This window comes from Pseudarthrobacter sp. R1 (assembly GCF_024494415.1).
Classification (GTDB): Bacteria; Actinomycetota; Actinomycetes; order Actinomycetales; family Micrococcaceae; genus Arthrobacter.
Window position 1 is genome coordinate 174,386 of sequence record NZ_JAMKFI010000002.1, and the last position, 56,755, is coordinate 231,140.

48 protein-coding genes, 4 tRNA genes and 1 riboswitch (2 of these 53 cut by a window edge) are annotated in these 56,755 nt (G+C 64.8%); of the genes, 24 read left to right on the top strand and 28 right to left on the bottom strand.

What is annotated here, in order from left to right; all coding sequences use genetic code 11:
• Positions 1-139, bottom strand: the 5' end (the start) of a protein-coding gene (locus M8J71_RS02740; RefSeq protein WP_256246481.1) for a nucleoside deaminase. It extends 368 nt beyond the left edge of the window; only the first 139 of its 507 coding nucleotides appear in the window; the start codon lies at positions 137-139; the stop codon falls past the left edge of the window.
• Positions 140-200: 61 nt separating this feature from the next.
• Here M8J71_RS02740 and M8J71_RS02745 point away from each other — a divergent pair, with 61 nt between their 5' ends.
• From M8J71_RS02745 to M8J71_RS02760, 4 genes are all read left to right on the top strand, one after another.
• Complete coding sequence (locus M8J71_RS02745; RefSeq protein ID WP_256246482.1) at positions 201-1,121, top strand: phosphatase PAP2 family protein; 921 nt, start codon at positions 201-203, stop codon at positions 1,119-1,121.
• Positions 1,122-1,162: 41 nt separating this feature from the next.
• Positions 1,163-1,798: a uracil phosphoribosyltransferase gene (gene upp, locus M8J71_RS02750; RefSeq protein WP_163167923.1), complete on the top strand. Its 636-nt coding sequence runs from the start codon at positions 1,163-1,165 to the stop codon at positions 1,796-1,798.
• Positions 1,799-1,843: 45 nt separating this feature from the next.
• Positions 1,844-2,218: a VOC family protein gene (locus M8J71_RS02755; RefSeq protein WP_256246483.1), complete on the top strand. Its 375-nt coding sequence runs from the start codon at positions 1,844-1,846 to the stop codon at positions 2,216-2,218.
• 70 nt (positions 2,219-2,288) lie between these two features.
• Positions 2,289-2,978, top strand: a complete 690-nt coding sequence (locus M8J71_RS02760) for an HAD-IA family hydrolase (protein ID WP_374114800.1) — start codon at positions 2,289-2,291, stop codon at positions 2,976-2,978.
• On the opposite strand, the gene M8J71_RS02765 is transcribed toward M8J71_RS02760, so the two are convergent.
• The 4 genes from M8J71_RS02765 to M8J71_RS02780 all read right to left on the bottom strand — a co-directional run bounded on the left by M8J71_RS02765 (position 2,959) and on the right by M8J71_RS02780 (position 6,817).
• Entirely contained in the window at positions 2,959-3,402 is a 444-nt protein-coding gene (locus M8J71_RS02765; protein ID WP_256246484.1) for a YdeI/OmpD-associated family protein, read from the bottom strand. The genes M8J71_RS02760 and M8J71_RS02765 overlap by 20 nt on opposite strands.
• 140 nt (positions 3,403-3,542) lie before the next feature.
• A complete protein-coding gene (locus M8J71_RS02770) occupies positions 3,543-4,280 on the bottom strand; it encodes a hypothetical protein (protein WP_256246485.1) in 738 nt (245 codons plus the stop codon).
• A gap of 5 nt (positions 4,281-4,285) precedes the next feature.
• A riboswitch (cyclic di-AMP (ydaO/yuaA leader) is annotated at positions 4,286-4,446 on the bottom strand.
• Positions 4,447-4,572: 126 nt separating this feature from the next.
• The gene (locus M8J71_RS02775) at positions 4,573-6,069 is read right to left on the bottom strand and encodes a sensor histidine kinase (protein ID WP_256246486.1); all 1,497 of its coding nucleotides are present in this window, start codon (positions 6,067-6,069) and stop codon (positions 4,573-4,575) included.
• A 7-nt stretch (positions 6,070-6,076) separates the two neighbouring features.
• Positions 6,077-6,817 (bottom strand): response regulator transcription factor, encoded by a 741-nt coding sequence (locus tag M8J71_RS02780; RefSeq protein ID WP_256246487.1) that lies wholly within the window; start codon positions 6,815-6,817, stop codon positions 6,077-6,079.
• 689 nt (positions 6,818-7,506) lie between these two features.
• Between M8J71_RS02780 and M8J71_RS02785 the strand changes: the two genes are divergently transcribed.
• Complete coding sequence (locus M8J71_RS02785) at positions 7,507-8,373, top strand: winged helix-turn-helix domain-containing protein (RefSeq protein WP_163167932.1); 867 nt, start codon at positions 7,507-7,509, stop codon at positions 8,371-8,373.
• Positions 8,374-8,423: 50 nt separating this feature from the next.
• Entirely contained in the window at positions 8,424-8,951 is a 528-nt protein-coding gene (locus tag M8J71_RS02790; protein ID WP_163167933.1) for a SixA phosphatase family protein, read from the top strand.
• A gap of 6 nt (positions 8,952-8,957) precedes the next feature.
• Here M8J71_RS02790 and M8J71_RS02795 read toward each other — a convergent pair whose 3' ends face one another.
• From M8J71_RS02795 to M8J71_RS02820, 6 genes are all read right to left on the bottom strand, one after another.
• Entirely contained in the window at positions 8,958-9,647 is a 690-nt protein-coding gene (locus tag M8J71_RS02795) for a hypothetical protein (RefSeq protein WP_256246488.1), read from the bottom strand.
• A gap of 8 nt (positions 9,648-9,655) precedes the next feature.
• A complete protein-coding gene (locus M8J71_RS02800; protein WP_256246489.1) occupies positions 9,656-10,294 on the bottom strand; it encodes a TetR/AcrR family transcriptional regulator in 639 nt (212 codons plus the stop codon).
• Positions 10,291-12,327: a YhgE/Pip family protein gene (locus M8J71_RS02805; protein WP_256246490.1), complete on the bottom strand. Its 2,037-nt coding sequence runs from the start codon at positions 12,325-12,327 to the stop codon at positions 10,291-10,293. Before M8J71_RS02805 ends, M8J71_RS02800 begins: the two co-directional genes overlap by 4 nt.
• Entirely contained in the window at positions 12,324-13,034 is a 711-nt protein-coding gene (locus M8J71_RS02810) for an ABC transporter ATP-binding protein (RefSeq protein ID WP_256246491.1), read from the bottom strand. Before M8J71_RS02810 ends, M8J71_RS02805 begins: the two co-directional genes overlap by 4 nt.
• 86 nt (positions 13,035-13,120) lie before the next feature.
• On the bottom strand, positions 13,121-14,575 hold the full coding sequence (locus M8J71_RS02815) for a dihydrolipoyl dehydrogenase family protein (RefSeq protein ID WP_256246492.1): 1,455 nt from the start codon (positions 14,573-14,575) through the stop codon (positions 13,121-13,123).
• A gap of 117 nt (positions 14,576-14,692) precedes the next feature.
• Positions 14,693-14,766: transfer RNA gene (locus M8J71_RS02820), tRNA-Arg, on the bottom strand.
• A 277-nt stretch (positions 14,767-15,043) separates the two neighbouring features.
• Here M8J71_RS02820 and M8J71_RS02825 point away from each other — a divergent pair.
• Positions 15,044-16,870: a phosphoenolpyruvate carboxykinase (GTP) gene (locus M8J71_RS02825; protein WP_256246493.1), complete on the top strand. Its 1,827-nt coding sequence runs from the start codon at positions 15,044-15,046 to the stop codon at positions 16,868-16,870.
• A 170-nt stretch (positions 16,871-17,040) separates the two neighbouring features.
• Here the strand turns inward: M8J71_RS02825 and M8J71_RS02830 are convergent, their stop codons facing one another.
• The 4 genes from M8J71_RS02830 to M8J71_RS02845 form a co-directional block, all read right to left on the bottom strand.
• Positions 17,041-18,201, bottom strand: coding sequence for a globin domain-containing protein (locus M8J71_RS02830; RefSeq protein ID WP_256246494.1), 1,161 nt, complete (start codon positions 18,199-18,201; stop codon positions 17,041-17,043).
• A 164-nt stretch (positions 18,202-18,365) separates the two neighbouring features.
• Positions 18,366-18,815, bottom strand: a complete 450-nt coding sequence (locus tag M8J71_RS02835) for an RrF2 family transcriptional regulator (RefSeq protein WP_256246495.1) — start codon at positions 18,813-18,815, stop codon at positions 18,366-18,368.
• Positions 18,816-18,828: 13 nt separating this feature from the next.
• Positions 18,829-19,329, bottom strand: a complete 501-nt coding sequence (locus M8J71_RS02840) for a hypothetical protein (RefSeq protein WP_256246496.1) — start codon at positions 19,327-19,329, stop codon at positions 18,829-18,831.
• A gap of 7 nt (positions 19,330-19,336) precedes the next feature.
• Positions 19,337-20,755: a phosphomannomutase/phosphoglucomutase gene (locus M8J71_RS02845; protein ID WP_256246497.1), complete on the bottom strand. Its 1,419-nt coding sequence runs from the start codon at positions 20,753-20,755 to the stop codon at positions 19,337-19,339.
• A 164-nt stretch (positions 20,756-20,919) separates the two neighbouring features.
• On the opposite strand from M8J71_RS02845, the gene M8J71_RS02850 reads away from it, so the two are divergent.
• On the top strand, positions 20,920-23,109 hold the full coding sequence (locus M8J71_RS02850; RefSeq protein ID WP_256246498.1) for a RecQ family ATP-dependent DNA helicase: 2,190 nt from the start codon (positions 20,920-20,922) through the stop codon (positions 23,107-23,109).
• 168 nt (positions 23,110-23,277) lie between these two features.
• On the opposite strand, the gene M8J71_RS02855 is transcribed toward M8J71_RS02850, so the two are convergent.
• The 4 genes from M8J71_RS02855 to M8J71_RS02870 all read right to left on the bottom strand — a co-directional run bounded on the left by M8J71_RS02855 (position 23,278) and on the right by M8J71_RS02870 (position 27,826).
• A complete protein-coding gene (locus M8J71_RS02855) occupies positions 23,278-24,708 on the bottom strand; it encodes an MFS transporter (RefSeq protein ID WP_256246499.1) in 1,431 nt (476 codons plus the stop codon).
• A gap of 133 nt (positions 24,709-24,841) precedes the next feature.
• Positions 24,842-24,929, bottom strand: a tRNA-Ser gene (locus M8J71_RS02860).
• Positions 24,930-25,028: 99 nt separating this feature from the next.
• Positions 25,029-25,589: a GNAT family N-acetyltransferase gene (locus M8J71_RS02865; protein WP_256246500.1), complete on the bottom strand. Its 561-nt coding sequence runs from the start codon at positions 25,587-25,589 to the stop codon at positions 25,029-25,031.
• Entirely contained in the window at positions 25,559-27,826 is a 2,268-nt protein-coding gene (locus tag M8J71_RS02870; protein WP_256246501.1) for a prolyl oligopeptidase family serine peptidase, read from the bottom strand. The genes M8J71_RS02865 and M8J71_RS02870 overlap by 31 nt, the downstream gene beginning before the upstream one ends.
• Positions 27,827-27,910: 84 nt before the next feature.
• Between M8J71_RS02870 and M8J71_RS02875 the strand changes: the two genes are divergently transcribed.
• Positions 27,911-29,851, top strand: a complete 1,941-nt coding sequence (locus tag M8J71_RS02875; RefSeq protein WP_256246502.1) for an FAD/NAD(P)-binding protein — start codon at positions 27,911-27,913, stop codon at positions 29,849-29,851.
• A 200-nt stretch (positions 29,852-30,051) separates the two neighbouring features.
• Here M8J71_RS02875 and M8J71_RS02880 read toward each other — a convergent pair whose 3' ends face one another.
• Together M8J71_RS02880 and M8J71_RS02885 are read right to left on the bottom strand one after the other, a co-directional pair.
• Positions 30,052-34,602 carry an ExeM/NucH family extracellular endonuclease gene (locus tag M8J71_RS02880; RefSeq protein ID WP_256246503.1) on the bottom strand — a complete coding sequence of 1,517 codons (4,551 nt, stop codon included), beginning with the start codon at positions 34,600-34,602 and terminating at the stop codon, positions 30,052-30,054.
• 515 nt (positions 34,603-35,117) lie between these two features.
• Positions 35,118-35,205 (bottom strand) — tRNA-Ser (locus M8J71_RS02885).
• A 107-nt stretch (positions 35,206-35,312) separates the two neighbouring features.
• Between M8J71_RS02885 and M8J71_RS02890 the strand changes: the two genes are divergently transcribed.
• The 11 genes from M8J71_RS02890 (at position 35,313) to M8J71_RS02940 (ending at position 45,841) form a co-directional block, all read left to right on the top strand.
• Entirely contained in the window at positions 35,313-36,296 is a 984-nt protein-coding gene (locus tag M8J71_RS02890) for an NAD(P)H-quinone oxidoreductase (protein ID WP_256246504.1), read from the top strand.
• A gap of 127 nt (positions 36,297-36,423) precedes the next feature.
• Positions 36,424-37,014 (top strand): PadR family transcriptional regulator, encoded by a 591-nt coding sequence (locus M8J71_RS02895; protein WP_256246505.1) that lies wholly within the window; start codon positions 36,424-36,426, stop codon positions 37,012-37,014.
• Positions 37,011-37,748: an ABC transporter ATP-binding protein gene (locus M8J71_RS02900; RefSeq protein ID WP_256246506.1), complete on the top strand. Its 738-nt coding sequence runs from the start codon at positions 37,011-37,013 to the stop codon at positions 37,746-37,748. Before M8J71_RS02895 ends, M8J71_RS02900 begins: the two co-directional genes overlap by 4 nt.
• Positions 37,748-38,431 carry a hypothetical protein gene (locus tag M8J71_RS02905; RefSeq protein WP_256246507.1) on the top strand — a complete coding sequence of 228 codons (684 nt, stop codon included), beginning with the start codon at positions 37,748-37,750 and terminating at the stop codon, positions 38,429-38,431. Before M8J71_RS02900 ends, M8J71_RS02905 begins: the two co-directional genes overlap by 1 nt.
• Positions 38,341-40,614, top strand: coding sequence for an FtsX-like permease family protein (locus M8J71_RS02910; protein WP_256246508.1), 2,274 nt, complete (start codon positions 38,341-38,343; stop codon positions 40,612-40,614). The genes M8J71_RS02905 and M8J71_RS02910 overlap by 91 nt, the downstream gene beginning before the upstream one ends.
• Before the next feature lie 103 nt (positions 40,615-40,717).
• Complete coding sequence (locus tag M8J71_RS02915) at positions 40,718-41,002, top strand: DUF1540 domain-containing protein (protein WP_066273802.1); 285 nt, start codon at positions 40,718-40,720, stop codon at positions 41,000-41,002.
• A gap of 245 nt (positions 41,003-41,247) precedes the next feature.
• The gene (locus M8J71_RS02920; protein ID WP_256246509.1) at positions 41,248-43,545 is read left to right on the top strand and encodes a carbon starvation CstA family protein; all 2,298 of its coding nucleotides are present in this window, start codon (positions 41,248-41,250) and stop codon (positions 43,543-43,545) included.
• Positions 43,545-43,748, top strand: a complete 204-nt coding sequence (locus M8J71_RS02925; protein WP_256246510.1) for a YbdD/YjiX family protein — start codon at positions 43,545-43,547, stop codon at positions 43,746-43,748. Before M8J71_RS02920 ends, M8J71_RS02925 begins: the two co-directional genes overlap by 1 nt.
• Before the next feature lie 78 nt (positions 43,749-43,826).
• A complete protein-coding gene (locus M8J71_RS02930; RefSeq protein WP_163167956.1) occupies positions 43,827-44,456 on the top strand; it encodes a bacterial proteasome activator family protein in 630 nt (209 codons plus the stop codon).
• 5 nt (positions 44,457-44,461) lie between these two features.
• Entirely contained in the window at positions 44,462-44,932 is a 471-nt protein-coding gene (locus M8J71_RS02935) for a coiled-coil domain-containing protein 6 (protein WP_256246511.1), read from the top strand.
• A 63-nt stretch (positions 44,933-44,995) separates the two neighbouring features.
• Positions 44,996-45,841 (top strand): aldo/keto reductase, encoded by an 846-nt coding sequence (locus M8J71_RS02940; protein WP_256246512.1) that lies wholly within the window; start codon positions 44,996-44,998, stop codon positions 45,839-45,841.
• 109 nt (positions 45,842-45,950) lie between these two features.
• On the opposite strand, the gene M8J71_RS02945 is transcribed toward M8J71_RS02940, so the two are convergent.
• Positions 45,951-46,136 carry a hypothetical protein gene (locus tag M8J71_RS02945; protein ID WP_256246513.1) on the bottom strand — a complete coding sequence of 62 codons (186 nt, stop codon included), beginning with the start codon at positions 46,134-46,136 and terminating at the stop codon, positions 45,951-45,953.
• Between the two features lie 735 nt (positions 46,137-46,871).
• Between M8J71_RS02945 and M8J71_RS02950 the strand changes: the two genes are divergently transcribed.
• Positions 46,872-47,246, top strand: coding sequence for a hypothetical protein (locus M8J71_RS02950; RefSeq protein ID WP_256246514.1), 375 nt, complete (start codon positions 46,872-46,874; stop codon positions 47,244-47,246).
• Positions 47,247-47,332: 86 nt separating this feature from the next.
• On the opposite strand, the gene M8J71_RS02955 is transcribed toward M8J71_RS02950, so the two are convergent.
• Together M8J71_RS02955 and M8J71_RS02960 are read right to left on the bottom strand one after the other, a co-directional pair.
• Positions 47,333-48,295 (bottom strand): hypothetical protein, encoded by a 963-nt coding sequence (locus M8J71_RS02955; RefSeq protein WP_256246515.1) that lies wholly within the window; start codon positions 48,293-48,295, stop codon positions 47,333-47,335.
• 65 nt (positions 48,296-48,360) lie between these two features.
• On the bottom strand, positions 48,361-49,047 hold the full coding sequence (locus tag M8J71_RS02960; protein ID WP_256246516.1) for a DNA alkylation repair protein: 687 nt from the start codon (positions 49,045-49,047) through the stop codon (positions 48,361-48,363).
• Positions 49,048-50,030: 983 nt separating this feature from the next.
• Here M8J71_RS02960 and M8J71_RS02965 point away from each other — a divergent pair.
• Positions 50,031-51,569: a CBM96 family carbohydrate-binding protein gene (locus M8J71_RS02965; protein WP_256246517.1), complete on the top strand. Its 1,539-nt coding sequence runs from the start codon at positions 50,031-50,033 to the stop codon at positions 51,567-51,569.
• Between the two features lie 356 nt (positions 51,570-51,925).
• Positions 51,926-52,189: a hypothetical protein gene (locus tag M8J71_RS02970; protein WP_256246518.1), complete on the top strand. Its 264-nt coding sequence runs from the start codon at positions 51,926-51,928 to the stop codon at positions 52,187-52,189.
• A gap of 114 nt (positions 52,190-52,303) precedes the next feature.
• Here M8J71_RS02970 and M8J71_RS02975 read toward each other — a convergent pair.
• The 4 genes from M8J71_RS02975 to tmk all read right to left on the bottom strand — a co-directional run bounded on the left by M8J71_RS02975 (position 52,304) and on the right by tmk (position 55,860).
• Positions 52,304-52,376: transfer RNA gene (locus M8J71_RS02975), tRNA-Thr, on the bottom strand.
• 105 nt (positions 52,377-52,481) lie between these two features.
• Positions 52,482-54,047: an alpha/beta hydrolase gene (locus M8J71_RS02980; RefSeq protein ID WP_256246519.1), complete on the bottom strand. Its 1,566-nt coding sequence runs from the start codon at positions 54,045-54,047 to the stop codon at positions 52,482-52,484.
• A gap of 17 nt (positions 54,048-54,064) precedes the next feature.
• Complete coding sequence (locus tag M8J71_RS02985) at positions 54,065-55,207, bottom strand: DNA polymerase III subunit delta' (protein ID WP_256246520.1); 1,143 nt, start codon at positions 55,205-55,207, stop codon at positions 54,065-54,067.
• Positions 55,204-55,860, bottom strand: a complete 657-nt coding sequence (gene tmk / locus M8J71_RS02990) for a dTMP kinase (protein ID WP_256246521.1) — start codon at positions 55,858-55,860, stop codon at positions 55,204-55,206. The genes M8J71_RS02985 and tmk overlap by 4 nt, the downstream gene beginning before the upstream one ends.
• 108 nt (positions 55,861-55,968) lie before the next feature.
• Here tmk and M8J71_RS02995 point away from each other — a divergent pair, with 108 nt between their 5' ends.
• A protein-coding gene (locus tag M8J71_RS02995; protein ID WP_256246522.1) for a trans-sulfuration enzyme family protein crosses the window boundary here: on the top strand, positions 55,969-56,755 show its 5' portion. 404 nt of this gene lie beyond the right edge of the window; only the first 787 of its 1,191 coding nucleotides appear in the window; its start codon is at positions 55,969-55,971; its stop codon lies beyond the right edge, outside the window.

Sequence of the window (56,755 nt, forward strand, 5' to 3'; positions counted from 1 at the left end):
TCCGGCCGGAACCCAGCACGGCGCCGTCGGGCCCTATCACCACGGCGCCGATCGGCACGTCCTCCGTGGCAAGGGCACGGCGCGCCTCCGCGAGGGCGAGGCCCATCCAGGCATCATATTTGCTATCTGCGGAGACCATGGCTCAATGATAGTTTCGAAGGATACCCAGAGCCCGTGACGTACATCCGCCGGGAGGCACAATGAGCACCGTCCGAGACCGCATGGACAAGTGGATCAAGCCCTATGCCGCCCTGTGGCTGACGATGATCATCGGCGGCGCGCTGGTGCTCACGATGGCCCTGCTGGGAGCCGAGGTGTACTCGGACGTGGTGGACGAGGAAGGACTGGCAAGCCTCGATATTCCTGCATTGGAATATTCACAATCCTTGCGGAACCCCGAAGTGGACGCCTTCGCTACCGCCTTTACGAACGTAGGCGGCGGGATCGGTATGCCAATCCTGGCAAGCATCCTCACGGCCTGGCTGACATTCCTGAGCCGGACCTGGCGCCCTATCGTACTGGTGGGCGGCGCAGCCCTTGTTTCCACCACGGCCACCACGCTGGGCAAGCGCCTGGTGGGCAGGACCCGCCCGGACCACTCCGAAGCAGTACCGCCTTTCGAGACCACACCATCATTCCCCAGCGGCCACACCCTGAATACAACAGTGGTGGTCGGCGTCCTGGTGTACATCATGTGCCTTCAGTTCCAGATGCTCTGGGCAAGAATCACTGCCATCACCGCCGGGGCAGTGTTCATCATCGCCATGGGCTTGAGCAGGGTGTTCCTGGGGCATCACTGGATGACGGACGTGATGGCGGGATGGTTCCTGGGGCTGGCATGGGTGTGCATGGTGATCCTGGCCCACCGGCTGTTCCACCTGATCCGGAAGCGGGAACATGCCGGCCCGGCACCCACCTTCGAGCACCCGGTCCTCCGCGAGGACCACAGCGGGGACCCGCTCACAAGCAGCGCGGGCACCTCCGGACCGAGCGACGGCGGCTCCCCGCAGGGGACCGGCCGTACCTCCGGAAGGAACGACGGCGGCACCGCGGGAACGTCCGACGGCGGCACGTTCCGTGGGAGCGACGGCGGTTCCCCACGGACGGGTGCAGGAGGCTAAAGGCAGGAAAAGCCCCAGCGGCCGGATGGTAGTTTTGACCCATGCGCACTCTCGTTGTGGACCACCCGCTGGTCGCCCATAAGCTCACTGTCCTGCGGGACAAGAACACCCCGTCCCCGGTCTTCCGGCAGCTGACGGAGGAGCTGGTGACACTCCTTGCCTACGAGGCCACCCGCGAGGTCCGCACCGAACCCGTCACCATCGAAACGCCCGTCAGCACCACCGTAGGTACCGCGTTCACCAAGCCAACCCCGCTGGTGGTCCCCATCCTGCGCGCCGGCTTGGGCATGCTCGAGGGCATGACCAAGCTCGTTCCCACCGCGGAGGTCGGATTCCTGGGGATGGCCCGGGACGAGGAAACCCTGGACATCATCACCTATGCCGAGCGCCTCCCCGAGAACCTCACGGACCGGCAGATCTTCGTCCTGGACCCCATGCTGGCCACCGGCGGAACCCTGCGCGAGGCCATCAAGTTCCTCTTCAAGCGCGGTGCTTCAGACGTGACCTGCATCTGCCTCCTGGCCGCCCCGGAAGGTTTGGCCAAGCTGGAGGAGGAACTCTCCGATGCCAACGTGACCATAGTCCTGGCCTCCATCGACGAAAAGCTCAACGAGAAGTCATACATCGTCCCAGGGTTGGGGGACGCGGGCGATCGCCTTTACGGCATCGCAGGGTAGTCCTCAAGCCTTTTTCATTCCGGCTCCCGCCGTTAGCCTGTGCGGATGGACTGGAAACTCGAACTTGTGTACGTCCCTGTGTCCGACGTGGACCGCGCCAAGGACTTTTACGTCAACAAGGTGGGCTTTAATGCCGACTTTGATGAGCGGCCCACGGACTCCATCCGCTTTGTCCAGCTGACGCCTCCCGGCTCAGCCTGCTCAATCTGTATCGGCGACGGGCTTACGGAGGCGCCTCCCGGTACCGGCTCCAACCTTCAACTGGTGGTCAGCGACATTAATGCCGCGCACCAGCAGCTCAAAAGCAACGGAGTGGACGTCAGCGATGTGGATGTGCAGGACTGGGGCCACTTTGTCTACTTCGCCGATCCCGACGGCAACAGGTGGGCGGTCCAGTACATCCCCGGCCGCGGCGCCTGACAGGCCGTAAGCGGCAACAGGATCCGGGAGGCGCAGCAGTGATCCCACCGGACTCCGCGCCTAAGGCACAATGGGGACCGTGAACGCCTCCACGCCGGCTGCTGTCCGGACCCTGACCTGCCGCGCCGTCCTCTTCGACATGGACGGCACCCTGGTGGACTCCACGGCAGTGGTGGAACAGGTGTGGGGAGAATTCGCGGCGCGTTACGGCCTGGACATCGGGGAAATACTCCGGACGTCGCACGGCGTCCAAGCCGGCGATACCGTCAGGCGTTTCGCACCGCCAGGGGCGGACGTGCTGGCGCTGACGGCGGAACTCGGCGCCATGGAACGCGTCCGGACCGAGGGCATCCTGCCGCTGCCCGGAGCCGCCCGACTGTTGGCCGCTCTGCCTGCGGACGCCGTCGCGCTGGTGACATCAGCTGACCGGGTCCTTGCGGACATCAGGATGGCTGCAGCGGGGCTGGCCATGCCGGCCACCGTGGTGACGGCCGAGCTGGTGACCCGGGGCAAACCGGATCCCGAGGGATACCTGAAGGCCGCTGCCCGTCTTGGCGTGGATCCCTCCGACGCCGTGGTGTTTGAAGACGCTCCCGCCGGCATTGCGGCCGGCGTAGCCGCCGGTATCCCAACCGTAGCCGTGGGGCCGAACACCGGGCCGCTTCCGCCGGGGGTCCTGCACATTCCTGATTTCAATGCCGTCGCCGCCCACGTGGACAAGGACGAGGAAGCCTGGACGGTCATTTCTTTCCGGCTTTGAGCTCCTCCACCACTTTGGCAATCCGCCGCGACCGGGTCTCGGGAGTTTTGGCTTCGCCCAGCGGCTCCACGTACCGCCGCTGGGCGCTGTAGCTCAGGGTCGCATAGAACTCCTGCGCCGCCGGCTCCGCAGCCATTGCAGCGGCAAGGTCCTCAGGGACCTCAACAATCCGGGGTTGTGTGTCCAGTTCCACGTCGACGTCAACGGTGTCTCCGGCTTCGACACCAACAAACTCCCTGTTGGCTGCGCTCAGCGATATCAGGTTTTGCCCGCCCATCACTGCGATGCTGCTGCGATAGCTTTTGCCGTTGATGCTGACCACCACAGGCGGCCGCTTGCCGGCTCCCAGCTCCGAAACAACCTGCTCCGGGACTACGATGCCGGTTTTATTGCCGCTGCCTTGGATGGTGGTGGTGAACTTCATGGACCACAGTATGCCGGGCGGGCCCCGGTCCTTGAAAGTGCGGGAGCCAGTGTGCGGGAGCCAGCAGGCGCGGGACCCAGACGTGCGCGGCTGTTTAAAACGCCGCCCGCGTGTTGCAGTTCCGGATGTGCCAGGACTGCTTAGTACCAGTTATTCGACAGGTGGAAGTTCAGCGCACCACACGGGGACTGGTAACGCTCCTGGATGTAATTCAGGCCCCAGTTGATCTGCGTGCGGTAGTTGGTGAGGTAGTCCGGGCCGGCGCTGGCCATCTTCTCGGCGGGCAGGGACTGCACGATGCCGTAGGCGCCGCTGCTCGGGTTGGTGGCCGTGGTGGTCCAGTCCGATTCCTTGTCCCACAGGGTTACCAGGCACTGCATCTGGTCAGGAGCCCAGCCGTAGTTCGCCAGCTGGCCAGCGGCGTACGCCTGGGCGCCGGCGGGATCGTTGACCGCGACGACGGGTGCAGGCTCGGGCGCTGGAGCCGGAGCGGGCTCAGGGGCAGGAGCAGGTGCAGGGGCAGGAGCAGGCTCAGGAGCGGGTGCCGGTGCAGGTTCGGGAGCCGGCGCAGGGGCGGGCTCGGCCGCCTGCGGGGCTACAGCTATCTCCGGAGCGGCGGGCTCAGGCGCGGGATTGGAGGTAATCTCGCTCTTCTCGATGCTGAGGTTCGACTGCGCCTGGGCGGCCTGCGTTTCAGTGGCCGCTACACGGATGCTTGTTTCTGTAGCCTGTCCCGCAGCTCCCACTCCAACGAGGAGTGCGCAGGATGCGGCAATCACGGCCGCGCGCTTGCCGAAAGAAGAGATTTTGCCGGTTTCCGGTCCAGCGTGCGGTGCGGAATCGTTTTTCGGACGTGGTTTTACCAGGTTTTTGAACATGATGGATCGCCTCTCACACCTGCGGAGTTAGCTGTCGGGTTCGGATGAGGGCATCCGGCCACACGGAAAGTTCACGTGCTGGCTTAACCCCAAGGGCAATCAGTGCCCGGGACGGTGGGTCCCCCGCCTCTGCCTATGTTCAAAGGGAATCCGGGAAGTGGCAGAGCTTGGCGTCATCCGGATATGCGGCTCGAACACGAACTGCACCCAATCGACGGTACAGGAATGCAGCGCGTAAGTCACATTTTGGTAACAGAGATCACGACGGCGGCGCGTCGCCTTGCTGCCAACCTCACCTCAAGGGGAGATGTAAGGCGAACTCTGTGCGCCCGGATTGTGATGTCACCGTTACCCTTCCGCCGTGGGCCTCCATGATGGATTCCACGATGGACAACCCGAGGCCGCTGGTGCCTTCGGCCGCTGCAGCCCCCGCCCCATCTCCCGTGCCCTTCCGGGCCGCGTCTGCGCGGGCGAAGCGCGAAAAAACATGGTCCACAAACTCCGCCGGGATCCCGCCGCCGTCGTCCGTTACCGTTATCAACGCGGCACCTCCAGCCGTCTTTCCGACGCCGGTAACAACAGTGGTGCCGGCAGGGGTGTGTTTGCGCGCGTTGGAGAGCAGGTTCATCAGCACCTGGCGCAGCTGGGAGGCGTCACCGGTGACCACCACGGGCTCATCCGGAAGTTCCAGCCGCCAGGTGTGGCCCGGTGCCATCACCTTTTCATCACTGACGCTTTCCACCACCAACTGCGTAAGGTCCACCTCGCTGAGCTTCAACGGCTGGCCCTCATCGAGCCGGGCCAGCAGCAGCAGGTCTTCCACCAAAGCGGTCATCCGCTCTGACTGGCTCTGCACACGGGCAAGGGACTTTTGGCCGTCGGGGGTGAAGGCCTCCGTCATCCTCATCAATTCGGTGTAGCCGCGGATGGCGGTCAGGGGAGTACGCAGCTCGTGCGAGGCATCGGCCACAAACTGCCGCACCTTTGTTTCGCTCATCTGCCGCGCCTGCAGCGCGCTCGCCACGTTATCCCGTCTCCTTTTCACCCCGTGACCGACGCTGCCTACTTCCGTTCCCGGATTGGAGTTCGACGGCGGCACGCGCACCGCGAGTGCCACCTCGCCGGCGTCCAGGGGAAGCTGCGAAACCCGGGTGGCAACCTCCGACAGCTGCTCAAGAGGTTTCATGGTGCGTCGGATCAGGACCGTGCCCACTAATCCGATCAAGAGCAACCCGCCAAGCGAGACGACCACAAAGGTCCACACGAGGGAGGCAAGCGTGCTTTCTTTGGCAGCGAGGGGGAGCCCGGTGACCAGGACATCACCGAAGTTCGTTTTCACCGCTACCAGCCGGTAGGCACCGTTTGAGAGGCTACGGTCCACGGGCTCCGTGTCTGTCGCCAGCGCCAGCAGCGTCTGCTTGTCCTCGGCGGACAGTGCAGAACGCGTGGTGTCCGAGGTGAGGAATCCACCACTGTTCACCTGGCCGTTGAGGATGCGGGCGTTCATGGTTCCCACGCTTTGGCCGCGGGCGTCCAGGGGATCCCTTCCATTGAAGCCGCCCATGGGAGGGCGGCCCGGATTGTTGGACCGGTCTGCAGCCTGGCTCAGCTGTTCATCCAGCTGGCGGGTCAGGAACGCATCCATGGAAGCATAGCTGGCAACGCCCACGGCACCGCAGATGGCGATGAGCAGGGCCATGGCCAGGAGGATGAGGCGGGTACGCAAGTGCCAGGTGCCGGGTTTGAGCAAGCTCCGGCGATGGGGATGGGCTGCCTGTTGTGACGCCATGGTGCGCTTACTCTGCAGGCTTGATGACGTACCCTGCGCCGCGCACGGTGTGGATCATGGGCGGGTGAACTGCGTCCACCTTCTTGCGCAGGTAGGAGATATAAAGCTCCACAATGTTGGCCTGGCCGCCGAAGTCGTAGTCCCACACGCGGTCCAGGATCTGCGCCTTGCTGATGACGCGCTTGGGATTCTCCATGAGGTAGCGGAGCAGCTCGAACTGCGTGGCCGTGAGCTGGAGCTCCGCCCCGGCCCGGGTCACTTCCCGGGTATCAACGTTGAGGACAAGGTCTCCTACCACCAATTCGGCCGTGTCCATAGCGGCAACTCCGGAGCGCTGCACCAGGCGGTGCAGCCGAAGCAGGACTTCCTCCATGCTGAACGGTTTGGTGACATAGTCGTCGCCACCGGCCGCCAGTCCCACGATCCGGTCCTGGACCGCGTCCTTGGCAGTGAGGAAGAGAGCGGGTACCTCGGGCGTGAACGTGCGGATCCTTCCCAGCAGCTCGACGCCGTCGAACCCTGGGAGCATCACATCAAGGACCAGAACATCAGGACGGAAATCCTTGGCCAGTTTCACTGCTTCCGGGCCGTCCGCCGCCACCGCCACCGACCAGCCGGCCATGCGCAGGCCCATGCTCATCAGCTCCGAAAGGCTTGGCTCGTCGTCGACCACCAAGGCACGGATGGGGGAGCCGTCCGGGTGGGAAAGCTCGGGGAGGTTGTTGGTCATGGAGTGCGAAGTGGCCATGGAACAACTCTCCGATCAGTCGTTGAGCCGGAGCTATGGGCTTCCTGTGCCTCAGCTGTGAATACCAGCCTAGCCAGCCGGGCAGGTATTGGCGGGCGGCGGAAAGGGTGGCAGCTGCCCGGCCAGCGGCGGTCAACGGGAAGCTGGACAGCCAGGTGCCCTGCAGAGGTGGCCTTACAGCGGAGGGAGTGCGATTTTTTCTTCTCCGGTTCCGGCTCCCACTGGACAGGTGGGGCGCAATTTCGGCATTCCCCGTCCATCTGAAGAAAAGGGCGGCTGCTGGAGCAATGGACGAATTAAGTTCACCATTGGTAGTTTTCCTGCCCCGAAAGCGGGACAATGATCAGCAATCTGACCATTGTCCAGAATCGTGATCTGTGCCACATCAAGCGCTTTTGTCTCATAATGCGGACGGAAGCGTCCATTGTTACTTGCAAGTTCGCATTGTTACGCTGCACACTTCCATTGTGAACAAGAACTCAACAGCACCTGCAGCCGCAGACTATTGGCCCAGCACATCCGCTGCTGCCGACATGCGCTGTTGTCGAATGTACGCCTGATCTTCCCACCCCTCGAAGTTCGTCGGCATACGCCCCCAGCCCAGCGTCGGGCGTCCCTCCCCAGTTTCATTGCGGGGAACCCAGCATTCGAGCCGCGATGACGGCCATTCACATTGAGGTAAGCAATCCATGTCAGTTGCATCCGGATACGTCCACATTTCTGTCCGTAACGCCGCCAAGGGTGGCCAGCCTTCCGGCCTCCGCCCCGGCTTCGGCCCACGCACGGCGCTCGCTCCCGCCACGTCCGGAAGCAGCTTTCCCGGCTCGGGATACGGCCCCCAGGGTTATAACCCCAACTCCTACGGCCAGCTCCGCGCCGTTCCGCCAGCCGAGTCGGCGCCGGTCACTGCTCCCACTCCGGTAGTTGCCGGGCCCAACCAGGTCCGCCCCGTAGCCAGTGACACCGTCGCCCGTGGATTCGTTCTCTACATGGGGATCGACGAGGAAACCGCAGCTGCCGCAGGTACCTCCATCGCCAAGCTCGCCCAGGAGATTCGCGCTTACGCCCAGTCCCTGGTATCGGGAGCCGAAAGCTACGCCGCCGTCGCCGTCGCCCCTGCGGGCACGCCGGGCTCAGCACTCGACGTCGTCCGCTCCACCTTCGGTGACCCCACGGTCAACACCCGCCAGCGCACCGAAAGCCCGCGGCCGCAGCAGCCCCAGGAGCCGCGCCCCTCCGGCGTCCTGATCGACCTTGCACGCCGCGAAGTGCACCTGGACGGTGAATCCCTGAACCTGACTTTCAAGGAATTTGAACTCCTCAACTACCTCGTGGAAAACGGCACGCGCACTGTTGGCCGCGACGAACTGCTCGAGGGCCTGTGGCGCAACGCCGAAGAGGTGCCCAACGAGCGCACCATCGACGTCCACATCCGCCGCCTCCGGTCCAAGCTTGGCCGCCTCGCCAACACCGTGCGCACCGTGCGCGGCCAGGGCTACCGGTTCTACGAGCACCCCGAGGTTGTTGTCTGGGCCGCTCCGGAGTACTCGATCTAGCACTCGTCAGGCACGCAGGAGGCCTGTGGGCCGTGCCTTAGGCTTGGGCCATGAGCCAGCACCATCTTCGACGCCTTGTGATCATGCGCCACGCCAAGGCCGATTGGCCCGGTGGCGTGGCTGACCACGAGCGGCCGCTGGAAGAGCGGGGCCACCGGGAAGCGCCCCTTGCAGGACGCTGGCTGCTCAAGCACAACATCGTGCCTGACTTCATCCTGTGCTCAAGTGCCCTGAGGACCCGCCAGACCTGCACGTGGGTATGTTCTGAACTGGGGGACAAGGCGCCCACGCCCAAGCTCGAAGACGGCCTCTACGCTTCCTCCGCCCTGCGCATGCTTACCGTGGTCAATCACGTGCCCGATACCGTTACCACGCTGATGCTGATAGCGCACCTGCCAGGGGTACAGGACCTTGCCATGCACCTCGCCTCACGCGATTCCGACCACGATGCCTACATGGACGCCGCAACGAGGTATCCCACCAACGCGCTCACCGTCCTCGAAACGGAAAAGTCCTGGGCTGAGCTGGACGGACAGGATGCACGGATCACCAAATTCAAGGTGCCGCGGGCGCATTAGCGCAAGCTATTTCCTTGTTGCTGGGCGGCCCTGAGGCAGCTTTGCGGAACTTTGCTTTGTGGCACTTTGCCTGGCGGCGCCCTGCCTCGCCGGGCCTTGTCCCTGGGATGACTGTCTCTGGGATGACTGTCCCTGGGACGCCTGCCGGGCGGACGACGTCGGCTGCCGCACGTGCGCCCGCGCCCCGGACGGGGTGCGCGGCTGCGCTGCGCCGGCCTGCCGAGCCGGAGCCCTCCTCGCGGCGTTGCTGCTGCCGCGCGCAGCGGTCCGGACGCCGGCAGCCCGGGAGGCGCTGCCGTGGGTGCGCCGGCGTCCCGGCCACATGGCCCCCGTGAACAGTGCCGCCAGGGCCGTCAGTGCGGAGAGCGCGGCCAGGAAGAAGTAGTTGTCCGGATCCGAGGTGGGCAACGGGGTGCCAAACAGCGACGACTCGTCGGTGGAGGCCAGCTCCCACGTGCTCAGGAAGGCCAGCGATCCCGCCACGGCGAGGCTCGTGGATAGGCCGGCAACGGCGAGCATAACGAAGCGCCGGCGGCGCAGGACCTCGATGATGCAGGCAAGGTAGGCGAGCCCCAGCACGCCGAGGAAAGCCATGAATACGGGCTCCGCCAGCGTCATGCCTGTCAGGACCAGCAGGCCGGCAGCCACGGTGCCGGTGATGACCGCAAATTTTCCGCTGTTCCCCATGTGCCGCATGTCCACCATCATCCCTGAGGAGCGGGCTGCTGGATCACGTAGCCGCGCATGATGGCCATGATTGCTGCAACGCTTTGGTCACGGGTGCGCTCCGGGTTGTAGGTCTGCCGGTCAAGCCCCACCACAAAGCACGCTCCAAAAATGGCTGTTTCCAGGCTGCCCCGCGCAACGGAGGGATCCACAGGGTAGGCCTTGGCAACGTTTTCCACCGCTTCACTGATGACCGCCAGGAGCTCTGCCCGCAGGAGCGTAAAGGTCCCCTGCCATTCGCTGGGGGTACGCCAGTTCTCGCTCACCCAGAGCCGGGCGAAGGACGGGTACTCGGCCATGAAGTCCATGGCCTGGCCAATCATCGCCTCCATTGCCAGCAAGGGATCCTGGCCCGTCCCGCCGTCCGGCGCCCCCAGCAAACGGGCCTTGAGGATATCCACGCCATGCCGCAGCAGCTGCGCGATGAGGTCCGACTTGCTGCCGAAATTGTAGTAAACCGTCCCCTTGGAAACGCCTGCAGCAGCTGCAATCTCGTCAACGGTCACACCGGCAGCACCACGCTCGCCGATCAGCTCCATGGAAGCGTCAAAGAGCCTCTGCCGCGTGGCAGTCGTCCGGGCAGGGCGGAGTTTTTTCGCTGGTTCCGCGAGTCTCATACTGCAATTTCCGGTTTCAGCGTCTTGAGCGTCCAGTATTTTCCCTTGCGCACGGCCAGGGTGGACATCGCCAATCCCAGCGCCGTGTACCCCGCAAGTCCCAGCACGGTGGGGATGATCATGGAGAGGTCGGCCCCGTAAATCAGGTGCCTCATCCCTGTCACCACATACCCCATGGGCAGGATCTGGTGCACCAGGTGAAGGGGTTGTGGCGTGGTCTGCCAGGGGAAGGTGCCACCGGAAGAAACCAGCTGAAGGACCAGCAGGATCAGGACCACGAGTTTTCCGGGTGAGCCCAGCAGTGCCACGATTCCCTGGATGAGGGCACTGAAAGCCATGGCTGCGGCCAGCATAAAAAGCCACATCAGGACGGGATGGGCGGCGTCCAGGCCCAGGGCCAGGTTGACCACCAGGGTGAGGAGGGTGGCCTGCACCACCGAGACGGCCAGGAAGGGCAACCATCCTCCCACCGCGATTTTCCAGGAGCGCGCGTTGGATGCCAGCGCCCGCTGCGTGAGGGGCCGCATGGCCTGGACCAGCATAAAGATGCCGATCCACAAAGCGAGGGTGAGGAAGAACGGTGCCAGCCCGGCGCCGTAGGACCCGGCCTTAGCCTGTGAAACGTTGCTGACCGCCACCGGATCTGCGATGACCCGCGAGAGGTTGCTCTTCTGGGCGTCGTCCGGATTCGGAACCTGTCCTGCACCGCTGCCAATCTCCTCGGCCAAGGTTCGGGAACCCTCTGCGGCCGTACCCGCGCCTTCCTCGAGCTGCGCGGCGCCGGCGTCGAGCTTGCGCGCCCCGTCCGCCAGGGCTGCAGTGCCATCCACGGCTGACTGTTCCCCGGTGGCAAGCGTCGCCGCGCCAGTGTGCAGCTGGTCAGCACCTCCGGATGCCTGTGTAATGGCTTCTTTCAGGGCCGGGGTTCCGGCAGCCAATTGTGCCGCGCCTACGCTGACGGCATCGGCTCCGTCTGCCAGCTGTTGGATTTGCGCGGCGTCGGCCTGGAATTGTGTTTTGGCAGCTGTCACCGGATTGGAGGCGGCCACGGAGTCGAAGTCGGCCAGGATGCTGTCCGCTTGGGCCTGGGTGAGGACGCCGGAAGCGATCAGCCTGTTGTTCGACTCCACCACTCGGGTGCGAAGTCCCTGGTCAGCAGCCTCCAGTTGGGCAGCGGCGTCCTGGACCTTGGTGTTCAACTGGGCGTTTCCGGCAGCCACTTGCGCGGCACCCGCTGCCAGTGTCCGGGAATCCCCGGGCAACGTTGCTGTCTTGTCCTTCAGCACGGAGAGCCCGCTGCTCAATTGGCCGGCGCCGTCGGTCAGCTGGTTGGCGCCGTCGCGCAGCTTGAGCTGGCCCGCGTAAAGCTCATCAGCTCCGCTACTCAGGCCTGCGGTCCCCTCCTGAAGGGCCGCACTCCCGTCCCTCAGGGTGGCCACGCCGTCTGCAAGGCGACCGGCGCCGTCGGACGCCTTGACCATCTGCGTATGGATGGTGCCGAATCCGGTAAGCAACTGGTTGGCGGTTTCTTCTCCCACGTCGGCAGCAACGGTGCTGTGTACGGAGGTGGTCAGCTTGTCCACGATGGTGCTCAGCAGATAGTTGTTGGCATCATTCGTGGTGACGTTGAGCATGGCTTGGCTGGCGGAGTCAAAGCTGCCGGGGGATACGAGGTGGGCGGAAAAGTCCTCCGGTATTTTCAGTGCGAAGGCGTACTTGCCGCTGGCGACGCCCTCATCCGCCTCGTCTCCGCCGGCCACCGAGATCCAGTGGAAGACATTGCCCTCCACCAGGCTGTCCGCTACTTCCCTGCCCGCCTGCAGTTCAGAGCCGTCGCCGGCGGTGGCACCGGTGTCCTCCACCACCAGCGCGGCGTCGATCTGGTCCAGGTTGCCGTACGGATCCCAGTTGGCGTAGAGGTAGACGGCGCCGTACAGCAGCGGGACCATGGTCAGCGCGAGGATGGTCAGCTTCGGCAGCAGCCCGCCCGTCATCCGCTTGAGTTCAGAGCGGGCCAGCCGCAGTACAGTCACTTCGCATCCTCGGTTTCGAGTTCGAGTTCGTCGGTAGCCACCGGGCTTTCCGCTCCAGCCTCCGCCTCGGCAACATGTTCGCTGGGCACAGCGTTGCCAATCGCAGCGATCGCTCCGGACCACGACGGCGGAGGGGCAGCTACCGTCGCAACGACAGCCAGCGGCCGCCCGGCGTCGGATGCCAGCTGCTCCAGGCGCGGCAGCCAGCTGCCGGGATCGCTACTGTGCCGGTCCGGTGAGTCCACCACCAGCAAGTCCGTATGCGGGTTGGCCAAAGCAAGCGCCGTCAGGAGTTCCAGCCGGCGGGAAGGATCCAGCTGCTCAGTCCACAGGTGGGCGATGTCCTCAAAGCGGTTGACCTTGAGCCACGGACTGCTGAGAAGGGCACCCCGGTAGCGGCGGGGGATGAGGGCCAGGTCCTCCGTCACGAGGTCGCGCACGCTCAGGTGCGGTTCAGGCTCGTTGACGCCGGGGGCATCAACCAGTGCGCTGGCCGTGCGGAGTGCCTTGATTCCGCTTTGGCCGTCCCAGCTGACGGAGCCCCCATCGGCTTTCATCCGGCCGCTGAGCACAAGGGCCAGCGCAGTCCGCTGATCCTGCCGGTCCCCGCAGGCAAGTACCAGCTCCCCGCGGCGTGCATGGAGGGAGGTCGCAGGGAGCAGGGGATCCCGGCGGCCGCGGACATGGAGCTGCTGGGCCAGAAGCAAGGGTGCCTTTCACAGTGGTGGTCTTGCACCCAGTCTATTCAAACTGACTAGTCAGTTCAAATAGAACCCGTTAGAGCCCGTACTTCTTAGAGCCCGTACTTCTCCAGGAGGCGCAGCCAGACTTCGCTGATGGTGGGGTAGGAGGGTACTGCATGCCACAGCCGGTCCAGCGGCACTTCGCCCACTATCGCGATGGTGGCCGCGTGCAGGAGTTCCGCCACGTCCGGCCCGGCGAACGTGGCTCCCAGGAGAACCCTGCGGTCCTCGTCAACCACGAGTTGCGCCCACCCCTCGTAGTTCTCCGAGTGCAGGGAAGATCCTGCTACCTGGATGGCAAGTTCAACGGAGGAAGCGTTGTAGCCGTCCTTCTGCGCAATGTCCAAGGTGCGCCCGACGGTGGCCAGCTCCGGGTCGGTGAAGACAACACTGGGTACAGCATGCTCGTTGGCAGTTTGCGCGAAGCGGCTCCAGTCCCTGGCGGCGCCTGCCAATTCCCCCTTGGCCCGGGCGGCGATGGCGTCTCCGGTGGCGCGGGCCTCGTACTTTCCCTGGTGCGTGTAGAGGTTCTTGCCGGCGGCGTCACCCACTGCATAAAGCCAGGGCTCTCCGCCGGAGGCTCCCTCCACTACCCCCGAATTGTCCGTGCGAAGGGTGAGATGCCCCTCCTGGTCGGGCTCGAAGCCCACGCTCTCCAGCCCCAGGCCTTCCAAGGCGGGGTGCCGGCCTGTGGCCACGAGGACCTTTTCGGCGGTCACGCTGGAACCGTCTGCCAGTTGCAGGCTCAGCGTTCCGTCGTCGTTCTCGCTGATGCTTTCCGTCGTGGTGTTGAGCCGGATCTCCACGCCGTCGGCACGGAGCCCGGCCGCGACCAGGTTTGCCGCCTCCGACGGGAAGGCCCGGAGCAGTCCGCTGCGTGCCACGAGCGTCACCGTAGAACCCAGCCGGGCATAGGCCTGCGCCAGTTCTGCCCCGGCGACTCCGCCCCCCAGTACAGCAAGCCGTGGCGGAACTTCCTTGGCTGAGGTGGCCTCCCGGGTGCCCCATACCTGCACGTCCTCGAGTCCCTCGATCGGGGGAGTGTTGGGTGCTGAACCAGTGGCCAGGACTACCGCATGACGCGCGTGAAGCTGGTACTGGTTGCCGTCGAGCCCGGCGACTTCAACGGACTTGGGCCCCGTCAGCCACGCGTGCCCCCGGACCAGTTCGATGCCTGTGTCCTCCACCCACTTGACCTGCCCGTCGTCCTGCCAGTTGGACGCCATGTAGTCCCGGCGCTTGAGGACGGCCGCGGCATCCAGGGTCCGCGTCACCGCTTCCTTGGCTCCGGGTGCGGTCTGGGCTCCGTGGAGGGCCGTGCCGGGGCGAAGCAGGGCTTTTGAAGGCATGCATGCCCAGTAGGAACACTCGCCGCCCACCAGCTCCGCTTCCACCAGTACGGCCGTGAGGCCGCCCTGCACCGCCCTGTCAGCTACGTTTTCCCCCACGGCGCCGGCGCCGATCACCACAACATCAAATTCACGCGAAATCGCCTCGGGCATCATGGGGAAAGCCTACGCCCGGGATCCCGGCCTGCTGCTGGAGGGGGAATCCGCCACGTGGGCACTTTCGTGGCGCAAAACAAAAGGTCCGCACCGGCGAACCGGTGCGGACCTTATCTGTGCGCCCAAAGGGATTCGAACCCCTGACCTTCTGTTCCGTAGACAGACGCTCTATCCAGCTGAGCTATGGGCGCATCTCGTGTCCCGGAAGAAGAACCGCTCTCCCTGAACCTCGAATTACTTTACGCGAGGGTTGGCCACGATGCCAAATCGAGAGGCGTGTAATCTCGGCGACTAGACCGGTATAGGTGACCTTCGTCACTTAATCCTCTGATTTGCGTCCCAAATTCCTTGATTTCCCGCGGAAACGCATTTCTGTTGCGCCAAATGCTCAGCATACGTCCCAAAAACTCCGGTGGTCCGGACCATAGCATTTAGCTCACACCGATGAACCCGAGGAAGGGAACCGAAATGGGCGATCTGGCGCAAAAGCCGCTGCTTGAGAATGCACCCACTACACATGCCGGTCTGCTGGCATGGGTCGAAGAGGTTGCTGAGCTTACGCAGCCGGACCGGATCTACTGGGTTGACGGCTCCGAAGAGGAGAACACCCGCCTTACCGACGAGCTGGTCGCGGCAGGAACCCTCAGGCGCCTGAACCAGGACCTCTTCCCTAATTCCTTCGCCGCTTTCTCCGATCCCGCTGACGTGGCACGCGTGGAGGAGCAGACCTTCATTTGCTCCGAGAAGGAGCACGACGCCGGGTTCACGAACAATTGGATGGCGCCGGCCGAGATGAAGGACAAGCTTCGCGGCCTGTTCGCCGGGTCCATGCGGGGCCGGACCATGTACGTCATTCCATTCGTTATGGGCCACCTCGACGCCGAGGACCCCAAGTTCGGCGTCGAGATCACTGACAGCGCCTACGTTGTCGCTTCCATGCGCATCATGGCCCGGATCGGTACCGATGTCCTGAACCGCATCACCGAAACCAACGCGTTCTACGTCCCTGCGCTGCACTCGCTGGGTGCCCCGCTGGAGGCCGGCCAGGCAGACGTCCCCTGGCCCTGCAACCCGGACAAGTGGATTGTCCACTTCCCCGAAGAGCGGTCCATCTGGTCCTTCGGTTCGGGTTACGGCGGCAACGCCCTGCTGGGCAAGAAGTGCTACGCCCTGCGCATCGCCTCCGTCATGGCCCGTGACGAGGGTTGGCTGGCCGAGCACATGCTCATCCTCAAGCTCACCTCTCCTGAGCAGAAGACGTACTACGTCTCCGCTGCCTTCCCGTCCGCCTGTGGCAAGACCAACCTTGCCCTGCTGGATCCCACCATCAAGGGCTGGAAGGTGGAAACCCTTGGCGACGACATCACCTGGATGCGGTTCGGCAAGGAAGGCGAACTTCGCGCCGTCAACCCTGAAGCAGGCCTCTTCGGCGTTGCCCCGGGCACGGGCTGGGGCACCAACCCCAATGCCATGAGGGCCATCGCCAAGGGCAACAGCATCTTCACCAACGTGGCACTGACCGACGACGGCGGCGTCTGGTGGGAGGGCATGACCGAGGAAGTTCCCGCCCATCTCACGGACTGGCAGGGCAACTCCTGGACCCCCGACTCCGACAAGCCCGCCGCGCACCCCAACTCGCGCTTCTGCACGCCGATCGACCAGATCGACATGCTCGCCGAGGAGTACCACAGCCCCAACGGTGTTGAGCTTTCCGCCATCCTGTTCGGTGGCCGGCGCAAGACCACCATCCCCTTGGTCACCGAGGCGCGCAGCTGGTCAAACGGCATCTTCATGGGCGCAACGCTGTCTTCCGAAACCACTGCTGCCGCTGCAGGCGCTGTGGGCGTGGTGCGCCGCGACCCCATGGCCATGCTGCCCTTCATCGGCTACGACGCAGGCGACTACCTGAACCACTGGGTCAACCTTTCAGCGAAGGCCAACCCCGAGCGGTTGCCCAAGATCTTCCTGGTCAACTGGTTCCGCCGGAACTCTGAGGGCGGCTTCGCCTGGCCCGGATTCGGCGACAACGCCCGTGTCCTCAAGTGGGCCATCGAGCGCCTCGAGGGTAAGGCGGACGCCGTTGAGACCCCGATTGGCTTCGTGCCCACCGGTGACTCAATCGACCTCGAAGGCCTGGACATGACCCCCGCCCAGGTGGAGGAAGCAGTCAAGGTGGACCCGACGGAGTGGGCAACGGAACTTGCCTCCATCGAGGAATGGTTCGCCAACTTCGGCGGCTCGCTCCCCGACGCACTGCAGTCGGAGCTCGCCAGCCTGAAGTCCCGGCTGGGCTGAACCCCTTAAGTACAACGGCGTCTTAAGTGCGACGGCGGCCCCGCACCTTTCCAACGAAAGGTGCGGGGCCGCCGTCGTCCCCACCGGCCCCCTAGCCTCGCAAGCTCGGCCAGGGAACCCGGCCGGCGTGGGCCCAAGCGTGGGTCCAGGCGTGGGGGCCCACCGATGGTTCAGCCGGCCAGCCAGATGTCCGGGCCGAAGACCTCGTAGTGGATGCGGGTGGCCGGGATGCCGGCGTTGATTGCCTCGTTGCGGATGTTCTTCATAAAGGGCAGCGGGCCGCAGAGGTAGAGGGACGCCTCGGCCGGCAGGTCCACTTCGCGCAGGGACATGAAGCCTTCCTTGGCTCCCGCCTCCGGCTGTTCCAGCCACAGCTGCAGCTCGGCACCGTCCAGGCGCCCGACGTCGTCCGTCATCTGGCTGCGCAGGGCCCAGCTTTCCAGGGAGCTCTCGGCGTGGAGTACCAGCACCTGCCGTTCGGACCCGGAATCAGCCAGGGAACGCAGGATTGATGCGGTGGGCGTGCAGCCGATGCCGGCGGACGCGAGCACCACCGGACCATCGCCATCCTTGAGGGTGATCTCGCCGTACGGATTGGAGATTTCCAGGATGTCTCCCACCTGCACGTTGTTGTGGAGCACGGGCGAGACGTCGCCGCCGTCATCCAGTTTGGTGGTGAAGCTGCGGGTGGTGCCCGCCTCACCCGAAAGGGAGTACTGGCGGACCTGGCGAAGGCCTTCTGGCAGGACTACTTTCACACTGATGTACTGGCCGGGAAGCGCCTGCGTCACGGGCGTTTCGTCGGCTGGCTCGAGGGTGAAGGTCATTGATCCGGCCCCGGCGGGAGTTTTCGCAGCTACCCGCCATGGCGTCCACATCATGCCGTTGGCCTGCCCTGCGTACAGCGCCTTCTCGAGTTTGATCAGCGCGTCCGCCATGAGCCAGTACACCTCTGTCCAGGCTTCCGCGATTTCGGGTGTGATGACCTCTGCCAGGTCTTCCGCAATGGCCGCGAACAGGTGCTCGTGGACTACCTGGTACTGCGGTTCGGTAATGCCCAGGGAGGCGTGCCGGTGCGCGATGCGCGAAAGGACAGTCTCGGGGAGGGTGCCCGGGTTGTTGACGAGGTGCGTGGCAAAGGCCGCAATGCTTCCTGCCAGGGCCTGCTGCTGGTTGCCGGAGCGTTGGTTGGAGCGGCTGAAGAGGCCGTCCAGGAGTTCGGGGTGCGCGGCGAACAGCCGCTGGTAAAACTTGGGCGTAATTTCGCTGATGCGTGAACCAACAAGCGGCAACGTGGCTTCGATGACAGGGCGGGATTTGTCCGAGAGCATAGGAACTCCTGAGGTAGGGACCGGGGCCTTCGTCCGGCCTTCTGAATACCAGCATTGGAAATGCTTGTATTCATATCCCAAGTTCTACATGTTGTAGAAGTTGCGATCAAATCCTGGGAAAAATGTCCTGGCCGTCCCGTTGGGGGGGAGGCAGCTGCGCGGGGCTAAAGCCCGGGCCGCAGTCCGATCAATTCGAAGACGGGGTTCATCTGCCGGGAAGCCGGAAGATCAGCAATTACTACCCCGTCGAGCTCGCGGTAGAAGGCCTCGCGGGCGCGGGACAGGGCAGCGCGGAGCTTGCACTCGTTGATGAGGGGGCAGTTGCCGCTGGGGGCGACACACTCCGCCGCATCCGTTCGGGTGTCGAGTTGCCGAAGAATTTGACCCACGGTGGCACTCCGGCCACCATGGCTTAGCCGGGAACCGCCCGTCCGGCCGCGCTCCACCTCAATCAAACCCAGGTTGCGCAGTTTGGCCATCGCCTTGCTGACATGGTTGTAGGGAGTTCCGACGGTATCGGCAATGTTTTGCGTGGTAAGCAGGGTGCCGCCAGGGGCAGCTGCAAGCACCATGAGGGCGCGCAGGCTCACGTCGGCAAAAGCGTTGATTTTCATGGCGGGAGCCGGTCTAGTCCACCCAGATAACGGGCTCGCTGGCGTCAGCAGCGAGCTCGCCGAACTCCCACGTCCGGGTGACGGCGTCGGCGGAGTAGGGCAAAACGGCGGCGAATACCGGGCCCTCGCGGTGCTCGGTGGCCACATGGATCGCGTCCGAGTCCTCCTCCACGAGCAGAATGTCGCAAACCACCGCCGCGGCGCGAAAGTCCTCCCGGTTCTGGCGCAGCAGGGCGGTGAGGTCACTGATCATGGCATCGGCATCAAAGTCGCCGTCGGAACCTTCCCGGGCATCCGCCGGGGAAACGGCAACCAAGCGGACCTCGCCGTCGTTTTGCACAGTCAGGGCGAAGGGCAGGAAGCCGCCATTGCGCTGAAGCTGCTCCTGTGCGGCGCTGATGCCCGTCCCTAGTAGGTTCTCAAGGTCCGTGGCCGTGCTCTCGGGAACGGTGTCGCGCCAGGACGCTTGCCCGCCTGTACCTGCTTGCGAGCCGAATGCGCTCTCTTCAGCCATGCGTGGACTAGGCCCGGACGATCGACAGGACGCGGTCCCGGATCCGCTCCATTGTGGTGCGGTCCGTAGCCTCAGCGTTGAGCCGGAGGAAAGGCTCGGTATTGGACGGGCGCAGGTTGAACCAGTAGCTGCCGTCGTTGGCGGTGAATGTGCTGCCGTCCATCCCGTCGATGGTGAGGTCTTCGTCGGCAAAAGCCAGGCGGACGCGATCAACTGCTGCCGCCTTGTCCTCCACTTCGGAGTTGATCTCGCCGGACGATACGTAGGGCTCGTACTCGCGGCCCAGTTCCGAAAGCGGACCGTCCTGCTCGCCCAGGGCAGCCAGGACGTGCATTGCCGCCAGCATGCCGGTGTCTGCGTTCCAGAAGTCACGGAAGTAGAAGTGCGCTGAGTGTTCTCCGCCGAACACGGCCCCTTCCTTCGCCATGACTGCCTTGATGAAGGAGTGGCCAACCCGCGTGCGGACAGCCCTGCCGCCGTCGTGTTCCACGAGTTCGGGCACGGCACGCGAAGTGAGGAGGTTGTGGATGATGGTGGGGGTGGCTTCTCCCTGCGCTTTTGCGCGGGCGATCTCCCGGCGGGCAACCATGCCGGTGATGGCCGACGGCGAGACCGGCTCGCCCTTCTCGTCGATGACGAAGCAGCGGTCAGCGTCGCCGTCGAACGCCAGGCCGATGTCCGCACCGTGCTGGAGCACTGCAGCCTGCAGGTCGCGGAGGTTCTCCGGCTCAAGCGGGTTGGCGGGATGGTTGGGGAAGGAGCCATCCAGCTCGAAGTACAGGGGAACGATGTCCAGGGGCAGTTTGGGGAGCAGGGCGTCTCCCAGGACTGCCGGGGTGGTGAGGCCGGCCATACCGTTGCCTGCGTCCACTACCACCTTCAACGGACGTGTTCCGGAGAGGTCCACCAGCTTGCGGAGGTACTCGGAGTAGTCCTTGAGCACGTCGCGGACGCTGACCTGGCCGCGCTTTTCCGCCGCAGGAATGGAACCGGTGTTCAGGTACTGCTCGGCCAGGGCCTGGATATCCTTGAGGCCTGACTCCGAGGAGATGGGCACGGCCCCGGCCTTGGACATTTTGATGCCGTTGTAGCCGGCAGGGTTGTGGCTGGCGGTGAACGTGGCACCGGCACGGTTCAGGTAACCGCAGGCAAAGTACAGTTCGTCAGTGGAAATCAGGTCCAGGAGCTCAACGTCGGCGCCACGGGCGGTTGCGCCGCTGGCGAAAGCCTTGCTGAACTCCGGGGAGGAAGGACGCATGTCGCCGCCCACCAGGATTGTCTGGCCCTGGAGCTGGAGAATGTCCACGAACGCGGCCCCCACGGCTTCAACGATTTCGGCGGTGATGGACTCGCCTACGATGCCCCGGACGTCGTACGCCTTGAAGGATGCCGAAAGGTCGAAAGTCGTTGTCTGTTCGCTAGTCACGGGATTTATCTTACGTGGACGGCGGAAGTGGCTGTTGAGGATGGGTTGGCAAGGGCGCTATGTGACGGCTGTTCCGGCGACCATACGCGTTTTGTAGCCCTGCCGTATCCACAGAGGGGCGGCGTTCGGAGCCGGGTGTCAGGGGCGGCTGGGATACTGAATCAATGGTCGATAACCAGAATTCCACCGCAACCGCAGAGCCAGCCGGAGGCTCTGCCTCCAACTCCGCAACCCACCACCAGGCACTGGAGGTGCTGCGCGAGCTTGTGGGACACCCCGGGGCTGCCTTCCACGAGGGGCAGTTTGAAGCCATTGAAGCGCTGGTCGACGGCGGCAGGCGGGCCCTGGTGGTCCAGCGCACCGGCTGGGGCAAATCGGCCGTCTATTTTGTGGCGTCCCTGCTGTTGCGCCGCCGCGGCGCCGGGCCGACGCTCATTGTTTCGCCGCTGCTGGCCCTGATGCGGGACCAGGTGGCTGCCGCTGCCAGGGCAGGGGTGCGTGCCGTCGCCATCAACTCCGCCAACCAGCTGGAATGGGACGCGGTCCGTGAGCAGCTTGCCACTGACCAGGTGGACGTCCTGCTGGTCTCCCCGGAGCGGCTCACCAACCCGGCCTTCCGGGAAACCCAACTGCCGGAGCTCATCCGGCGCACCGGCCTGCTGGTTATTGACGAGGCCCACTGCATCTCGGACTGGGGCCACGACTTCCGCCCTGACTACCGGCGGATCGCGGACTTGATCACGCAACTGCCGGATAACGTTCCGGTCCTTGCTACCACCGCCACGGCAAACTCCCGGGTGGTGCACGACATCGAAGAGCAGCTTGGAGACGGGGTCCTCACCATCCGCGGTTCCCTGGGGCGTGACTCCCTGCGGATGGGCGTCCTGTCCTTGCCGGACTCGAAGCAGCGGCTGGGCTGGCTCCTGACCCATCTGGCCGACCTGCCCGGAAGCGGCATCATCTATACCTTGACAGTGTCGGCGGCGGAAGACACCGCGCGGCTCCTCGCCGAAGCCGGGCATGACGTACTGGCCTATACCGGCCGCACCGATCCTGCGGACAGGGAGCGCGCCGAGCAGCTGCTAAAGGACAACCAGGTCAAGGCGCTCGTGGCTACTTCTGCCCTCGGCATGGGCTTCGACAAACCTGACTTGGGCTTTGTGGTCCACCTTGGGGCGCCGTCTTCCCCGGTGGCCTACTACCAGCAGGTGGGCCGTGCCGGCCGAGGCGCCGCCAATGCCGATGTCCTGTTGCTTCCCGGCTCGGAGGACCGCGACATCTGGCAGTATTTCGCCACCGCGTCCATGCCCTCCGAAGAGAAGGCAGCGGCCGTCCTCTCTGCCTTGGCGGAAGCGGGCACCGCACTCTCCACGGTGGCCCTGGAAGCGCGGGTTGACCTCCGCCGCACCCCGCTGGAACTGCTGCTTAAAGTCCTGTCCGTTGACGGCGCAGTGGAACGGGTGGGAGGCGGATGGCGGGCCACCGGCCAGCCATGGGTTTACGACGCGGAGCGGTACCGCCGGATCGCTGAGGCGCGCGTGGACGAGCAGGACTCTATGGTGATCTACCAGGACACCGCCGGATGCCGGATGGAATACATCACCTCCGTCCTCGACGACGAAACCGCGCAGGCCTGCGGCCGGTGCGACAACTGCGCAGGGCGCTGGTTCCCGGCAGACATAGCGGAAAACGCCACGGAGGCTGCCGGCCAGACCCTCAGCAGGGCAGGTGGGGTCCTGGAAGCCAGGCTCCAGTGGCCCAGCGGCATGGACCGCCTTGGCGTGCCGGTTAAGGGGAAGCTCAAGCCGGGGGAAGGCCTCGCCGAAGGGCGCGTCCTGGCCAGGCTGACGGACCTTGGCTGGGGTGGCGCCTTGCGCGCGCTGTTTGCGGCCGGCACCGAAGACCAGCCCGTGGATCCGGCCATGCTGCAGGCCTGCGTGCAGGTCTTGCGGGAGTGGGGTACCGGCGACGCCCGCAATCCTGGCTGGAGCGGAGTCGGCCGGCCTGCCGCGATAGTAAGCATTCCGGCGCGGAGCAAGCCCGAGCTGGTGGGTTCCCTGGCCAGGGGAATCTCCGAGATCGGGCGCATTCCCTACCTTGGCGAGATGCAGCTCGCGCATGGTGGTCCCACCGGAGGCCGCGGCGGCAACAGCGCCTACCGGCTGGCCGGCGTGTGGGATCGGCTGGTGGTGGGTCCTGAGCTCCAAGCTGCGCTGGCCGCTGTGCAGGGCCAGCCCGTGATGCTGATCGATGACCTGACAGACAGCCGCTGGACACTCACCGTTGCTGGCCGGGCGCTGAGGCAGGCCGGGGCGGGAGCTGTCCTTCCGTTGGTCCTTGCCCAGGCCGGGTGAGCCCAGACCGGGTGAAACCAGGCGGGGTAAAACCTACGGGGCCCGTTTTCAGCCTGATGAGCCAGGGCAGCGGGCTTGAGGCTGGCTAGGAGTGCGCTTCGGGGAGGGAGGGCCGGTGGTCGGGCACGTGTAACCGACTTCAGGCTCGCATGGCTGGGGGATGGGAACCTATACCCGCTGGGCCTTGCGCTGGCTGACTTCCGCACCGGCATGCCGTGGCAGGAACAGGCTGTCCGCCGTGCTGGCCAGCATCAGCACTGCCATGGCGAGGAAGGCCCCGCGGAAGGGTCCGGCGGCGTCTTCAGGAAAGGTGCCCAGGCCGTCGAAGAGCCGGATCAGTAACGCTCCTACAGCGATGCCTGCGGCAGCGGCCAGTTGGACCAGGGTGGCAGAGACCGTGTTCGCCGAGGTGAGCTGTGCCGGTGCGATATCGGCATACTGAACCGACGCGTAGGCCGAGAAACCGATCGAGCGAAAAGCTCCGCTGCAAACCAGCAGGGCGAAAATCAGCGGCTCGGGCGTCTCCGGCGTGAGCAGGGCGCAAAGCGCGAAGGTGGCCGCAGAGGCAACCGACGCAAAGACGAGCATAGCCTTGAAGCCAAACCGCCGGATCAGGGGAGTAGTAGCGGGCTTGATGCCGATGTTGCCGATGAACACAGCGGCCACCATGGCCCCGGCGTGCAGCGGGGTCCAGCCGAACCCGGCTTGGAACATCAGGGGCAGCAGGAAAGGGACCGAACTGATGGTCAACCGGTAAGCGAACCCGCCGGTTGCCATGGCTCGGGACGTCCGGGTGCTGAAAACCCCGAGGTCAAAGAGCGGATAGCGCGCCCGCCGCATCCACAGCACGGCACAGGCGACAGCAACCGCGCCTGCTCCTGCACTCAGGGCGGCCCAGGGAGCGGGGTGGGTGCTCACCAATTCGAGGCCCACCACCAGGGCCCCCACGCCGAGCGTCATGAGGAACAGCCCCAGCCAGTCCAGCCGCCGCCCCCGGTCGCCTGCCGCTGCCGGGACCAGGCGGAGTGCGGCCAGGAATGCAGCGGCACCCAGCGGGAGGTTGATCAGGAAGATCCAGTGCCAGGACAAATAGGTCGTGAGGGCCCCGCCCACTAACGGAGCGAGGACCGGTGCCAGGAGGCCGGGCCACACAAGGAACGCTGTGGCGCGGAGGAGTTCCGCTTTCGGCGTCCCGCGAAGGACCAAAAGAGTTCCGACGGGAACCATCATGGCCCCGCCAAGCCCCTGCAGGATCCTGCTGAGCGTGAGCGCGGCAAGGTCCTGGCTCAGCGAGCAGGCCAGGGATGCCAGGGTGAAGATCGCGATGGCAAGGCAAAACACGCGCCGGGCCCCGAACCGTTCAGCCAGCCAACCGCTCAGCGGGATGCCCATGGCAACGGTCAGCAGGTACGCCGTCATCGTGATGTTCACGTCTGCGGCGGGAACCCTGAAGTCGTCAGCGATGTTGGGGATGGCCGTGGTGAGGACGGTGCCGTCCAGGAACTCCATAAAGAAGGTCGCGGCCACCAGCAGTGCCAGCCGGGGACTCCAGGCCTGCGTGCTGCCTGGCGTCTCATCCACCGTGTCGCTTGCTGCCATCCGTTCATCATTCCACCGCGGCAGTATCCCGGGATGCATCTGTCCGCACCGCGGACGGGGAGGGCAGCCGGGGCGGCAGGCAGCACCTTCGGCGGGTACGCAAAAGGCCCCGGTCCAGGACCGGGGCCAAACGCGGAGACGGGGGGATTTGAACCCCCGGTGGAGTTGTGCCCCACACTTCATTAGCAGTGAAGCCCATTCGGCCGCTCTGGCACGTCTCCAATTGCTATTCCTAGCCCACCAAGGATACGCAGAACGTGGCACGCAGTGCAAAACGGGCCGCAAGCCCGTTCAAAGTGCCCGCGGGGATCGCCGGCCGGCTACGGACGCGGCACCTGCCCGGCCCGCACCAACCTGATTTCGCGCAGGTTCTCCCAGTCGGGGATCACGTCCGCTGCGCCGTCGGGTGCGAAGCCGAAATGGCCGTAGAAGCCAATCGCGCGCCCGTTCTCAGCAGCCACCCACAGGCTAGCCGCGCTGTCGCCCAATGCTGCCTCCAGGAGCCGGCGCCCCAGTCCCAGCCCCTGGTGCGATGCCAACAGGTACAGTCCCCACAGTTCCAGGTCCCCGGACGAGGCCGGCCCTGATGTATGCCAGGAGTCGCCGGAAGGCGCACGCCGGATACCCGCGAACCCGACGATCACGCCGTCGTCGCAGGCCACCCACGCTTCCGCAGGCTCCGCGCTCTCCAGGAGGTGGCGCCAAAGCGGCAGGCGGTTATCGGGAGTCTGTGACGCCAGGAACCCCTCGGACAGCATGCCGCGGTACGTCTCCTGCCAGCAGCGGGCGTGGACCTCCGCCAGCCGCTCCACGTCAGCCCGCGCGGCCCGCCGCACGGCCAGGGACACCGCTACGCCGTCCCGCCCGCCAGCGCCTTCCACAGGAAGTGCTGGCTTCGGGCCTGCAGCGCTGCCGCCTGCCGGTTGTCGGACGCTCCGGCGTGACCGCCCTCAAGGGCCTCGTGGAACCAGACGTTCGGGATGCCCATGGCCAGCATCCGGGCAGCCATCTTGCGGGCCTGCACCGGTCCCACGCGGTCGTCGGAGGTGGCCGTCCAAATGAACGTCTCCGGGTACTCAACCCCGTCCTTGAGCAGGTGGTACGGCGAAAACGTCCTGATGTACTCCCACTGCTCCGGCACATCCGGGTCACCGTACTCTGCGATCCACGAATGGCCGGCGGACAGCTTGGTGTAGCGGCGCATATCAAGCAGCGGCACCCCGCAGGAGATTGCCCCGAACAGCTCGGGGTACTGCGTGAGCATGTTTCCCACCAGGAGTCCGCCATTGGACCCGCCCACACAGCCCAGCCGCTCCGGCGAGGTGACACCGCGGGAGATCAGGTGCCGGGCCACGGCCGCAAAGTCCTGGTAAGCCTTGTGCCGGTTCTCCTGCAGGGCTGCCCGGTGCCACCCCGGACCGTATTCACCGCCGCCGCGGATGTTGGCCACCACGTACACACCGCCCCTGGAGTGCGATGCTTCCCCATTGGTGCCGGCGGAAGTGAAAGTCCGGCGTTCCAGCCAGGCCCTGCCCACAATGCCGCTGTAGGCCGGAGTGCGGGAAACCTCAAAACCGCCATAGCCGGAGAGCTGGGTGGGGTTCTGCCCGTCCAGCGGGAGGTCGCGGGAAGAGACTTGGAAGTAGGGAACCCGGGTTCCGTCGTCGGAAACGGCGAAGTGCTGCTGCACTTCATAGTTTTCGTCGGCAAAGAACGACGGCGAGGCCTTGACTGTCTCGTGCCGGCTCGCCACCCCGGGCGTCCCCGCTGCGGCGCGCTCCAACGTGCCCCGCACCAGCGTGCTGGGGGTGGTGAAGCCCGTGGCGACGAGCCAGAAGTCGTCACCCGCGCCGCCGTCGGCTTCGTCTTCATCGTCCACTGCGTAGGCGTTGACGTCGTGCAGCGGCGGGCAGGCATCCAGGAGGGTGGACTCCCATGCTCCGTTGGCGTCACCCGTTGGCCGGGACGGGTCGAGAACACGGATCTCGGAGGAAACGTCCTTCAGGAGGTTGAGCAGCAGGAAGTTCCGGGTCCAGCTCCAGGACTGCAGCGAGGTGTAGGCATCCGGGGTGAACAGCACTGCTACGTCGCGCACACCGGCCAGATAGTCCTCAAACCGGGCGGCGAGGAGCGATCCCGCAGGATAGGTTGACCCGTTCAACACCCAATCTTGCTGGGGACGGAACAGCAGCCATTCCCGGTGCGCGCTGACGTTGACGTCGGTGGGGACGTCGATGACCGTCCAGGAACCCTCGCGCAGTACGGAATTGCTCCTGTTGTAGAAGTCGATGTAGTCAACCGCGAAGGTCCTCTCGAACCCCGGTGTGGAGTCGTGGGCCACCACTGCCATCATGTGGTTCTCCGGCACCTCGAACAGGCGGGGCGCTTCAGCCAGCGAGGCGCCGCGCTTAAGGGTGACGGCTGTCCGGGCATAGGACGAAGCCGTCCGCGGAAGCCCCTCTGCGGTGGAGGCCACCAGCAGCGTGTCCGCATCCAGCCACGACACGTTCCCCTTCGCCGTCGGCAGGTCAAAGCCGCCCCGCGCTGGGTCCACGAATATCCGGGATTCCACATCGAACTCCCGGTAGCGGTTGGCGTCACCGCCGTCAGGTGAAAGCGCCAGCAGCGCCAGACGGTAGGGCGCACCTGGTGCAGGGCGGAGGAAGGTTGCCCCGTGGAAGACCCATTCTTCGCCCTCGGCGGCGGACAGGGCATCGACGTCCAGCAGGACATCCCAAACCGGTGAATCAGTACAGTAGCTGTCCCACGTGGTGCGGCGCCACAGGCCCTTGGGGTTCTGCTGGTCCTTCCAGAAGTTGTAATACCAGTCCCCGCGCTTGCCCACCATGGCGATCCTGTCCGTGGAGTCCAGCACCTCAAGGATCTTGCCCTCGAGTTCCACGTAGTCGGCGTCCTCCAGCAGGTCCTCCGTGCGTGAATTCTGTTCCTTCACCCAGGCCAGTTGCTGCTCGCCGTAAATCTCCTCGAGCCAGGCATTCTCGTCAATGGGCTCGGGCGCGATGCCCGAGGGCGCGGTGCCCGAGGGCGCGGTGCCCGAGGGTGCGGTGCCGGTGGTATCGCCGGAGGCGGGCGCTGGATCAGCTGCAGTGGTGGTCATGCGCCCCATCCAAACAACATCCGCGGACGGCTGGCAAGTCAAGCGTTCAGCGCGTACTTTGTTTCAGCCCGTACTCTGGATGCCGTGGAAAAAACGCAGAGCATCCGGACCGCCATTGTTGGGGCGGGTCCCCGGGGCACCAGTGTCCTGGAACGCCTGCTTGCCCGCAGCGCCGCGTTGACAGCGGCCGGCGCGGGCCCGGTGCAGCTCCACATCGATGTCATTGATCCCTATCCGGCAGGTCCGGGCCACGTGTGGCAGCCAGGGCAGTCGCGGCTGTTCCTGATGAACACGCAGTCCTTCTATCCCACGCTGATCCCCGAGGACCCTGCCCTGGCGCCGCCGGTCGCCGGCAGCACCTTCGACCAGTGGCGGGCCCGGCAGCAGAAGGACCCTGCACCGTCCCTGAGCGAAGAAGAATTGGCGGAACTTGCGGTCCTGACCGCCAGCGATTTCCCCAGCCGTGCACTGTATGGCCGGTACCTCCGCAGCACCGTGGAGGAGCTGATGCGGAACGCACCGGACGGCGTCACCATCGACTTCCACGAAACGTCCGCACTGTCGGTGCGCCCCTCAGGAGACGGAACGTTCGACGTCGGCCTGGCCACGGGAGCCACGATCCGCACCGGATCCGTAGTGCTGGCGCTCGGCCACATCCCGTCCCGGCTGAATCCTGAACAGCGTGAGCTGCAGTCCGCGGCCGAGCAGTTGGGCCTTCGGTATTTTCCTCCTGCGGTGCCGGCGGACGTGGACTGGTCCCTGATTCCGTCCGGGGAACCTGTGCTGGTCCGCGGCATGGGACTGAACTTCTTCGACACCATGGGCCAGCTGACCGAGGGCCGCGGCGGCAAGTTCATCAGCAACGAGACGGTGCTCCGTTACGAGCCCTCGGGCCAGGAACCGCGCATCATTGCTGCCTCCCGGCGAGGAACGCCGTATCGGGCCAAAGCCGCGCTGAACGGCTACTACCCGGCATCCGTGACCCTGCGCTACTTCACCGAGGCTGCGCTGGAACGCTTCAACAAGACCGGTATCCGCCCTGCATTCGACCATGATTTCTGGCCCCTCCTGCACCGCGATGCGCTCTGGGCCTACTACTCCACCCTGGTGCGCTCGCAACCCAATGCCGTGCCTGATTCGGCCGCCTTCCTCGAGGCATTGGACGAGGCACTCCACCCGCACGCGCACAGTGCCGCGAACTGGGAAGACAGCGTGGAGAGCGTCCTCGCTGTCCACGTTGGCCCCCGGCACCGGCTGGACCTTCCGGGGCTCGCTGCGCCGCTGGCCGGCCGGTCCTTCGGGTCGCACGCCGAGCTCGACGCCGCCATCGTGGAGTACCTGCTGGACGATGCGCGCCGCTCCGCCCTGGGCGAGGATGACCCGGTGAAGATGGCCATCGGTGCCCTCCACCATGGCCGCGCGGTGCTGAAGACAGCGGTAGCCGACGGCGGCATCACCGATGAATCCTGGGTCGCTGGGCTGCGTGGCTGGTTCGAGTCGTTTGTGGAAGGACTGGCCAGCGGGCCTCCTGCGCTGCGCTCCGAACAGCTCGCGGCGCTGGCGAGGGCAGGAGTGGTCAGTTTCGTGGGGCCCGACCCCAAGTTCGGGGTGGACCGCAGGAATGGTGTCTTCACTGCCTTCTCGCCATGGGTGGACGATGCACCGGTGGCAGCACGGACCATGGTGGAGGCGCTGGCGCCCGGCAACAGAGTCTCCGCCAACGATTCGCCGGTATTGGAGCAGCTGCTGGCCGACGGCCTGGTGCGGCCACGCCTCATGATGTCGGTAGAGGGTGCCCCTGTGCAGTCCACCGGCCTGGATGTTGAGCCGCACCCTTACCGCCCGCTGGCAGCGAACGGTTCCGTGACGGAAGGCCTCTACGTGCTGGGACTTCAGCTCTCCTCCACCCAGTGGGGCACAGCCATCGCGGCCGAAGCCGTGCAGTCCGGCGGGCCGAACTACCGCAGCGGCCAGCGCACACTGCGCGACGCCGACGAGATCGCCGGCGCCATCCTGGGGCTCTAGCAAACCCCAACGCTCTCTCATTTGATGCGCCTTAAACTTCAACGCTCTCTCACTTGACGTGCCCTAAACTTCAACGCTCTCTCACCCAGTTCACTTGGGTGAGAGAGCGTTGAAGGAATACGCGCATTAGCTGAGAGAGCGTTCGGAAAAGACGCGCATCAAGTGAGAGAGCGTTGACGGCGGTTGCCGAAACCGGTCCCTTAGCCCCGCAGGCACACCTGGTACTGGAGCCAGGCTGCAGCGTAGCGTATCCAGCCCAGGACGTCGTACCACTTGGTCGGCTTCGTCGGCGGGGTACACACCGGCTCAACTGGAACGCTTGCCACCGTCACCTCAACAGTGACTGCGGTGCCGGATTCAGGTGCGGTGAGGACAAGGGTTCCTGTGCCGGCAGCGGCGCCCGAGGGAACGGGCAGGCTGACGTTCCCTGCGCCGGCTTCCACGGGCACGGATCCGAGCTGGGTGGCCGTGCCCGCAGAGTCGGTGAACACGGCTGACAGAGTCCTGTTGACCGGGCTGCCGAGCGACGTCAGGTCCAGCTTGGACACTGCCAGCGTGATGGGCTCACCCGGCTTGACCTCACCGGAGGTGGTGTTGGTGACGGCAACGGAGCGGCGGGCAAAGTCAGGCGAGACCGGGCTGCTCCTCTGCAGGTATCCGATCCACGCGTCCCGGTCCACCAGGCCTGAGTCCTTGGTGTTGGACCCTTCAGTGAAAATCCGGAAGTTATCGCCCCCGGTAGCCAGGAAGCTGAACGTACCCACCCGGTAGGACTTGGCCGGATCGAGCGCGGCCCCGTTCACCCGGACGGAGGTGATGCGGTCCCCGGCGGGCCGGGCCGAATCGTAGGTGTAATTCACGTTCCTGGACAGGCCGAGCTGGATGTAGGCGCGGCTGGGCACCGTTCCGTCCGGGTTGGTCTGCCACTGCTGCTCCAGCAGCGTCTTGAACTGGGCGCCGGTCAGGGAAGTGGTCCACAGGTTGTTCACAAACGGGAGCACCGCGTTGGCCTCGGCGTAAGTAATGGTTCCGTCGGGCGCGTAGTACAGCTCGTTCCGGAGTCCGCCGGCATTGACCACACCGATTTCGGCGCCGCCCAATTCCGCCGGCTGCAGCGAATTCAGCAGGGAATCGGCCACCAGGTTGCCCAGGGTGGACTCGCTGCCGCGGTCATCACGTTTGGCAACACCGGCGGCGTCAGTAGTGAAGGCCGTAGTGATGTCCGCCGTGACAGCGCCAACGGGCTGGTTGCCCACGACGGCGGCATCCGCGAGTGCCTTCTTGACGATGGCGTCGACGGCGGCAACCCGCGGGAAGGCGGCGATCAGGTCAGCGGCGGGATCGGTGGTCCGCTTGACGTTGCCGGCCTTGTAAGCCGCTACCTCCTTGGTGGCGGTGTCAACGGTGAGCTGGATCTGCCCCACATTCTCGCCGTAGTTGCCCGTCTGGACGATGGGGCGGGTCTTGCCCTCGCCACCCGGGACCGGGGCGTCCCAGGAGTATTCCTTGTGGGTGTGGCCGGTGAAGATCGCGTCGACGTCTGAGGAGGTCTGGGTGACCAGCTTCGCGAAGGGTCCGCCGGCGGCCACTTCCTCCTCCAAGGTGGCGCCTTCCACAGTTCCCGAACCCGCGCCGTCGTGGTTTTCCACGATGATGACGTCGGCAAGCTTCTCCGACGTGATCCGCGCCGCTGCCCGGTTGATGGCGTCCACCGGGTCGCCGAACTCAAGGTCGGTGATGCCGGCGGGGGTCACCAGGGAGGGAACCTCCCTGGTGACGGTGCCGATGACGGCCACCTTGATCCCGTTCATGTCCAGGACGGTGAACTCGGGGAGGACCGGTTCGGTGGTGCCCTTCTTGTAGACGTTGGCTCCCAGGTAGGGGAACTTCGCATTGGCACCGCCGGCGACGACGCGGTCCTGCAGGTCCGCCCAGCCGCCGTCGAACTCATGGTTGCCTACGGCGGATGCCTGAAGCTCCAGGGCGTTCAGCACGTCGACAGTGGGCTGGTCCTTGGCGACGGCGGACGCAAACAGCGACGCCCCGATATTGTCGCCGGCCGAGAGGAAAGCGGTGGCGCCGGGAGCGGCTGCGGCCCGGAGCTTCTCAATGGTGCCGGCAAACTGGACCGTGTTGGTGTCAATCCTGCCGTGGAAGTCGTTGATCCCCAGGAAATTCAGGTCAACGGTGGCGGGTGCGGACGCCAGGTTCAAGCCCACAATCACAGGGTCGTGGTCGCTGGCGCGGTACTGGTCCGGCGCGTAGTAGTCGGTGACGTTGTTGTTGTAGCGGCTGTACTCCAGGGCTACGGATTCAACCGAGTTGATGTTCCAGATGTCGGCTCCGGTGACCGTGGCGTCTGCTGCCGGGGAAGCCAGGATGTGGTCCAGGGAACCCACCATTCCGCCGAACAGGTAGGAGTGCTTGGCGGTGCCGTCGGCGTTGCGTGCCTTGTCGTCCTGGTTGACGTAGCCCTCCGCCGTGAAGACGTTGATGGGGTCTTCCTTGGCGTACGCGTTGAAGTCGCCGATGAGGAAGACCTTGTCCGTGCCCTTGGACTGCTGCAGGGACTTGGTGAACTCCAGAAGGGACTTCGCCTGGGCTGTACGCGCCAGGTTGGACGCACCTTGTCCCTTGTCCGTGTCCTCCGGAGTGGCAGCGGAGCCCTTGGACTTGAAGTGGTTGGCGATGGCGATGAACTCTGTCCCGGCGCCGCCACCCACTGGCTTGAAGACCTGGGCCAGCGGCTTGCGCGCGCTGGCGAATGCCACGGTGTCGTTGTGGATCATGGACTCACCCACAGGTTCTGCAACTGCCTTTTTATAGATGAAGGCGGTGCGGATCATGTCCTCGTCGCTGAGCGGCGGCGCGTTGGCAGGCGAACGGACGTAGTCCCAGATGCCCGGGGTCTGGACGTTCAGTGCATCCACCAGCTTGGCCAGGGCGTCATCCCGGTTCTTGCCGAACTGGGCGGAATTTTCCATCTCCATCAGCGTGACAACATCCGCGCCGGCCTTGGTGATGGCCGCGACGATCTTGTCCTGCTGCCGTTCGAAGTTCTCAGCGTTGGCGGCGCCGCGGGCATCACAGCCACCGCGGACAGTGATGGGGTTGCCGGCCCGGTCCTCGTAGAACGTGCAACCCGCCAAGGTGTCGCCTGTGGTGGGAAAGTAGTTGAGGACGTTGAAGGAGGCGAGCTTCAGGTTGCCTCCTACCGCGGCGGGAGCTTCAGTGCGGGTGGCACCGAACGTGGCGGGCTGTACCGTGGCCTTGTTGCCCTCCGTCAGGTGTGTCAGTGGCTGGAGCTTCCAGGCATCGTTGGCATAGCCGAGGACCACGTTGGTGGTGAACGTGACGGGGGATCCCACCCGTACCGGTTCAGTAGTGGTCAGGTAGGGCAGGAACTGCGCCTTCGTGGCCGCGTCCCTGAGGAAATTGGTGCTGGAGCCGTCGTCGAGCTTGATGCCCCGGGCGGCATTTTCCGCCACAGTTGCCGTGTGCTCGGCTGAGCCGTAGGGGGCGACGGCGGTGGGCTGGACCAGCGGAGTTGTTCCGCCGGCGAGGCTTATCTCGCCGTACTGGTTCAGGGTGTAGTTGTCCGTCACCGTCAACGGGCCCTGGGGCGCCAGGAGCATGCCTTCCAGGGATTCACGGAAGGTCTCGTTGGCGGGCAGGGTGAAGGTGGTCGCCTTCACTTCGGGTGCAGGGTCTGTCAGCTTGGTGAGCCCTGTCGCTGCCGTGACGTTGAGCTGGGTCATGCCAAAGTACTCGGCCACCGCGCCCGTCACCTGAACGTGGTCTCCGGCCTGGACTGAAGCCGCGGTGGCGGGGGAGTAGACGAAGATCCCGTCCGACGCCGCATGGTTGGTTGCCGTCAGATCCCCGCCGGTTCCCGGGGTCTGCACGTAGTAGCCGTTGAGCCCGCCGGTGGGGAAGACTGCCGTGACCTTGCCCGTGGTGGTCACCGTGGATCCGGTCAGAGGGCTACCGGTGCCCGTGCCCTGGATTTCGGCGATGGTCCGGGTTGAAGGGGTGGGCGTGGGGTCAGGGGTTGGGGCAGGCGTGGGGTCCGGGGCCGAGGTGCCACCCCCCGCCGTCGGGGTAATGCTGGCACTGAGCGAGAAGTCCGCGGAGTTGCTGTTGCTGTCCGCGCCGGCTGCGCGGTTCAGGCTTCTGACGTCGGTGTTGGCGGACGGCGCCGGGGCTGCCTGCGTTTCGAAAGTGTTCGAGGTGCCGTAACCAAGGAGATCGGCCACGCCGGCTGGCTCCACCTGGGAACCGGTGCCCAGCACGACGGCGGTGCGCTGCTTTGCGAGGATGAGCGTCCCGGCGCTGCCCGAGGGGTTGATGCCGGCGGCCACCAGGTCCGCTGCCGGCAGGTCTGCACCGGCAGCGCCACCGTTATTGCTTCCTCCCTGGATGAGGTAATGCCCCCTCGCCGGGATGGAACCGGTCAGTGCAGCCACGCCGGTGGGGGCTGTGATGGCTGAGGCGGCGCGGTACTGAAGCGACCAGCCCTCCAGGGAAACCGGAGCGTCCGAGGAGTTGTACAGCTCAACGAATTTGTTCTTGTAGGCAGCTCCGGCGCTGCCACCGCTGAGATAGGCCTCGTTGATCACAACGGGCGAGGTTCCCGCCGCGGCTGAGACCTCCGCGACAGGGTCGGCAGCAGCAGGAAGCGCCGCAAAGGGGGCTATGAGCCCCGCCGACAGCGCTGTCCCCAGCGCTAATTTCCAAGGTGATTGATGCATCCGCTCTTACTTTCAGAAGGGTCTCCCCGGTAGGGGAGCCGATGGAAGGTGTCCAGGTTTTACGGATGGACGAGGGCCCGGATCCTGCTCCTGGTCAAGTGGTATCCGGCACATCACAACAGCGCTGAATGAACGCAAGGTTGATAGCGCGTGCATTCGGCAGGACGTTCCCCAGCGGAACGTCCTGCCCCGCCGGCCGGCGCCCCAGTAGCCCGGTCCGGTGATGCTGTCAGCAGTGGTTGGGTTGGTGGCCGGAACCGCATGTGCCGGCCATCACAAAAGAATACCGGCCGGCAGTTCTTTTAACATTTTTGCGATCCATGAACCAGGCTTCTGCCTACTGGTCCTGCATAGACCCGGAGGGGCTCGACATAACCTTGAACATGCCGCCCATGGGATCTGCCAGGTGCGCAACCCTGCCGAAGTCGCTGACCGCCCGGCACATCGCCTGCAGGTGCCGGGACAAACGAAGGACCCCTGTCCGCCAGCACGCTGGCGGACAGGGGTCCCAATCGCGGAAGGTAAGAGATTCGAACTCTTGGTACGGGGTTACCGCACACTAGTTTTCAAGACTAGCTCCTTCGGCCGCTCGGACAACCTTCCTCGACTAGTAGTGTTTCATAGGCACTTGCCTGCAACAAAACAGAGACCGGAAGCTGTCCGGTGCACACTGGTTGCAGCCAGTATTCAGTCAGAAACGGGAGTGTTCCATGAAAGCCGTCTACATATCCGAACCGGGCGGCCCGGAAGTACTTGAGGTCCGCGAGGCGGACGCTCCGGTGCCCGGACCCGGGGAGGTGCTGATCGACGTCGTCGCCGCCGGTCTGAACCGCGCGGACGTGCAGCAGCGCAGGGGTTTTTACCCGCCGCCGCCCGGCGCTTCCGAGATTCCGGGGCTGGAGGTTTCCGGCCGAATCGCAGGCTTTGGTCCCGGCGTCAGCAAGCCCTTTTCCCTTGGCGACAAGGTGGTGGCACTGCTGGCCGGCGGCGGCTATGCCCAGCAGGTGGCGGTGCCGGCTGAGCAGGTCCTGCGCGTGCCCGACGGCGTGGACCTGGTCACCGGGGCGTCGCTGCCTGAGGTGGCCGCCACTGTTTACTCCAACCTGGTGATGACTGCCCAGCTCCAGGCCGGCGAGACCGTCCTGATCCACGGTGCCACCGGCGGTATCGGTACCATGGCCATCCAGCTGGCCAAGGCCTTGGGCGCCAAAGTGGCAACGACGGCCGGCACGGACGAAAAGGTGGGGACGGCAAAAGCCTTCCTCGGTGCCGATATCGCGATCAATTACGCCGAAGAGGATTTCCCGGCGAGCCTCCGCGAGCAGAATGGCGGGCGTGGCGCTGACGTGATCCTCGACGTCGTCGGTGCCAAGTACCTGGCGCAGAATGTGGATGCGCTCGCCGACTACGGACGCCTGGTGGTGATTGGCCTGCAGGGCGGCACCAAGGGGGAGCTGGACCTGGGCCAGCTGCTGAAGAAGCGGGCCGCGGTGGTGGCAACGGCGCTAAGGCCACGGCCGGTCGAAGAAAAAGGTGCCATCATGAACGCGGTCCGTGATGCCGTCTGGCCTCTGGTCAGCGATGGCAGGATCCGTCCGCTGGTGGCCAAGACCTTCCCGCTGGACCAGGTCCAGGCCGCGCATAAGTACTTTGACAGCGGCGACCACGTGGGGAAGATTCTCCTGCTCATGTAGGGACGTTGGGGTGGCATAGATACTGAGTATTGCTTCGGCATCCTTCCTGCGTTACGCTCCGACATACGCGGTATGCACGCGCCTTGGGGGAGCGTGCACACCAAAGCATTCAAGCGCAAGGAGCGCCATGTCCATCCGCCACAGCCTCCTCGCCCTGCTCCAGGACCAGCCGCGCTACGGCTACCAGCTGCGGGTCGAGTTCGAAAACCGCACAGGAGCCACCTGGCCGCTGAATATCGGTCAGGTATACACCACGCTGGACCGGCTGGAACGCGACGGCCTCGTCTCCAAGGACGGCGACGACGGCGAGGGCCACGTGATCTACAGCATCACCGACGCCGGCAAAGCCGAGGTGGGGAACTGGTTCGCGGCCCCGGTGGAGCGGAACAACCCGCCGCGCAACGAGCTTGCCATCAAGCTGGCGCTCGCCGTCACCATCCCGGGCGTGGACGTGCAAGGCATCATCCAGGCGCAGCGGGTGGCGTCCATCAGGGCCCTGCAGGACTACACCAAGGCCCGCAGGGACACCGCCACGAGCCAGCGCCCGGGAGACACCGCCTGGCTGCTGGTCATTGATTCCCTGATCTTCCAAACGGAAGCAGAGGTCCGCTGGCTGGATCTTTGTGAAGCCAGGATGGTCCAGCAGGCGCAGGCACGCAGGACGTCCATTGGGGTTACCGAAGCCGCAGCCCCGCTCAGCACGGACAGCCGCCGGTGAGCGTCAAGGGTGCGCAGCAGGTCCTGGAACTTGCCGGGGTGAGCAAAACTTTCGGGGAGGGCGCGACGGCGGTTGCCGCACTTCGCGACGTCGACCTCACCATCGGTGCGGGAGAGTTCGTTGCGGTGATGGGACCGTCCGGGTCCGGCAAGTCCTCCTTGCTGGCGCTCGCCGGGGGACTGGACCGCCCGACGTCGGGCAGTGTCTTTGTTGAGTCCACCCCGCTGGCGGGGTTGGGGCTGAATGACCTGGCGCGCCTCCGGCGCCGCGCCGTCGGCTACGTCTTCCAGGACTTCAACCTCGTCCCCACCCTGACGGCGGCCGAGAACGTGGCGCTGCCGCTGGAACTGGACGGCACGGCATCCCGGAAAGCCCATCGGCAGGCGCTGGACGCGCTGCGGCAGGTGGGAATCCCCGAGTTGGCGGACCGCTTCATGGACCAGATGTCCGGAGGCCAGCAGCAGCGCGTGGCCATAGCCCGTGCCGTCGTGGGACAACGGCGCCTGATCCTTGCGGACGAGCCGACGGGAGCACTTGATTCCACTACCGGCCAAGGGGTCATGGAAGTACTGCGCTCCCGTGCGGAGGCAGGTGCCGCCGTTATGCTCGTCACTCACGAGGCCCGGCACGCGGCCTGGGCGGACCGCGTGGTGTTCCTTCGCGACGGCAGCATCGTGGACCAAGCGGCTGCACTGCAGGATCCCGCTGTTCTGCTGGCGCAGGCAGGCCTCTGATGCCGCTGGACCTCGCCCCGGCCCCGGGCGGGCGCCGGGGCAGTTTCCGCGTTGCCCTGCTCATGGCCCGCCGGGACATCAACCGGCACAAAGGGCGCTCGCTGCTCATCATCCTGCTGATCATGCTTCCGGTAGCCGGCATGAGCGGGGCGGTTACTCTGTTCCAGAGCACGCAGAAAACTCCGGAAGAAATTGTCCGGTACGAGCTAGGGGGCACGCAGGCCCGGTTCAGTGCCCTGCCCGTGCCCAACGCCGATTCTGTCCAGGATCCACTGAACGACGCAATGGTTGCGTACAGCACAGGAGTCCATGATGCGGACTTCACCAGCGCGGACCCTGCGGACCTTATCCCGCCGGGTTATGAGGTTCTGCCGCAACGCCAGTTGGACCTGACAACGGGTGTGGGGGCGGCTACGGTGTCCCTGCAGGGCCGGCTGGTTGACGCACTGCATCCCGCCTTTACAGGAAAGTACGCACTCCTTGAGGGAAGGGCTCCCCGGTCCGCGGAAGAGGTCTTGGTTTCTCCCGGCTTGCTGGAGCGGTTCAGCCTTGGGCTGGGCGAGCAAATAACGACGTGTCGGCGGGTTCTTTTGTGCCCGTCGGAACCCTCCGGGATGCCAATGCTTCGGATCGGAACTCCTATATTTTCCTGCGTGACGGGCAGGTGCCGGATTCTGTCCTGAACCAGCAGCCCGGATCTGCGCAGGCAGTGTCCTACTACCTTGTTGGCCCGGAACCGGTGACGTGGTCCCTTGTTCGGGAGGCCAACAGCCAAGGGGTGGGTGTGCTGTCGCGCAGTGTGGTGCTTAATCCGCCATCTGCGGATCAGCGGGCTATCCAGGGCGCCCCGCCTCCTCAGCGGCGTTCAGACTTTATGGCGCTTTATGCCACGTTCGGCCTGATGGCCGCTCTGGCGCTCCTGGAGGTTGGCCTCCTGGCAGGAGCCGCTTTCGCGGTTGGTGCCAAAAGACAGGTTCGGGAGCTGGCGCTGCTGGCGGCGTCAGGAGCCGATTCACCGACAGTCCGCTCCGTGGTGACGGCAGGGGGACTGTGGCTGGGCGGCATTGCAGTCCTGTCCGGTGCCGCATTGGGCCTCTGCTCGGCGGCAGCCGTGGTGCACTGGGTACGCTTTATGGGTTCCCCGCGCTTTCCCGGCTTCCATCCTGACGTGCCGCTGACACTGGTCTCCATGGTCATGGGCCTGGTGTGCTGCATCCTTGCGGCGATGGCTCCGGCGAACCAGGTAGCCCGGCAGGCGGCGCTCGGCGCCCTCAAATCCGGCAGGGCCCCTGCCGGCAATGGAAAACGGACAAGCCTGGCCGGGGCCGCGTTGCTGCTCGTGGCAGGCGGGCTGCTGGCCACGGGATGGCTGCTCGGACAGTCAGCCGCCGATCCGGACATAAAAGCCGGGCAGCTCCCACTGGTTGCGGGGTTGTTGATTGCGGGAGCCGTCCTTGCCGTCGTCGGCTTTGTGCTCATCGTCGGCTGGGTCATTGTTGTCCTGACCGCCAGAACGGACTGGTTGCCGCTGTCCGTGCGGCTGGCTGCCCGCGACTCCACCAGGAACCGTGGCCGCACCATACCAGCAGTGGCCGCTGTTCTCGCCGCCGCCACCCTCGCGAGCGCCGCATTGGTCCTCTTGGCCAGTCAGCAGGCCGGGATGCGGGAGAACCATTACTGGAATGCCCTGGAGAACCAGACCTTTCTGCCGTTGTCCATCGAGCGTCCTTTCCTGGCTGACGGCAGCAGCCAGCCGCCGGTCGACGTCGAAGCAGCGGATCTTTCTTCCGCCCTAACGGGTGCCCTCGGCAGCAGCGTTGCCTGGACGAAGATGATTAGTGCTCCAGCCTATGTTCGAAACTGCGCGTTCGGGCCCGGCTCGGACTTGTCGGTGCCGGCCAGGACGGCCACCTCCAACTGCCTGCAGTATTCGTTGGCCAAACCCCCGGGCAACGAATGCCCCGTCACGCCGCAGGGAAGGGTTGTAAACCGTGACGACTGGCGGTGCCGGGGCTCCCTCGCCCAGTCGCCGGGATCCCAGAGTTCGATCATGATTGGTGACGCTGAGGTCATTGGGGCCGTGCTCGGGCGTGAAGCAGGCCAGGAGGCCTTGGCTGTCCTGGACGCGGGAGGCATGGTGGTGACCAACCCCGTCTTCGTCCGCGATGGGGAAACCGTGCTGCTGGCGCAGGATGTCCGCACGCAGGCCGAACAGCCGGACCCCTACTTAATGCATGAAACTGTCAGCAGTACTGCCCTTGCCGCCGCGGTTGTTGAGCCTGCCGAAGCCGTTCCGTACTACGGCTTCATTTCGGAAGAGACGGCCCAACGGCTCGGTATGCAGCCTGGGCCCGCTGAGCTCCTGGTCCAGTTGAACCGGCACCCGTCCGCGGCTGAGGCGGATGCGGCAGCTGCCGCCGTTGCCGCCGTCTACCAGCAACCCAGGGCAGGGTTCTGGGTGGAGCCGGGCATTTCGCAGGAGAATCCCTGGATGACCTGGTCGATTGTTGCCCTCAGCGCACTGATCACGTTCAGTGCTGCCGGTATTACCGCGGGCTTGTCGCTTGCGGATGCCCGTCCGGATCACGCAACGCTTGCTGCAGTAGGTGCCTCCCCTCGGCTGCGGAAAGGATTGGCCGGTTCGCAGGCGCTGCTCACGTCCGGTCTGGGGACGTTGCTCGGCTGTTCCGCGGGTGCTTTGCCCGCAGTTCTCATTGCCAGTGCTACCGGAATGAGCGCTTCGGTGGACGTTCCCTGGCTGCACCTGCTGGCACTCCTGGTTGCAGTTCCGCTGACCGGTACTTTCCTGGCCTGGCTCTTCACCCGGGCCCGACTGCCGGCATCGCGGCGCGCGGTGGGGATATGAGCAATTAGGTCACTAAATTGGGTCTTTTTGATTGTTCCCAACAGGCTTACCGTGGGGTTCAGGAGCCGCCCGGCCAGGGCGGCGGAACCCAGGAGGACTTTCCATGACAACGCACGTCGCAGACTGCAGCGTAACGAACTGTTCCTTTAACGACCACACCAACTGCAATGCCGCCGCCATTACCGTGGGCGGTGCCGAAAACCACGCACATTGCGCCACGTTCATCGACACCGGAATGCATGGCGGGTTGCCCAAGGTACTGGCCGACGTCGGAGCATGCCAGCGCTCCGAGTGTGTCCACAACGACCACCTGATGTGCAAGGCAGCTGAAGTGCATGTTGGACCGGGGGCCGACAACGCCGACTGCCTCACCTATTCACACGCCTAGCAAACCCGTTCCGCCGCCGGCGGGAGTGGGGGCCTCCGTCCGGAACACCGGGTGGGGGCCCTCTTTGCGTGGACGGTACGCAGGCCGGCAGCGCCGCGGACTGCAGCCGCAGCATGTCGTTTGGCGCCGGCCGCCAACCGCTTGGCGCAGGGCTTTTCCTTAAGCGGCAAAATCCAGCGCGATACGCACCGGTCGTTGGTAGGGTGCCTGTCAGCAGAAGCGAAAAAGAATCTCAAAGAGGAGACATGGCCGAAACGCCTGATCGACGGAGCGCAGCCCGGGGCGAAGGTGCGGTTGCCACCGACACCGATCTCCCTCCCTCGGCCCTGGACGAAAAGGTCCGCGAGGCGGAAGACAAAAAATGGACACCGGGGAAGATCGCCCTGTGGGCCGCGATTGCCCTGCTGGGTGGCGTGGCATGGTTCATGCTCGCGATCATTCGCGGCGAAACGGTCAACGCCATCTGGTTCGTGTTTGCTTCGGTCTGCACCTACCTGATCGGCTACCGCTTCTATTCCAAGGTCATCGAGCGTTACATCACCCGGCCCGATGACCGGCGGGCCACCCCCGCCGAGTACAAGGCGGACGGCAAGGACTACGTCCGCACGGACCGTAACGTCCTGTTCGGCCACCACTTCGCCGCCATCGCAGGAGCCGGACCGCTGGTCGGACCCGTCATTGCGGCCCAAATGGGTTACCTGCCCGGCACTATCTGGATCATCATCGGCGTCGTCCTGGCCGGTGCAGTGCAGGACTACCTGGTCATGTTCTTCTCGATGCGGCGCGGCGGGCGCTCCCTTGGGCAGATGGCCCGGGAGGAGCTGGGTGTAATCGGCGGCACCGCAGCCCTGATCGCCACCCTGCTGATCATGGTCATTATTGTGGCCATCCTGGCCCTTGTGGTCGTCAACGCCCTTGGTGAAAGCCCGTGGGGGGTCTTCTCCGTTGGCATGACCATCCCCATTGCCCTGTTCATGGGCGTCTACCTCCGCTACTTGCGGCCCGGCAAGATTATGGAAGTTTCCCTGATCGGCTTTGTCCTGCTGATGGCGGCGATCATCGGTGGCGGCATTGTCGCTGAGACCCCCTGGGGCGCCGATATCTTCACCCTGGATAAGGTAACCATCGCCTGGGGACTCATCATCTACGGCTTCATCGCAGCCATCCTGCCGGTGTGGCTGCTCCTGGCCCCCCGGGACTACCTGTCCACGTTCATGAAGATCGGCGTGATCGTGATGCTCGCGCTGGCCATCGTCGTGGTGCGCCCTGAGATCACCGTCCCGGCCTTCAGCGAGTTCGCCAGCAGGGACAACGGTCCGGTCTTCCCCGGCGCACTGTTCCCCTTCCTGTTCGTCACCATCGCCTGCGGCGCCCTTTCCGGGTTCCACGCCCTGATTTCCTCCGGCACCACACCGAAGCTCGTCGAAAAGGAACGGCAGACGCGGTTCATTGGCTACGGCGGAATGCTGATGGAGTCGTTCGTTGCCATCATGGCTTTGGTCGCGGCAATCTCCATCGACCGCGGCCTCTATTTCGCCATGAACTCTCCTGCAGCCCTCACCGGCGGAACCGTTGAGACAGCCGCCACCTGGGTCAACAGCCTGGGCCTTGCCGGCGTCAACATCACCCCGGACTTCCTCGCTCAGACCGCCGCGAACGTTGGTGAGGAAAGCATCGTTTCGCGCACCGGCGGTGCCCCAACCCTCGCCGTCGGCCTCGCGCACATCATGCAGCAGTTCATCGGCGGCACTGCCATGATGGCGTTCTGGTACCACTTCGCCATCATGTTCGAGGCCCTCTTCATCCTCACGGCGGTGGACGCCGGCACCCGCGTTGCCCGGTTCATGCTGCAGGACTCCATTGGCAACTTCGTTCCCAAGTTCAAGGAAGCCTCCTGGCGGCCCGGCGCCTGGCTCTGCACCGCCATCATGGTGGGCGCCTGGGGAGCCGTGCTGCTCATGGGCGTGACCGATCCGCTCGGCGGCATCAACACGCTGTTCCCGTTGTTCGGTATCGCCAACCAGCTGCTCGCCGCAATCGCCTTGTCCGTCTGCTTGGCCATCGTCGCCAAGCAAGGAACCTTCAAGTACCTGTGGATCGTGGCGCTGCCCCTGGCCTTCGCCGCGGTGGTCACCATCACGGCGAGCTACCAGAAGATCTTCTCGTCCACCCCGGCAGTGGGCTACTTCGCCAACAACGCAGCCTTCAGCAAGGCACTGGCGGAAGGCAAGACGGAGTTCGGCACCGCGAAGTCCGTGGCAGCGATGGAGGCGGTGGTGCGCAATACCGCCATCCAGGGCTGGCTGTCGGTCATCTTCGTGGTGCTGAGCATCATCGTGATCGCGACGGCGTTGCTCGCCACCGTCAGGGCGTTCCGCAACCGAACGGATGCCACAGCCGCCAGGGGCAATGAGGACCCCGCCAGGCCTTCGCGCGTCTTCGCACCGGCCGGGCTCATTCCGACGCCGGCAGAGCGGGAGCTGATGGCTGAGTGGGACAAGGTCCCGGCCGAGCTGAGGTTCGAGAGGGCAGGCCACCACTGATGACCTCCGGACTCGCCGCGGTTGCCAAAGGCTTCCAGGGGTTCGCGCGCTATTTTGGCGGCGTGCTGGGGGCGGATGCCTACGCGAAGTACCTGGAGCATCACCGGGCTGCAGGCCATAGCGCTCCGCCTCTAAGCGAGCGTGAGTTCTGGCGGGACCGCACGGACCGCCAGGACTCCAATCCCCAGGGCCGGTGCTGCTGATTTAGCCTGCAGCGGACAAACCCTCGGCGGGCTTCATGGAGTGGACCCCGGGCGGATCGCTCATGAGAGTATGAACGCATGAGCGATCCGAAAGACACTCAGGCACCTGAGGACCTCCCGGTAGAGGGCACCACCATCGACGACGGGCTTCCGGCCCCTGCGCCGGCTGCCCCGGACAACGGCGGCAAGCCCAAAGGCAGCAACCTGCAGGATTTGGTGGACGAACCAGCCAAGGTAATGCGGATCGGAACCATGATCAGGCAGCTGCTGGAAGAGGTGAAGTCCGCCCCGCTGGACGACGCCGCCCGGGGCAGGCTCGCCGAAATCCACGAGCGTTCCATCAAAGAGCTGGAGGATGGGCTTGCCCCTGAACTGGTGGAGGAACTGGACAGGATCAGCCTCCCCTTTTCGGATGAGGCCACACCCTCCGACGCTGAGCTGCGTATAGCCCAGGCCCAGCTGGTGGGTTGGCTGGAGGGCCTGTTCCACGGCATCCAGACGGCCATTGCTGCCCAGCACGCCGCCCGCGAGCACGCTGCCGCGCAGCTGCAGCTCCGCCAGCTTCCTCCCGGCACGGTGATCGCGCCCGGCGTCGTCATTGGGGAAAACGGAGAGCCCCAGCGTGCCTCGGCCGGCCACCGCGCCGGGGCTCCGGCCCGTCCTGGGCAGCCCAATGATCCGGACCACGGTCCGGGACAGTACCTCTAGGGTCATTGGGCTTTTTCAGCGCCGCCAGGCAGGGGCGCAAGGACGATGCGGAACTTGGGAAGGGATTGTGGCGCCGGGCCCACGACCGTTTCCACCGGGGGCTGGACCGATTCCATCAGGTCCTCGAAGGAGTTGAGGACGACCAGCTCTACGGGGAACTGGTGGACATCGCCAACGAGCTGGCCGCGCTGTTGGATCGCGTCAGGGCGGTCTGCGTGGAGGCACAGCAACGGTCGCCGAGTGAGGGCCTGGACATCCCGGTTGCCCTCGCACCTGTCCACCGCTCGCTGTCCAAGGCGGGCAACTCCCTTGCCACCACCGCCGAAGCCGCTGCGATGCTGCGCCTCGCCGTCGGCCCCGTCCCCGTAGGAGCAGCCTCCGTGCGGCGCCGCGCGGAGGCAGTGTTTCAGCAGGTGGCCGACGCCGAGAGGCAGCTGCGGGAGGAAAGCCTGGGCTCCCGCGATATTCCTGGTTAAGCGTGTGGCTTAGTCGGCCCGAATCGTCCTGTTCAGGGCAGCGGATTTGGCAATATGTGAGGCATGACTTTTTCACCGACACTGACTTTCAACGACGGTAACCAGATCCCCCAGCTCGGCTATGGCGTATGGCAGGTCGAGGACGGAGTGGCGGAGAAGGTTGTCCGCCAGGCGTTCGAGGCGGGCTACCGCCACATCGACACCGCCAAGATCTACGGCAATGAGGCGGGAGTTGGCCGGGCTATTGCCAGCTCGGGCCTGTCGCCGGAGCAGCTTTTCATCACCACCAAACTCTGGAATTCAGACCAGGGCTACGAGTCCACCCTCGCCGCTTTCGAGGACTCAATGGACCGGCTGGGCCTTGAGACCCTGGACCTCTACCTGATCCATTGGATGACGCCCAAGCGGGACAAGTACGTGGATACCTGGAAGGCGCTGATCGAGCTGCAGAAGCGCGGACGCGTCACGTCGATCGGTGTTTCGAACTTCACCGTCGAAGGCCTGGAGCGGATCATTGATGAAACAGGCGTGGTTCCGGCTATCCACCAGATCGAGCTCCACCCGTACTTCAGCCAGCGCGAACTGCGCGAGTTCGGTGCATCCAAGGGGATCCTGACCCAGGCCTGGTCACCGCTGGGCCAGGGCGGCGAACTCCTCAAGGATGCAACCGTAGCCTCCATCGCTGCCAAGCACGGTGCCACGCCTGCACAGGTGGTTATTGCCTGGCACCTCGCTATCGGCAACGTGGTCATTCCCAAGTCCGTCACCGAAACCCGGATCCGCGAGAACTTCGCGGCGCTGGATGTTTCCCTGGACGCGGACGACATCGAGGCCATCAACGCACTGGACCGCAGTGCCAAGGGCGAAGGCCGTATCGGAGCCGATCCTGCAGTTGCTGACTTCGCTTAGGCTGAGCCGGGCGCAGGCCTAAGCAGGACCGTTGACCCGCGTTTCCTGGGTACTCCCCAGGAAACGGGGTCACTGCTTTAAGCGGCCTGGACTTTTCGCCGGCCTCGACTCAGGCGGCAATACGCTGGTGCTGGACCGGGACCGCGTCCACGACGGCCCAGCTGTCTTCGCCGGCACAGTGGCGGCTGGCGGACCGTTCGGCTTCCGCCAAGGTGTCAAAGACTTCAGCGCGTGCGCGGCCACAGTCGGCATCGAAGTAGGTGACGTGAAATTCCTGTACGAGTTGGTTTTCCATAAATCCAGTGTGCAACCGGGGTCTGACATTCCTCGGAATCAGCCCCGCGTGTTGCTGTGAGACGTGGACAAGTCGCCAGCTCTTCATATCCAGAACGTCCATGTCCTTGGACCCGCCGGCTGTGATGACGGTGTCCCGGATGTCCCTTTTCTGCCTGCTGTGTCCTCGCTGACCGCACGGCTCCCTGGCTCTCTCTGCACCGTGGGCGCGGTGTTGCTGGGCCAGTGAGGAATGGATCACCTGAGACTCGAGGAGCGGCCGTTGTTGCTGGCCGACGCCGTAAGCCAACTTCAGTAGTTATTTAGTTACCCTGCCTCATGCGTTGCCGAAGCGGCTAGGTGCATCACAATCGTGTCAGCAACTCCCGTCTTGGCGCACGTGACTTGCATATCTTCATTTAAGCCCCCCCCTAGCTTCCTCGAACAGGGTACCTGGCAAATTTGTTGGCCCTGACGCCTGCTCAACAGGGCGGGTACATCTAGATATTTGGGGTTTCTAGAGTGCTTTGTGCACCTGCGTATTGGTCCAGAATTTTTTGGATACTTACGACCACTGTTGCGGTGGTTGGACTCGTTTTCGTTTCTGTGGCGCCAGCTAATGCTTTGGGGAACAGGACGATCAGCGCGGAGGGATCTGAGGCTGTGTTGCACGAGGTAACAGCACAGATGCCGCCATTGCTGGCTCCGGCTTCAAGATGACTGCCGGTTCCGCCATCGATTTCAATAAAGGTTGCTAATGACTGCTTCTAAATCAACCACGCGGAACTACTGGCTGGCGTTGTCATCCCTGTTCGGAGTAACCGTTAGTGTTGTGGCCATGACGGATCCCCCGTGGTCTGTGGCGATGGTAGCTGCCTTCGTTTTATTCGTGGTCCTGCAGAGCATCCACTACAGGCAGGTCGGCCGCAATATACAAGGGAAGCTTGCTACTGCGAACCCAGGGGTTGGAATCCTCGGTGCCGTCTTCGGCGGCGCAGCCGTGCTCATCCACGGCAACCCGGTAGCTCTATGGGCAGGGCCTGCCCTAGGTCTCGTAACCTTCCTCGGTATGTTCCTGTTCCTCCAGCGGTTTGGCCGCTTTCACCACAGTCCCAACACGAACTCAATCTGACTCAACGAACGTGAGTTGAGGGCCATACGGGCAACGCCAGACCCGGCGAGAATCCTGAAGACCATGGAGTTGCCACCCCTGGTCCATCAGTTGCCCAGGCGGAGGACCCGTTCCTGCGCGAGCATCGCCGTCCGCTCCGCTTTGTCCGCGGCCCGCGCGGCCTGTTTGGCCTCGGCAGTGGTGCTTGCCAGCCTTTTGCGGAACTGCTCCAGCCGGTCCTCGGCCGCTCTAAGGCGCGCCCGAAGATCTGCTATCTCCTGTTGCAGCTCAGCAATTTCAGTCCGTGTTTCGTCCGCCTGGTCCTGCAGGTCCCGGGCGAGCTGCCCTGTCTCTGCTTCTGCCGCCTGTGCTTCCGCCAGGGCGGCTTTGGCTTTCTCCAGTGCGGGTGGTGACGTTGGCCGCGGTGTCTGCCGGACTGCCTCAAGCCGCGGCTTGTCCGGCTTGGGCCGGGTGGTGCCGGCCGCCGTCGTACTCCTTGCCTGTTCCTTCCTGGTGGGCACCTTCGACGGAGCGGGAGCTGCCTTGGGTGCGGGCAGGGCGGCGGGGACTGCCACGGAGCCCTCAAGCTCCACGGCATTAACGCCGTCGGCGGAGAGTGTCTTCAGGAGCCGTCCGCTCTGGACAGCAGCAGCGGCGCCTTCATCCGCCGTCAGGGCCCGCAAAGTCTCCTCGATGTCCGTCGCCATAGCATCGCTGATGGCCCGGCCCTGCTGCTGGGCCACCAAGCGGGCAGTATCGACGGCGGCGGCCAGCATGACCCGGCGCTCACGTCCCAGCTCCCGAAGTGCCGCGACGTCCAGCGACGTCTGTGCCCCGCGCATCGTGCCGCCGAGATCCGCCAGTTCGGCGAGGACGTCCGGTTGGTGCAGGGCCAGCATGTTCACCGCCCAGGCGGCAACCGAGGGCTTTGGCAGCCCGCGTACAGCTGCTCCAAGTTCCTTGTCCGAACCGGCCGCTTCCTTGGCTGCGGCGGCGCGTGCTGACACAAAGTCTTCCATCGGCTTGGCATAGAGCTCGTTCGCGATCTCTGCCAGGGCCTCGTCTTCCATGGACGCCATCTTAAGCAGGTCGGGCAAATCAGGCTGGTCCGAACCCGCAGTACCACGGGCTTGTGCTAGCTGTCGTGTTGCCGGCGAACCATTTCGGTGATCCAGATTGGCGCAAACGGCGACGTGCAGCCCGGAGGAGTTGGGTAGTCCTTCAGCACTTCAAGGCGCTGGCCTATGGAAATCGCCCGGTCCCTTTGCTCGGCGTGCCCGATCCCGATCTGGGCCAGGCAAGTGTTCATCGACCACTGCAGGCGATCCGGCGCACTTTTCATCTCGGCCTCGATGACGTCCAGCAGTCCGGCCAGGTCGAGGCCTTCGGGCTGCTTCGCCACCCGTACGGATGTCAATGCCCAGCCGGCGCTGGCGACCGTGGGATCGGAGTCGGCGAACCAGGCCAGCCGCAACTCTTCTGAATGTGGGTTCTTTTTCACCACGTAGTTCACGAGCCAGTCCTGCACCTTGGGTGTGCGGGCCTCGCGAAGCATCGCGTCCAACTCGTCGCGCCCGAACGCCTTGGGGCGGCAAATCAGGAGGGCCAGCAGCCTGGCTGCGGTGTCGCCGGTGTCCCAGAGCTCACGGGCGAGTTCCTGCTGCGTCTTCAGCTGCTTCGCGATGGCCCGCAGTTTGCCGAGGTTTACGCCGTGATCGTCGCCGTGTTTTTCGTTTATCTCGCGTGCCCGCGGATCATCAAGGTCCGCAAGCTCGGCCATCAGCTCGGGCACGCTCGTCCCGGTTAATGCAGTTCCGGCCATCACAGTCACCTCTCCTTCGCGTGGAAAGTTCAGCCTACGATGAAGCAGGCCTCCAGTACACGCCAGCCCGTTCCCATACGGATCAGGCGCCGTTGGAGCCGACGCAGCAACACGGTGGACCCGCCAGGGACAGGGCAGACTGTACCCCAGGCCGGGCACGTACGGGGGACGAAGCGCGTTCCCCGGTGAACGCGGCTGGCCGGCAGCAGCCGTGGGCGGCATGCTGCCGTACCCACAAGACTAGGTGCCGGTCACCGGCTATTCATCAGTAGGAAGTACTCGACTTTTCGCTGTTTCAACTACTCGCGGAAATCCCGCGGCCCGTCCTGTTCATCACCATCACATCCGCCCGGCCTGCTACAACGCGCATCGGATGATGGTGGTGGCTGGCGCCTTTTGGCTGGTTGCAAGACATCAATTAGTTAAGGTCACAAAGAACGCACAACAGAACCCCCTATATCTGTGTTCGTGGAATGCGCAACAAAACCCCCTATACCTGTGTTGGTGGAATGCCGGAAAACCCCATATGCCTAAAAATTGAATTAAGCGGTAACCCTATCCCTAAACAATGGGCGGCAAGATAATCCCGCTACTTACGGAGAGCGGATTAACCGTGCGGAGAAAAGGAAGTACAAGCTACTCGTGACACTTCCTGGGGCGAACCATACGCTCGCTGATACCGCAAGGACTTCCATCGACCTAGATCCGAGGGCACCGTTATGCGTCTGCTACGCCTTTTAATTGCTCTGCTACTCGCCGCGGCCGGGGTTGTCGCACTCCCCGTCGCCGCCCAGGCCGCTGATGTCGGAAAGCCTGGGCCATCATATGCCGGCGACGGCGTTGAAACGCCGACTGCAGACAAGGCCCAGAGCAAACTCTGGTTCCAGGACGGGACCTGGTGGGGGCTGATGTGGAGTGCGTCCGCAAATGCGACGATAATCCACAAGCTCGACGGCGCAACGCAGGCGTGGCAGGAAACCCCAATGGTTGTTGACGCACGGCCGAGTGCGCGCGGTGACGCGCTCTGGGACGCTAAAACCGGCAAGCTCTATGTCGTGTCGGGCACCACTGTGCTCTCGGAGTGGACCACGCCTCCAACCCAGGCCGCGGTGACCGCCGGGTCCGCAGCGCTTCACCGCTTCAGCTACAACGCGGCCACGAAGACCTACTCACGGGACGCGGGATTCCCTGTCACCCTGCACCGGGGGAGCACGGAATCGATTACGGTGGCCAAAGACTCCCTCGATAAGCTATGGGTCACCTACACCGTCGTCTCGGCCGATCTCACAAACCGTGTCTACGTGAACCGCTCGACGACGAGCGACACGGCGTGGGGGACTCCGTTCGTCCTACCGACTCCCAACGCCTCCGTGCACCACGACGACATCTCCGCAGTCACGTCGTTCCAGGGCAACAAGATCGGAATCATGTGGAGCAATCAGCGGGTAGGGCATAAGAGGTTTTACCTGGCCACCCACCAGGACGGCCAGCCAGATGATTCGTGGCAGACAGAGGTCGCTTACGGGGGAGGAAACAACTGCAGTGGGGGATGCGCGAACGACCATCTAAACCTCAGGCAATTGACAGGTGACGGCAGCGGCCGCCTCTACGCAGCGATCAAGACAGCCAAGCAGGGCGTCGGCCTAACCTTTGTGGCGCTCCTGGTGCGCGATGGTAATGGCCAGTGGACCAGCACGCAGTACGGCACTGTCGAGGACGCCCACACCCGGCCCATGGTCATGATCGACGAGGAGAACCGTCAGATCTACATGTTCGCGATCGCGCCGGAGGCGGGCGGCACTCTCTATTACAAGAAGTCGCCGCTGGACAACGTTTCCTTCGCGCCCGGCCCCGGCACGCCCATCATCAGCAGCAGTACCGACAAGGACATCAACGACCCCACATCAACGAAACAAAACGTCAACGGTCAGACCGGTCTGGTGGTGTTGACCGCCTCGAGGACCAACGCCCGGTACTGGCACGCCTACCTGGATCTTGGGGGCCCGACCACACCACCGCCTGGTGGCGGTACGACCCAGACGGTGACCGTTGACGCGCTTGAGGACAGCTATGTCTCCGGCCGTGCCGCCACGACCGACAACGGCTCGGCCACGGCGCTGGGGGCCGACGGCAGCCCCGCCGAGGTCAGCTATCTGAAGTTCGACCTGGGGACTCTCTCGGGTAGGACGATCATGGAGGCAAAGCTGCAGCTCCAGGCAACCAACGGCTCGACGGGAAACCAGAGAGTCAAGCTGGTCCCGGACGACCTCTGGAACGAGAACGCTATTCGCTTCAACGCCCGCCCGCTACCGGGAACAACCCCGATAGGGACGTTGACCGGTGCATCCAGCGCCGGTACCTACAGCGTCAACCTCGACAAGAACGTATTGCAGGCGGAACTGGGCCAGAGTCTGTCGCTGGCCGTGGATTCCTCCAGCAGCGACGGGTTGGATTTCGCTTCCAGCGAGGCCGCCACCGCCGCCAGCAGGCCCAAACTCATCCTCACCCTGACCTCCCCCTAGGGGAGCGTGACAATGTGAACCGGTCCCCGGGAGGTGGACTGGCCACATAAGATCAAAGCCGCGAGGGCCTGGGGCCGGTATTGCACCGGACTCAGGCCCTGAGCTTTGCCGGGATCCAGGCCGTATTCCGCCAGCGCATGTATTCGTGCAGGTGAAAGAACTCAGGGCCCGTAATTTGCCTGAGTAGGCCACTTCGTCCCGCAACCCCTGATGGAGCTGGGCGATGAGGATATAACCCGTTGACAGCCCGCCCTGGCGGGAGTAGCACAGCTCTAGGTGGTCCAATCCCGGGCCGCCCGGAATGCCGCACGTGCCGCCCGAAGGCGTACCGCGGCACGCTTCAAAGGAGAAGCATCATGGCCATTGCACTCATCCTTCACCGTGTTGCCGATTACGACGCCTGGCGCAAGGTCTACGACTCTGTTGCCGACATGCAGAAGGATGGCGGGGTGACCAAGGAGTCGGTACACCGGATGGCCGACGATCCGGACAACGTCCTGGTCATCCATGAGTTTGAGAGTGTGGCGGCCGCCAAGGCGTTCTTTGCCGGAGCCAACTTGAAGGACGCCATGCAGCGTGGAGGCGTTCAGGGCGAACCGCGCATCGAACTCTTCGAGTAAGCACGGCGTTCCGGAGAGCATGCACCCCATGGAGGACCAATCGGTCCCGGTTGCTTAACCAGCGAAAAACCCCGCATCATCGTCGAAATCAACGACAACAGGGGGTTTATCCCGAGCTTCCTATCAGAATCGAACTGATGACCTTTTCATTACGAGTGAAACGCTCTACCGACTGAGCTAAGGAAGCACCGCATGCTTTACCCGAAAGAACCGGGCGGTTCATGCAAGAGTCAACTGTAATAGAGTCCCCGCGCCCGGGTCAAAATGGATGGGACGGAAAGGGCTGAGGCCTTCAGCACACCGTGTTGTCGGCGGGAACCTGCCCGCTGACGAGGTAGGTGTCCACGCGGTCCTCGATGCAGCTGTTGGACCGGCCGTAGGCGGTGTGGCCTTCGCCTTCCCAGGTCAGCAATGCGGCGTTGCCCAGCTGCTTCCGGAGCGAAGCCGCCCACTCCACGGGAGTGGCGGGGTCGCCCGTTGTGCCGATAACGACGATGGGGGACTCGCCCGTGTACTCCACGGGTGCCGGTGTGCGGATGTTCTTGTACGGCCAGTCGGCGCAGTTGGTGCCGCCGTAGGCAAAGAAATACCCGAACGTGGGGGAGTCCTGCATCAGGCGCTGTTGTTCCGCGCGCATAGCGGCAGTATCGGACTCCATGGGGTAGTCCAGGCAGTTGATGGCGTTGAACGCGAACGTCGAATTGGAGGTGTATGTCCCGTTGGAAGCGCGGTCGGCACCAAGATCGGCCAGCCGAAGCATCAAGCTCACGTCGCCGGTCATTGCCGCTTCCAGGGCCTGGGTCAGGGCCGGCCAGCTCTGGTCGTTGTACAGCGGGGTAATGAGGCCACTGACGAACATCGTGGCGTTGACCACGCGCCCGTCCTTGGCAGTGCGGGGCGTCTGCTCGACGGCGGCGATCAGGTCGCGAACCTGCTGCACTCCGGAATCAACGTTCCCGCTCAAGGGGCACCCCTCCTGCTGCAGGCAACTGGCAACATAGGCCCGGATCGCCTTTTCGAAGGCGCGGGCCTGGCCCCGGGTCAGCTCCTCGTTACTGATCGACGGATCCAGGGCGCCGTCGAGCACCATGCGCCCCACGTTGTCCGGGAACAGCGAAGCATAGGTTGAACCCAGGAACGTGCCATAGGAGTACCCGAGGTAGTTGAGCTTGCTGTCATTGACCACTGCGCGGAGGATGTCCATGTCCTTCGCGGAGCTCACCGTATCGATGTGGGCCAGAACCGGACCGGTCTGCTCGGCGCACTGCGCGGCGATCGCCTTGTTGTCCGTCCGGGCCGCTTCCAGGCCGGTGTCCGTTTCCAGCTCATAGATCTTCGCCCGCGCTTCGTCGCGCTCGGCATCGGTCATGCAGCTGACGGGAGCGGAGCGCTTCACGCCCCGGGGATCGAAGCCCACGAGGTCGTAGGCGTCACGCACTGCCTGGGAAAAGTGTGTTCCCGAGGCATCTTTGACGAAGTCGTATCCGGACGCTCCCGGTCCTCCGGGGTTGACCAGCAGGCTGCCCGTCTTGTTGCCCGTGCTCGAAGCCCTCAGCGCAGCCAGTTCGATGGTGTCGCCCTCGGGCTTGTCGTAGTCAACCGGCACCCTGACCTTGGCGCACTGAAATTCAGTTTCGCACGGCTCCCACACCACTTCCTGCGAGTAGAACTGCTCGAGCCCGGCCGGAGCGGACGCCACAATCGAGGGATCGGCCTTTGCAGTGGATGCCTCCTGGCTGCGGTTTTCGCCGCCAAGGAGGGTGCAGGAGGCCAGAACCATGGCAAGCACCATGGCCCCGGCGGCACGCACTCCAATCACCCAGGATCGGGGGCGTGCTGGCAGGGGGCGGGCAGTCATCGGGTCTCCTTGGAGGGCTAGATCAGGCTGGCTGCCATGGACTCAATGGTCAACAGCGGGGCAACGTTGGTGGTGGTAATGCGTTCACGGGCTTTGTTGATGGCGTCCATGCGGGCGAGAGTGGCTTCTGGAGCGGAGCGGCTGGCAAACTCCTCCAATTCGCTCCTCAACTCAACGTTTACGAGCTCCACAGCATTCCCGAGCTGAATAATCAGCACATCCCGGTAGAAGGACAGCAGGTCGGTGAGCGTCCGGTCCAGGGAATCGGTGATGGACCGCTTCGCCCGGCGCTTCTGGTCCTCCTCCAGCTGCTTCACCTGGCTGCGCATGGCCGGAGGCAGCGTGCCGGACTCGGGTGCGCCCAGGGTTGCCAGCAGGGCGGCCTTCTCGGCGGCATCGCGTTCCTCATTGGAACTGTTCGCCTCTGCTGTGGCGATCTTAACCAGCTTCTCCGCCATCATCACCGCGGCGGTAACACCCCGAAGTGCCAGGGGAAAGCGTACGGTCTCCAGCCTGCGTTCCCTGGCTGCAGGATCCCGGGCAAGCCGGCGGGCGATCCCCACGTGGCTTTGCGCCGCCCGGGCCGCGCGCTCCGCCAGCGCCGGCTCCACGCCGTCGCGTTTAACCAGCAGGGCAGCCACATCGGCGGCGGGCGGCAGCCGCAGGGCCACGCTGCGGCAACGCGAGCGGATGGTCACCAGTACGTCGGCCGGGGAAGGTGCACACAGCATCCACACCGTCCGGGGAGTTGGCTCCTCGATGGCCTTGAGCAGGACGTTGGTGGTGCGCTCGGCCATCCGGTCTGCGTCCTCCACCACGATGATCCGCCAACGTCCCGAGGATGGCCGGTTGCCCGCAGTGGCCACCAGCTCCCGCGCCTCATCAATAGTGATGGTGACTTTTTCGGTGCGGACGAACGTGACGTCGGAGTGGGTTTCCCCCAGGATGGTCAGGCAGGCAGGGCACTGCCCGCAGCCGCGCCGGCCCACGTCCTCCTGGTCACAGTTCAACGCCGCGGCGAACGCCTTGGCGGCATTTGAACGGCCCGACCCCGGCGGCCCGGTAAACAGCCAGGCGTGCGTCAGGTTTTCGCCGCTTGCGGCCTGGCGCAGTTGTTCGACGACGGCGGCCTGGCCCTGCAGGTCGTCCCAGACGGTCATGCCGTGTCTCCCTCCGCAGCCGCCAACAGGCCGTCCACGCGCTGGAGGATCCGGGCGGCAAGGTCACTCACGGGAAGATGGGCCGGCAACACAAGGTAGGAGCCGGCGCGGCTGGCAGCCAGTTCCAGGAAGGCATCCCGGATCCGAACGTGGAATTCGTCAGCTTCGGATTCGAGCCGGTCCTCCGCGGCATCACCGGCAGTCCGGCGCTGGCGGCCCACTGCCGGGTCAACATCCAGCAGGACAGTGAGGTGGGGTTCCAGGCCGGAAGTGGCCCACGCGTTAATCGACCGCACTGCATCCTTGCCCAGGTCCCGTCCGGCTCCCTGGTAGGCAACGGACGAATCGATGTACCGGTCCGTCAAAACAATCTCGCCGCGCTCAAGCGCCGGCCTGATGACCTGGCTCGCGTGGGCGGCCCTGGACGCCGCGAAGATCAGGGCTTCGGTGTGGGCGTCGATGTGGCCGTGGCCATGGTCCAGGACCAGGGAGCGAAGTTTCTCGCCGATGGGCGTTCCGCCGGGTTCCCGGGTCCGCAGGACGGTGAGTCCGCGCGCTTCAAGGGCGTCTGCAAGACGGGCTGCCTGGGTAGACTTGCCGGCACCGTCCCCGCCCTCGAATGCGATGAAAAGACCCGCCCGTTGTTTACTCACCGGTCAAGCCTACCGACCCTCACCTGCAATCGCAGATTGCCGGAGGCGATATGTGGACAGTAGTAGCGGCTTTCCAGGGTGCCCGGGGCGGACAGTAGGCTTTCCTGCATGAGCCTTTCGGAACAGCAAGCGGCTTCCCTGGCAGCCGAGACGGTTGTGGTGGCGGCCGGGCGTCCTCCCCGGGAAAGGGACCAGCCGGTCAACCCGCCCATCGTCCTGTCCTCCACGTTCTTCGGCATTGGCGCCCTTGCTGACGGGGACCGCGGGTACGGAAGGTACTCCAACCCCACCTGGGATCCCTTCGAGGAAGCGCTCGGGCAGCTTGAGGGAGCGGAACTGCCAGGTCTCCTTTATGCATCCGGCCTCGCTGCGGTCAGTTCCGCCCTCTCCCTCATTCCCGCCGGTGGGGTGCTGGTCATGCCCACATTGTGCTATTCAGGCTCCCTTGTCATGGCCGCCGAACTTGCCCAGAAGGGGTTCATCGAACTCCGGACCGTGGACATCGCGGATACCGACGCCGTCAAGGAGGCGCTGGCGCCCAGCGGCCCAGCCGGGCGCGCCGCGTCCATGCTGTGGATCGAGAGCCCCACGAACCCCATGCTCAGCATTGCGGACATGCCGGCTGTCACGGCGGCGGCACACGCCGCCGGAGCCATCGTGGTCACGGACAACACCTTTTCCACCCCCTTGGTCCAGCAGCCCCTCCGCCTGGGCTCCGACGTCGTCCTGCATTCGGTGACGAAGTACCTGGGCGGCCACTCCGACGTCGTCCTCGGCGCACTGGTGACGTCCAACCCCGACATTCGATCCGCGCTGCTCCACCACCGCACCATCCATGGCGCCATTGCCGGCCCCTTCGAATCGTGGCTGGCACTGCGCGGGGTGCGGACGCTGG

What these genes read in the sequence shown, in the direction of transcription:
- M8J71_RS02745 (WP_256246482.1), top strand. Translation starts at nt 201, where the DNA reads ATGAGCACCGTCCGAGACCGCATGGACAAGTGGATCAAGCCCTATGCC.
- upp (WP_163167923.1), top strand. Translation starts at nt 1,163, where the DNA reads ATGCGCACTCTCGTTGTGGACCACCCGCTGGTCGCCCATAAGCTCACT.
- M8J71_RS02755 (WP_256246483.1), top strand. Translation starts at nt 1,844, where the DNA reads ATGGACTGGAAACTCGAACTTGTGTACGTCCCTGTGTCCGACGTGGAC.
- M8J71_RS02760 (WP_374114800.1), top strand. Translation starts at nt 2,289, where the DNA reads ATGGGGACCGTGAACGCCTCCACGCCGGCTGCTGTCCGGACCCTGACC.
- M8J71_RS02765 (WP_256246484.1), bottom strand. Translation starts at nt 3,402, where the DNA reads ATGAAGTTCACCACCACCATCCAAGGCAGCGGCAATAAAACCGGCATC.
- M8J71_RS02770 (WP_256246485.1), bottom strand. Translation starts at nt 4,280, where the DNA reads ATGTTCAAAAACCTGGTAAAACCACGTCCGAAAAACGATTCCGCACCG.
- M8J71_RS02775 (WP_256246486.1), bottom strand. Translation starts at nt 6,069, where the DNA reads ATGGCGTCACAACAGGCAGCCCATCCCCATCGCCGGAGCTTGCTCAAA.
- M8J71_RS02780 (WP_256246487.1), bottom strand. Translation starts at nt 6,817, where the DNA reads ATGGCCACTTCGCACTCCATGACCAACAACCTCCCCGAGCTTTCCCAC.
- M8J71_RS02785 (WP_163167932.1), top strand. Translation starts at nt 7,507, where the DNA reads ATGTCAGTTGCATCCGGATACGTCCACATTTCTGTCCGTAACGCCGCC.
- M8J71_RS02790 (WP_163167933.1), top strand. Translation starts at nt 8,424, where the DNA reads ATGAGCCAGCACCATCTTCGACGCCTTGTGATCATGCGCCACGCCAAG.
- M8J71_RS02795 (WP_256246488.1), bottom strand. Translation starts at nt 9,647, where the DNA reads ATGCGGCACATGGGGAACAGCGGAAAATTTGCGGTCATCACCGGCACC.
- M8J71_RS02800 (WP_256246489.1), bottom strand. Translation starts at nt 10,294, where the DNA reads ATGAGACTCGCGGAACCAGCGAAAAAACTCCGCCCTGCCCGGACGACT.
- M8J71_RS02815 (WP_256246492.1), bottom strand. Translation starts at nt 14,575, where the DNA reads ATGATGCCCGAGGCGATTTCGCGTGAATTTGATGTTGTGGTGATCGGC.
- M8J71_RS02825 (WP_256246493.1), top strand. Translation starts at nt 15,044, where the DNA reads ATGGGCGATCTGGCGCAAAAGCCGCTGCTTGAGAATGCACCCACTACA.
- M8J71_RS02830 (WP_256246494.1), bottom strand. Translation starts at nt 18,201, where the DNA reads ATGCTCTCGGACAAATCCCGCCCTGTCATCGAAGCCACGTTGCCGCTT.
- M8J71_RS02835 (WP_256246495.1), bottom strand. Translation starts at nt 18,815, where the DNA reads ATGAAAATCAACGCTTTTGCCGACGTGAGCCTGCGCGCCCTCATGGTG.
- M8J71_RS02840 (WP_256246496.1), bottom strand. Translation starts at nt 19,329, where the DNA reads ATGGCTGAAGAGAGCGCATTCGGCTCGCAAGCAGGTACAGGCGGGCAA.
- M8J71_RS02850 (WP_256246498.1), top strand. Translation starts at nt 20,920, where the DNA reads ATGGTCGATAACCAGAATTCCACCGCAACCGCAGAGCCAGCCGGAGGC.
- M8J71_RS02855 (WP_256246499.1), bottom strand. Translation starts at nt 24,708, where the DNA reads ATGGCAGCAAGCGACACGGTGGATGAGACGCCAGGCAGCACGCAGGCC.
- M8J71_RS02870 (WP_256246501.1), bottom strand. Translation starts at nt 27,826, where the DNA reads ATGACCACCACTGCAGCTGATCCAGCGCCCGCCTCCGGCGATACCACC.
- M8J71_RS02880 (WP_256246503.1), bottom strand. Translation starts at nt 34,602, where the DNA reads ATGCATCAATCACCTTGGAAATTAGCGCTGGGGACAGCGCTGTCGGCG.
- M8J71_RS02890 (WP_256246504.1), top strand. Translation starts at nt 35,313, where the DNA reads ATGAAAGCCGTCTACATATCCGAACCGGGCGGCCCGGAAGTACTTGAG.
- M8J71_RS02895 (WP_256246505.1), top strand. Translation starts at nt 36,424, where the DNA reads ATGTCCATCCGCCACAGCCTCCTCGCCCTGCTCCAGGACCAGCCGCGC.
- M8J71_RS02905 (WP_256246507.1), top strand. Translation starts at nt 37,748, where the DNA reads ATGCCGCTGGACCTCGCCCCGGCCCCGGGCGGGCGCCGGGGCAGTTTC.
- M8J71_RS02915 (WP_066273802.1), top strand. Translation starts at nt 40,718, where the DNA reads ATGACAACGCACGTCGCAGACTGCAGCGTAACGAACTGTTCCTTTAAC.
- M8J71_RS02920 (WP_256246509.1), top strand. Translation starts at nt 41,248, where the DNA reads ATGGCCGAAACGCCTGATCGACGGAGCGCAGCCCGGGGCGAAGGTGCG.
- M8J71_RS02925 (WP_256246510.1), top strand. Translation starts at nt 43,545, where the DNA reads ATGACCTCCGGACTCGCCGCGGTTGCCAAAGGCTTCCAGGGGTTCGCG.
- M8J71_RS02930 (WP_163167956.1), top strand. Translation starts at nt 43,827, where the DNA reads ATGAGCGATCCGAAAGACACTCAGGCACCTGAGGACCTCCCGGTAGAG.
- M8J71_RS02940 (WP_256246512.1), top strand. Translation starts at nt 44,996, where the DNA reads ATGACTTTTTCACCGACACTGACTTTCAACGACGGTAACCAGATCCCC.
- M8J71_RS02945 (WP_256246513.1), bottom strand. Translation starts at nt 46,136, where the DNA reads ATGGAAAACCAACTCGTACAGGAATTTCACGTCACCTACTTCGATGCC.
- M8J71_RS02950 (WP_256246514.1), top strand. Translation starts at nt 46,872, where the DNA reads ATGACTGCTTCTAAATCAACCACGCGGAACTACTGGCTGGCGTTGTCA.
- M8J71_RS02955 (WP_256246515.1), bottom strand. Translation starts at nt 48,295, where the DNA reads ATGGAAGACGAGGCCCTGGCAGAGATCGCGAACGAGCTCTATGCCAAG.
- M8J71_RS02960 (WP_256246516.1), bottom strand. Translation starts at nt 49,047, where the DNA reads ATGGCCGGAACTGCATTAACCGGGACGAGCGTGCCCGAGCTGATGGCC.
- M8J71_RS02965 (WP_256246517.1), top strand. Translation starts at nt 50,031, where the DNA reads ATGGTTGTTGACGCACGGCCGAGTGCGCGCGGTGACGCGCTCTGGGAC.
- M8J71_RS02970 (WP_256246518.1), top strand. Translation starts at nt 51,926, where the DNA reads ATGGCCATTGCACTCATCCTTCACCGTGTTGCCGATTACGACGCCTGG.
- M8J71_RS02980 (WP_256246519.1), bottom strand. Translation starts at nt 54,047, where the DNA reads ATGACTGCCCGCCCCCTGCCAGCACGCCCCCGATCCTGGGTGATTGGA.
- M8J71_RS02985 (WP_256246520.1), bottom strand. Translation starts at nt 55,207, where the DNA reads ATGACCGTCTGGGACGACCTGCAGGGCCAGGCCGCCGTCGTCGAACAA.